Annotated in this window: 46 protein-coding genes, 2 tRNA genes and 1 riboswitch (1 of these 49 only partly in view); of the genes, 16 read left to right on the forward strand and 32 right to left on the reverse strand. The window is 74.5% G+C overall.

Annotation, left to right across the window (positions count from 1 at the left end):
- Nucleotides 1-441: 441 nt before the first annotated feature.
- Nucleotides 442-1,008 (reverse strand): MarR family winged helix-turn-helix transcriptional regulator, encoded by a 567-nt coding sequence (locus ACFZCF_RS10735; RefSeq protein WP_388441860.1) that lies wholly within the window; start codon nt 1,006-1,008, stop codon nt 442-444.
- Nucleotides 1,009-1,174: 166 nt separating this feature from the next.
- Here ACFZCF_RS10735 and ACFZCF_RS10740 point away from each other — a divergent pair, with 166 nt between their 5' ends.
- Nucleotides 1,175-2,446 carry an MFS transporter gene (locus tag ACFZCF_RS10740; protein WP_388441863.1) on the forward strand — a complete coding sequence of 424 codons (1,272 nt, stop codon included), beginning with the start codon at nt 1,175-1,177 and terminating at the stop codon, nt 2,444-2,446.
- 8 nt (nt 2,447-2,454) lie between these two features.
- Here the strand turns inward: ACFZCF_RS10740 and ACFZCF_RS10745 are convergent, their stop codons facing one another.
- A complete protein-coding gene (locus ACFZCF_RS10745; protein WP_391286053.1) occupies nt 2,455-4,122 on the reverse strand; it encodes a SpoIIE family protein phosphatase in 1,668 nt (555 codons plus the stop codon).
- Between the two features lie 106 nt (nt 4,123-4,228).
- A complete protein-coding gene (locus ACFZCF_RS10750; RefSeq protein WP_388441869.1) occupies nt 4,229-5,632 on the reverse strand; it encodes an NAD(P)/FAD-dependent oxidoreductase in 1,404 nt (467 codons plus the stop codon).
- A 342-nt stretch (nt 5,633-5,974) separates the two neighbouring features.
- On the opposite strand from ACFZCF_RS10750, the gene ACFZCF_RS10755 reads away from it, so the two are divergent.
- Both ACFZCF_RS10755 and ACFZCF_RS10760 read left to right on the forward strand, forming a co-directional pair.
- A complete protein-coding gene (locus ACFZCF_RS10755) occupies nt 5,975-6,802 on the forward strand; it encodes a TetR family transcriptional regulator (RefSeq protein WP_391286055.1) in 828 nt (275 codons plus the stop codon).
- A gap of 191 nt (nt 6,803-6,993) precedes the next feature.
- Complete coding sequence (locus ACFZCF_RS10760) at nt 6,994-9,042, forward strand: sigma-70 family RNA polymerase sigma factor (protein ID WP_391286057.1); 2,049 nt, start codon at nt 6,994-6,996, stop codon at nt 9,040-9,042.
- Here ACFZCF_RS10760 and ACFZCF_RS10765 read toward each other — a convergent pair.
- Both ACFZCF_RS10765 and ACFZCF_RS10770 read right to left on the reverse strand, forming a co-directional pair.
- Complete coding sequence (locus ACFZCF_RS10765; protein WP_391286059.1) at nt 9,029-12,472, reverse strand: BTAD domain-containing putative transcriptional regulator; 3,444 nt, start codon at nt 12,470-12,472, stop codon at nt 9,029-9,031. The two genes, ACFZCF_RS10760 and ACFZCF_RS10765, sit on opposite strands and share 14 nt — an antisense overlap.
- 68 nt (nt 12,473-12,540) lie before the next feature.
- Nucleotides 12,541-14,748, reverse strand: a complete 2,208-nt coding sequence (locus ACFZCF_RS10770; RefSeq protein ID WP_391286061.1) for an asparagine synthase-related protein — start codon at nt 14,746-14,748, stop codon at nt 12,541-12,543.
- Nucleotides 14,749-15,678: 930 nt separating this feature from the next.
- On the opposite strand from ACFZCF_RS10770, the gene ACFZCF_RS10775 reads away from it, so the two are divergent.
- From ACFZCF_RS10775 to ACFZCF_RS10790, 4 genes are all read left to right on the forward strand, one after another.
- On the forward strand, nt 15,679-17,133 hold the full coding sequence (locus ACFZCF_RS10775) for an MFS transporter (RefSeq protein ID WP_388441883.1): 1,455 nt from the start codon (nt 15,679-15,681) through the stop codon (nt 17,131-17,133).
- Nucleotides 17,134-17,251: 118 nt separating this feature from the next.
- Nucleotides 17,252-18,436 (forward strand): L-2-hydroxyglutarate oxidase, encoded by a 1,185-nt coding sequence (lhgO, locus tag ACFZCF_RS10780; RefSeq protein WP_388441886.1) that lies wholly within the window; start codon nt 17,252-17,254, stop codon nt 18,434-18,436.
- A 119-nt stretch (nt 18,437-18,555) separates the two neighbouring features.
- Nucleotides 18,556-19,275 carry a tRNA (guanosine(46)-N7)-methyltransferase TrmB gene (trmB, locus tag ACFZCF_RS10785; protein ID WP_391286064.1) on the forward strand — a complete coding sequence of 240 codons (720 nt, stop codon included), beginning with the start codon at nt 18,556-18,558 and terminating at the stop codon, nt 19,273-19,275.
- Nucleotides 19,276-19,483: 208 nt separating this feature from the next.
- Entirely contained in the window at nt 19,484-20,746 is a 1,263-nt protein-coding gene (locus ACFZCF_RS10790) for a PrsW family glutamic-type intramembrane protease (RefSeq protein ID WP_391286668.1), read from the forward strand.
- 7 nt (nt 20,747-20,753) lie between these two features.
- Here ACFZCF_RS10790 and ACFZCF_RS10795 read toward each other — a convergent pair whose 3' ends face one another.
- The 7 genes from ACFZCF_RS10795 to ACFZCF_RS10825 all read right to left on the reverse strand — a co-directional run bounded on the left by ACFZCF_RS10795 (nt 20,754) and on the right by ACFZCF_RS10825 (nt 26,770).
- Entirely contained in the window at nt 20,754-21,707 is a 954-nt protein-coding gene (locus ACFZCF_RS10795; RefSeq protein WP_388441889.1) for an aldo/keto reductase, read from the reverse strand.
- Nucleotides 21,708-21,788: 81 nt separating this feature from the next.
- Nucleotides 21,789-22,982 carry a peptidoglycan DD-metalloendopeptidase family protein gene (locus ACFZCF_RS10800; protein WP_391286066.1) on the reverse strand — a complete coding sequence of 398 codons (1,194 nt, stop codon included), beginning with the start codon at nt 22,980-22,982 and terminating at the stop codon, nt 21,789-21,791.
- Nucleotides 22,983-22,993: 11 nt separating this feature from the next.
- A riboswitch (cyclic di-AMP (ydaO/yuaA leader) is annotated at nt 22,994-23,144 on the reverse strand.
- A 224-nt stretch (nt 23,145-23,368) separates the two neighbouring features.
- Nucleotides 23,369-24,592, reverse strand: a complete 1,224-nt coding sequence (locus ACFZCF_RS10805) for a SpoIIE family protein phosphatase (RefSeq protein ID WP_391286069.1) — start codon at nt 24,590-24,592, stop codon at nt 23,369-23,371.
- A 235-nt stretch (nt 24,593-24,827) separates the two neighbouring features.
- Nucleotides 24,828-25,568: a MerR family transcriptional regulator gene (locus tag ACFZCF_RS10810; RefSeq protein ID WP_388441898.1), complete on the reverse strand. Its 741-nt coding sequence runs from the start codon at nt 25,566-25,568 to the stop codon at nt 24,828-24,830.
- A gap of 111 nt (nt 25,569-25,679) precedes the next feature.
- A tRNA-Met gene (locus tag ACFZCF_RS10815) sits at nt 25,680-25,753 on the reverse strand.
- A gap of 84 nt (nt 25,754-25,837) precedes the next feature.
- Nucleotides 25,838-26,377, reverse strand: coding sequence for a rhodanese-like domain-containing protein (locus ACFZCF_RS10820; RefSeq protein WP_391286071.1), 540 nt, complete (start codon nt 26,375-26,377; stop codon nt 25,838-25,840).
- A gap of 129 nt (nt 26,378-26,506) precedes the next feature.
- Nucleotides 26,507-26,770 carry a hypothetical protein gene (locus ACFZCF_RS10825; protein WP_391286684.1) on the reverse strand — a complete coding sequence of 88 codons (264 nt, stop codon included), beginning with the start codon at nt 26,768-26,770 and terminating at the stop codon, nt 26,507-26,509.
- On the opposite strand from ACFZCF_RS10825, the gene ACFZCF_RS10830 reads away from it, so the two are divergent.
- Entirely contained in the window at nt 26,738-27,625 is an 888-nt protein-coding gene (locus ACFZCF_RS10830) for a sigma-70 family RNA polymerase sigma factor (RefSeq protein ID WP_391286669.1), read from the forward strand. The genes ACFZCF_RS10825 and ACFZCF_RS10830 overlap by 33 nt on opposite strands.
- Before the next feature lie 211 nt (nt 27,626-27,836).
- On the opposite strand, the gene ACFZCF_RS10835 is transcribed toward ACFZCF_RS10830, so the two are convergent.
- A complete protein-coding gene (locus ACFZCF_RS10835; protein WP_391286073.1) occupies nt 27,837-28,499 on the reverse strand; it encodes a phosphatase PAP2 family protein in 663 nt (220 codons plus the stop codon).
- Nucleotides 28,496-30,025, reverse strand: a complete 1,530-nt coding sequence (locus ACFZCF_RS10840) for a diacylglycerol kinase family protein (protein ID WP_391286075.1) — start codon at nt 30,023-30,025, stop codon at nt 28,496-28,498. The genes ACFZCF_RS10835 and ACFZCF_RS10840 overlap by 4 nt, the downstream gene beginning before the upstream one ends.
- 424 nt (nt 30,026-30,449) lie before the next feature.
- On the opposite strand from ACFZCF_RS10840, the gene ACFZCF_RS10845 reads away from it, so the two are divergent.
- Nucleotides 30,450-30,824: an RNHCP domain-containing protein gene (locus ACFZCF_RS10845; RefSeq protein WP_388441911.1), complete on the forward strand. Its 375-nt coding sequence runs from the start codon at nt 30,450-30,452 to the stop codon at nt 30,822-30,824.
- A 28-nt stretch (nt 30,825-30,852) separates the two neighbouring features.
- A complete protein-coding gene (locus tag ACFZCF_RS10850; protein ID WP_388441914.1) occupies nt 30,853-31,272 on the forward strand; it encodes an RNHCP domain-containing protein in 420 nt (139 codons plus the stop codon).
- A gap of 75 nt (nt 31,273-31,347) precedes the next feature.
- On the opposite strand, the gene rfbB is transcribed toward ACFZCF_RS10850, so the two are convergent.
- The 16 genes from rfbB to ACFZCF_RS10930 form a co-directional block, all read right to left on the reverse strand.
- The gene (rfbB, locus tag ACFZCF_RS10855; protein ID WP_391286078.1) at nt 31,348-32,364 is read right to left on the reverse strand and encodes a dTDP-glucose 4,6-dehydratase; all 1,017 of its coding nucleotides are present in this window, start codon (nt 32,362-32,364) and stop codon (nt 31,348-31,350) included.
- The gene (locus ACFZCF_RS10860; protein ID WP_388441920.1) at nt 32,361-33,428 is read right to left on the reverse strand and encodes a glucose-1-phosphate thymidylyltransferase; all 1,068 of its coding nucleotides are present in this window, start codon (nt 33,426-33,428) and stop codon (nt 32,361-32,363) included. The genes rfbB and ACFZCF_RS10860 overlap by 4 nt, the downstream gene beginning before the upstream one ends.
- Before the next feature lie 34 nt (nt 33,429-33,462).
- A complete protein-coding gene (locus tag ACFZCF_RS10865; protein WP_391286080.1) occupies nt 33,463-34,770 on the reverse strand; it encodes a YcaO-like family protein in 1,308 nt (435 codons plus the stop codon).
- Nucleotides 34,767-37,511: a class III lanthionine synthetase LanKC gene (gene lanKC / locus ACFZCF_RS10870; RefSeq protein ID WP_391286082.1), complete on the reverse strand. Its 2,745-nt coding sequence runs from the start codon at nt 37,509-37,511 to the stop codon at nt 34,767-34,769. Before lanKC ends, ACFZCF_RS10865 begins: the two co-directional genes overlap by 4 nt.
- Before the next feature lie 49 nt (nt 37,512-37,560).
- The gene (gene mpaP / locus ACFZCF_RS10875; protein ID WP_388441929.1) at nt 37,561-39,249 is read right to left on the reverse strand and encodes a daptide biosynthesis intramembrane metalloprotease; all 1,689 of its coding nucleotides are present in this window, start codon (nt 39,247-39,249) and stop codon (nt 37,561-37,563) included.
- The gene (locus tag ACFZCF_RS10880) at nt 39,246-39,989 is read right to left on the reverse strand and encodes an ABC transporter permease (RefSeq protein WP_388441932.1); all 744 of its coding nucleotides are present in this window, start codon (nt 39,987-39,989) and stop codon (nt 39,246-39,248) included. Before ACFZCF_RS10880 ends, mpaP begins: the two co-directional genes overlap by 4 nt.
- Nucleotides 39,982-40,728, reverse strand: a complete 747-nt coding sequence (locus tag ACFZCF_RS10885; RefSeq protein ID WP_391286085.1) for an ATP-binding cassette domain-containing protein — start codon at nt 40,726-40,728, stop codon at nt 39,982-39,984. Before ACFZCF_RS10885 ends, ACFZCF_RS10880 begins: the two co-directional genes overlap by 8 nt.
- Nucleotides 40,725-40,919 (reverse strand): hypothetical protein, encoded by a 195-nt coding sequence (locus ACFZCF_RS10890; RefSeq protein WP_388441939.1) that lies wholly within the window; start codon nt 40,917-40,919, stop codon nt 40,725-40,727. Before ACFZCF_RS10890 ends, ACFZCF_RS10885 begins: the two co-directional genes overlap by 4 nt.
- 125 nt (nt 40,920-41,044) lie before the next feature.
- Nucleotides 41,045-41,224 carry a daptide-type RiPP gene (locus tag ACFZCF_RS10895; RefSeq protein ID WP_388441942.1) on the reverse strand — a complete coding sequence of 60 codons (180 nt, stop codon included), beginning with the start codon at nt 41,222-41,224 and terminating at the stop codon, nt 41,045-41,047.
- 98 nt (nt 41,225-41,322) lie between these two features.
- Nucleotides 41,323-41,454 carry a daptide-type RiPP gene (locus ACFZCF_RS10900; protein WP_388441945.1) on the reverse strand — a complete coding sequence of 44 codons (132 nt, stop codon included), beginning with the start codon at nt 41,452-41,454 and terminating at the stop codon, nt 41,323-41,325.
- Nucleotides 41,455-41,614: 160 nt separating this feature from the next.
- Complete coding sequence (gene mpaC, locus ACFZCF_RS10905) at nt 41,615-42,871, reverse strand: daptide-type RiPP biosynthesis dehydogenase (protein ID WP_391286089.1); 1,257 nt, start codon at nt 42,869-42,871, stop codon at nt 41,615-41,617.
- The gene (gene mpaD, locus ACFZCF_RS10910) at nt 42,868-44,166 is read right to left on the reverse strand and encodes a daptide-type RiPP biosynthesis aminotransferase (protein ID WP_391286091.1); all 1,299 of its coding nucleotides are present in this window, start codon (nt 44,164-44,166) and stop codon (nt 42,868-42,870) included. Before mpaD ends, mpaC begins: the two co-directional genes overlap by 4 nt.
- Entirely contained in the window at nt 44,163-45,065 is a 903-nt protein-coding gene (gene mpaM / locus ACFZCF_RS10915; RefSeq protein ID WP_388441954.1) for a daptide-type RiPP biosynthesis methyltransferase, read from the reverse strand. Before mpaM ends, mpaD begins: the two co-directional genes overlap by 4 nt.
- Nucleotides 45,062-46,156: a daptide biosynthesis RiPP recognition protein gene (mpaB, locus tag ACFZCF_RS10920; protein ID WP_388441957.1), complete on the reverse strand. Its 1,095-nt coding sequence runs from the start codon at nt 46,154-46,156 to the stop codon at nt 45,062-45,064. The genes mpaM and mpaB overlap by 4 nt, the downstream gene beginning before the upstream one ends.
- Before the next feature lie 14 nt (nt 46,157-46,170).
- Nucleotides 46,171-47,133 (reverse strand): LLM class flavin-dependent oxidoreductase, encoded by a 963-nt coding sequence (locus ACFZCF_RS10925; RefSeq protein ID WP_391286094.1) that lies wholly within the window; start codon nt 47,131-47,133, stop codon nt 46,171-46,173.
- A gap of 210 nt (nt 47,134-47,343) precedes the next feature.
- Entirely contained in the window at nt 47,344-47,982 is a 639-nt protein-coding gene (locus ACFZCF_RS10930) for a response regulator transcription factor (RefSeq protein ID WP_388441963.1), read from the reverse strand.
- 469 nt (nt 47,983-48,451) lie between these two features.
- Between ACFZCF_RS10930 and ACFZCF_RS10935 the strand changes: the two genes are divergently transcribed.
- The 6 genes from ACFZCF_RS10935 to ACFZCF_RS10960 are packed head-to-tail and all read left to right on the forward strand — an operon-like array spanning nt 48,452 to nt 54,896.
- Nucleotides 48,452-49,498, forward strand: a complete 1,047-nt coding sequence (locus ACFZCF_RS10935; protein ID WP_391286096.1) for a glycosyltransferase — start codon at nt 48,452-48,454, stop codon at nt 49,496-49,498.
- A complete protein-coding gene (locus ACFZCF_RS10940) occupies nt 49,495-50,922 on the forward strand; it encodes an NDP-hexose 2,3-dehydratase family protein (RefSeq protein WP_391286098.1) in 1,428 nt (475 codons plus the stop codon). Before ACFZCF_RS10935 ends, ACFZCF_RS10940 begins: the two co-directional genes overlap by 4 nt.
- Nucleotides 50,919-51,983, forward strand: coding sequence for an NAD-dependent epimerase/dehydratase family protein (locus ACFZCF_RS10945; protein WP_391286100.1), 1,065 nt, complete (start codon nt 50,919-50,921; stop codon nt 51,981-51,983). The genes ACFZCF_RS10940 and ACFZCF_RS10945 overlap by 4 nt, the downstream gene beginning before the upstream one ends.
- Nucleotides 51,980-53,092: an aminotransferase class I/II-fold pyridoxal phosphate-dependent enzyme gene (locus tag ACFZCF_RS10950; protein ID WP_391286102.1), complete on the forward strand. Its 1,113-nt coding sequence runs from the start codon at nt 51,980-51,982 to the stop codon at nt 53,090-53,092. Before ACFZCF_RS10945 ends, ACFZCF_RS10950 begins: the two co-directional genes overlap by 4 nt.
- Complete coding sequence (locus tag ACFZCF_RS10955; RefSeq protein ID WP_391286104.1) at nt 53,089-53,667, forward strand: dTDP-4-dehydrorhamnose 3,5-epimerase family protein; 579 nt, start codon at nt 53,089-53,091, stop codon at nt 53,665-53,667. Before ACFZCF_RS10950 ends, ACFZCF_RS10955 begins: the two co-directional genes overlap by 4 nt.
- A gap of 11 nt (nt 53,668-53,678) precedes the next feature.
- Nucleotides 53,679-54,896, forward strand: a complete 1,218-nt coding sequence (locus tag ACFZCF_RS10960; protein ID WP_391286106.1) for a methyltransferase domain-containing protein — start codon at nt 53,679-53,681, stop codon at nt 54,894-54,896.
- Between the two features lie 115 nt (nt 54,897-55,011).
- On the opposite strand, the gene ACFZCF_RS10965 is transcribed toward ACFZCF_RS10960, so the two are convergent.
- Nucleotides 55,012-55,087, reverse strand: a tRNA-Lys gene (locus ACFZCF_RS10965).
- An 81-nt stretch (nt 55,088-55,168) separates the two neighbouring features.
- On the reverse strand, nt 55,169-57,273 hold the 3' portion of the coding sequence (locus tag ACFZCF_RS10970; RefSeq protein WP_391286109.1) for an FG-GAP-like repeat-containing protein. The gene runs 1,066 nt beyond the window's last position; the window shows 2,105 of its 3,171 coding nt (coding positions 1,067-3,171); its start codon lies beyond the right edge, outside the window — the gene reads right to left on this strand; its stop codon occupies nt 55,169-55,171.

Genomic DNA, 57,273 nt, shown 5'->3' on the forward strand with positions numbered 1-57,273 from the left:
TTCCTTCGTTCCTGTCTCCAGGCCCTCCGGGCGCTTCCTTCGTTTCCGACTCTATCAGATCTTTCCGATCCGATTTCCTCGGTGCTTTCCGGTCCCTTTCGCTTTCGCTCCGGGCCCTTCCGGCGTTTCCGACTCTATCAGATCCTTTCGGCGTCTGATTCCCAGTCAGAGGGGGTTGTCTTCCCGGCTGTTGGGCCGTTCCGACGTCTCAAACCTTAGCGCTTCCTCCGGCCGACTCATAATCGAGCCGTTCGAATTGAATTTCGGCACGCCGAAATTCATCCCGTGAGGGAGATCGTGCGGGGTTGAGGTGCCGCTGTCGCGGCGGGATGGTGTCGCAGAACCGTTCCGGCTCCGTGACAACTCGGAGAACATTACGCGTCTCCCGGGGGGGTGTCAACCCCCCTCCGATGCCGTCGGGGAACGTCGTCCGAGACGCCGTCAGTCCAGGTCGGACAGCCTGCCGCCGGCGTCGGGCTGGGTCAGTTCGACCCTGCGCAGGAGGCGGATGAGGGCGTCGCCGAGGACGCCTCGCTCCTCGGGTTCGAGGTCCTGGAGCAGCTTCTCCTCGAAGTCCGTGGCCATGCGCATCGCCTCCAGCCACTTCGTACGACCCTCGTCCGTCAGTTCCACGATCACGCGGACGCGGTTGTTCTCGTCGCGGTCGCGGGTGACCAGGCCCTCGCCCGCCATGCGGTCGATGCGGTGGGTCATGGCGGCCGGGGTGAGGCCGAGGCGCTTGGCGAGCTCGCCCGGGCCCAGCCGATAGGGGGCGCCGGAGAGGACGAGGGTCTTGAGGACCTCCCACTCGGCGTTGCTGATACCGAGGTCGGCGAGCTGGCGGCCGTACGCCACGTTCATCCGGCGGTTCAGCCGGCCGAGCGCGGAGACCACCTTCTCCACCTGGGGGTCCAGGTCGCGGTACTCGCGCTGATAGGCGGCGATCTGCTCGTCGAGCGTCGGCTCCTGCGGCTCTTGCGAGGCGGACCGCTCCGTGGTGTCGGACATGGGGGCGAGTATCCCACGCTCCTCGTTGGCGTTGAAGTCCTTCCATGTGTACTGTTAAGGATCGAACTTTAGAGTTTAAGTCTTCAGGGTTCAGGCGTACAGGGGTGAACCCAGGCCGGACCCGCGACCGAAGTGGGTGAGTGTGACCAAGGCGAGGGGCGCGGCGATGCGCCGGATTCAGGCAGGCAGCGCGCTGAGCGCGTTCGGACTCGGCTTCACCGTGCCGTACCTCTATGTGTACGTGGCGCAGGTGCGGGATCTGGGCGCGACGACGGCGGGTGTGGTGCTGGCCGTCTTCGCCATGGCCGCACTGGTGGTGCTGCCGTTCAGTGGGCGGGCGATCGACCGGCGCGGGCCCGTGCCCGTGCTGCTCGTGGCCTCCGTTCTGGCGGCGGTCGGCGCCGTCGGGATGGGGCTCGCGTCGAGCGTTCCGGCGGCGGTGGGCGCCGCCGCGCTGCTCGGCGCGGGGACGGCGGTGCTGCAGCCGGCGCTGGCCACGATGATCGTGTGGTGCTCCGAGCCCGCGGGGCGGACGCGTGCCTTCGCACTCCAGTTCTTCCTGCAGAACCTCGGTCTGGGTGTCGGTGGTCTGATCGGCGGCCAGCTCGTCGACGTGAGCCGGCCCGACAGCTTCCTGCTGCTGTTCTCGATCGAGGCCGTGATGTTCCTGGTCCTCGCCGGGGTCGTCGGGACCGTGCGGATGGCCGGTTCGCCGGCGTTCCAGGGCGGGCGGCCCGCGGAGGGCGGCAAGGGCGGCGGGGTCCGGGCGCTGCTCGGCCACAAGGCGATGGTCCAGCTGTGCGTGCTCGGCTTCGTCCTCTTCTTCGCCTGCTACGGACAGTTCGAGTCGGGTCTGGCCGCGTACGGCACCGAGGCCGCGGGCATCGCGCCGTCGGCGCTCGGCCTCGCGCTCGCCGCCAACACGGCGGTGATCGTCCTGGCGCAGTTCCTGGTGCTGAGGTTCGTGGAGCGCCGCAGGCGCAGCCGGGTGATCGCGGCCGTGGGGCTGATCTGGGCGGTGGCGTGGCTCATCGCCGGATACGCGGGTCTCGGGCACGGCAGCCAGGCGATGGCGACGGCGGCGTTCGTGTCGACGTACGCGCTGTTCGGCCTGGGCGAGGCGATGCTGTCGCCGACCGTGGCGCCGCTGGTCGCCGATCTGGCGCCGGAGTCGATGGTGGGCTCGTACAACTCGGCCTTCGCCCTCGTGAAGCAGCTGGCGCTGGCGGTCGGCCCGGCGGTGGGCGGTCCCATGGGTGCGTCGCTGCACGGCCCGTACATCGTGACCTTCGTGCTGTTCTCGCTGCTCGTCACGGTGCTCGCGGTGCGGCTCGGCAGGCAGCTCACGCCGGCGCAGAACCAGCCTTCGTCGGCCGTGAAGCCCTCCCGGGTGGTGGTCCGGCACGAGCCCGAGCGGGAGACCGCCGCGGCTGCCTAGGGCCTGTATCAGTCGCGGAGGGCGAATTCGCACCACACCGCTTTGCCGCCGCCCGGAGTGCGGCGGCTCCCCCAGGACGAGGCGATCGTCGCGATGATGGAGATCCCGCGACCCGCCTCGTCCTCCGTTTCCGCCCTGCGGCGGCGCGGGAGGTGGTCGTCGCCGTCGGTGACCTCGATGATCAGTCGGCGGTCGGTGCGGCGCAGCCGCAGGCGCATCGGCGGGGTGCCGTGCTGGAGGCTGTTGCCGACGAGCTCGCTGGTGGCGAGGACGCCGAGGTCGCGGAGTTCGGCGGGGAAGCGCCAGGAGGAGAGGACGCCGGAGGCGAAGGCACGCGCGCGCGGGGCGGCCTCGACGCCGCCGAGGAGTTCCAGGGCGGCGTTGTGGAAGAGCTCGGCGTCGGCGCCTTCGCGGGCGGGGTGCTGGACGACGAGGACGGCGACGTCGTCGTCGTGTTCGGCGGTGACGCCGAGGGCGCGGAGGAGTCGGCCGCAGATCACCTGGGGGGTGCCCGCGGCGCCGGCGAGCGCGCGGGCCAGGGCGTCGACGCCCTCGTCGATGTCCTCGCGGCGGCGCTCGACCAGGCCGTCGGTGTAGAGGACGGCGGTGGAGCCGGGCGGCAGCGCGATGGAGCCGGAGGCGTGCAGCCAGCCGCCGGTGCCGAGCGGGGGTCCGGTGGGGTCGCCGGCCTTGCGGACGGTGCCGTCCTCGTCGCGGACGAGGATCGGGAGGTGGCCGGCGGAGGCGTAGACGAGCTTGCCCTCGTTGGGGTCGTGGACGGCGTAGACGCAGGTGGCGATCTGGCTGGCGTCGATCTCGGCGGCGAGGCCGTCGAGGAGCTGGAGGACCTCGTGCGGGGGGAGGTCCAGGCGGGCGTAGGCGCGGACGGCGGTGCGGAGCTGGCCCATGACGGCGGCGGCGCGGACGCCGCGGCCCATGACGTCGCCGATCACGAGGGCGGTGCGGCCGGCGCCGAGGGTGATGACGTCGTACCAGTCGCCGCCGACGGCGGCGTCGGCGACGCCGGGCTGGTAGGTGGCGGCGATCCGCAGGTCGTCGGGCTGCTCCAGCTCCTGCGGGAGGAGGGAGCGCTGGAGGGTGACGGCGGTCTCGCGGTGGCGGCGCTCGCTGGCGCGGAGGCGCTCGGCGGCCTCGGCGTGGTCGGTGACGTCGGCGGCGTGGACGAGGACTCCGGCGCGGCCGGGGTGCGGGCCGTCGACGGGCAGGCAGGTGACGGTGTACGAGCCGCCGTCGGCGGTGCGGCGGGACTTCACGGTGCGGGGCTTGCCGCTGCGCAGGACCTGGTCGAGGAGGGGCAGCAGGCCGAGCTCCTCGGCCTCGGGGCAGGTGGCGGCGACGGTGGCGCCCGGGGTGCGGGGGCCGAAGGCGGAGGCGTACGCCTCGTTGACGTACGCGATGCGGTGCTCCGGGCCGTACACCAGGGCGACGAGGCCGGGGAGGCGGCCGAGGAGGTCCCGTACGGAGAAGTCCTCCAGGGCGGGGACCTCGGTGGCGTCGGTGTCCAGGGGGGCCTCCGCGTCGGCGGGGGTGCCCTCGGCGGGGTGCTCCGACCGGGGACCGTGCTCACCGCGGGCTGCGGGCACGGAGCCTTCGGTCCCCCGGGCCGCGCGGCGCTGCGTGCCGGGGAGCCGGGCGCTCCAACGGGTGAAGTTCACGGATCTGTATGCCTCGTGGTGTCGGTGCCGTGCGGAGTCACGCTGTGCAGGTGTGAGCCCACCTATGGTCACACGTCCAGTGTGGACGAGTGCACTGACAGTGATGTCAGGAGGACGCCTCGTCGTTCCCGGCGGAGCCGGGACCCGTGGGCGGGGGCGGGGGTGGTGCGGCCGCGAGTTCGAATTCGGCCCGGGGGTGTTCGAGGGAGCCGAGGGAGACGATCTCGCGTTTGAAGAGGCCGGAGAGGGTCCATTCGGCGAGGACGCGGGCCTTGCGGTTCGCGGTGGGCATCCGGCTGAGGTGGTAGGCGCGGTGCATGAGCCAGGCCGGGTACCCCTTGAGCTTGCGGCCGTACACGTGGGCGACGCCCTTGTGGAGGCCGAGGGAGGCGACGGAGCCCGCGTACGCGTGCGCGTACTCCTTGAGCGGCCGGCCGCGGAGCGAGGCGGCGAGGTTCTCCGCGAGGACCTTGGCCTGGCGGACGGCGTGCTGGGCGTTGGGCGCGCAGGGGGTGCCGGGGTCCTTCGCGGTGAGGTCGGGGACGGCGGCGGCGTCCCCGGCCGCCCAGGCGTGGGGGGTGTCCGCGACGGTGAGGTGGGCGGTGCACCGGATCCGGCCGCGTTCGTCGAGGGGCAGGTCGGTGGCGGCGAGGACGGGGGCGGGTTTGACGCCGGCGGTCCAGACGACGGTGCGGGTGGGCAGGCGGGTGCCGTCGCTGAGGACGGCTACGCGGTCCTCGCAGCCGTCGAGGCGGGTGTTCAGCCGGACGTCGACGTTCCGGCCGCGGAGCTCGCGGATCGCGTAGCCGCCCATCTCGTCGCCGACCTCGGGGAGGATCCGGCCGGCGGCCTCGACGAGGACCCATCTCAGGTCCTCGGGCTTGATGTTGTGGTGGTAGCGGGTGGCGTACCGGGCCATGTCCTCCAGCTCGGCGAGGGCCTCCACGCCCGCGTAGCCGCCGCCGACGAAGACGAAGGTGAGGGCGGCGTCGCGGAGGGCCGGGTCGCGGGTGGAGGAGGCGATGTCGAGCTGCTCCAGGACGTGGTTGCGCAGGCCGATGGCCTCCTCGACGGTCTTGAAGCCGATGCCGTGCTCGGCGAGGCCGGGGACCGGGAGGGTGCGGGAGACCGAGCCGGGGGCGAGGACCAGTTCGTCGTAGGTGAGCGCGACCGGGCCGCCGCCCTCCTCGTCGGTGGCGAGGGTGGTGAGGATCGCGGTGCGCTTGGCGTGGTCGATGGACTCGACCTCGCCGATGAGGAGGCGGCAGCGGTCCAGGACGCGGCGGAGGGGGACGACGACGTGGCGCGGCGAGAGGGAGCCGGCGGCCGCCTCGGGGAGGAACGGCTGATACGTCATGTACGGGTCGGGGGTGACCACCACGATCTCGGCGGAGCCGCCGGCGAGCTCCGCCCTGAGCTGCCGCTGGAGGCGCAGCGCGGTGTACATGCCGACGTAGCCACCGCCGACCACGAGAATGCGCGCAGGTTCGGTCACCGTCCCATGAGGCATCGCCGGCCGGGGTTTGTCCACAGGCCCGGCGAATTGTGTGACCGGCGGGGTACGGAGGCGCGGGGTGGCGCGCGCGGGGCGTCCGTGGGCAACGGCGCAGGTCACCGCAGGCGTGGGTGGTGAGGAAGGCGGTGTGAGACCGGCGGCTCCGGCGCCTTGCTCCGATCGGGGGGCGCACCATCCGGAGCTCCCCCTTCTGAATTGACCCGGACTCAACTATGTTCGTAGTTCGTCGGGGTGTCGGGTCGGCGTGCGCGCGGACCACTTTGCGCACATCGGCCGGGAGCCCCGTATCAGGGCGGGGAGTCTCCGGGGGGAGACATCATGAGCGGGGGAACGCTTATGCAGATTCAGGATTCTCGTTGGCAGTCCGTCGTCGGCGCGGAGCGCGACGACAGGGGTGCGGGGGCCGTGGCCTCCGCGCCGGCGGCCGGTGGCGCGCTGATCGGCGGCACCGTCGCGGGCGCGGGCACGGTCGTGAACGGCCCGGGAGCGGGCGGCCGTGCCGCGCCGCTGCGGGTGGACGCGCAGCGCAATCTGGAGCACGTGCTCCGCGCGGCGCGCGAGGTGTTCGGCGAGCTCGGTTACGGGGCGCCGATGGAGGACGTGGCGCGGCGGGCCCGCGTGGGCGTGGGCACCGTGTACCGGCGCTTCCCCAGCAAGGACGTGCTGGTGCGGCGGATAGCGGAGGAGGAGACCGCGCGGCTGACCGAGCAGGCGCGGGCCGCCCTGGGGCAGGAGGACGAGCCGTGGTCGGCGCTCTCCCGCTTCCTGCGGACGTCGGTGGCCTCGGGTGCCGGCCGGCTGCTGCCGCCGCAGGTGCTGCGGGTCGGCGTGGACGAGCCGGTGCTGCCGGGGGACGACGCCGACGGCGGGGCCCGGGTGCCGTACCAGCGGGGGCTCGGCGAGCAGGCCGACGCGCGCGTGGTGGCGCCCCGGGCGGTCCCGGCGGGCGAGCGGGACGACGCCGGCGCGGCGGAGCTCCTGGAGGTCGTCGGCCGGCTGGTCGACCGGGCCCGTGAGGCGGGCGAGCTGCGGACCGACGTGACCGTGGCCGACGTCCTGCTGGTCATCGCCACCTCGGCCCCGGCGCTGCCGGACGCGGCCCAGCAGGCGGCGGCCTCGGCCCGGCTCCTGGACATCCTCCTGGAGGGCCTGCGCTCCCGGTAGCGGCCGGTCGTCCGCCCGGCCTCCGGGCCGGGCGGACGACGGAGCATGACACGAACGCGCCAGCGGTCACGCGGTGACGCGGGAAGTCGCCCCGGACGAGTGGTAAGTCGACACGGCGCTTCGGCATGCCCGCGTCCTGTGGCACTCTTTCCCGGTGTTCGGGTCTGCGCAGGCGTACGGGGGCTTCCGCGATGAGCGGTGACGGTCGGGACGATCCGCTGAGCGGCGGCGCCACGGAGACTCCGGGGCCGCCCGCCGGGCACGTACCGAGCCAGGGAGGCCCCGGCGGCTCCCCCGGAGCGCCGCACGGCGCCGGCGAACCGAGCGTGCCGCAGCAGCGCGAGGCGTCCTCCTCGGGCGCCGCCGCACCGGGCACGGCACCCGCCGCCCCCGGGCCCGACGGCCCGCTCGACGCGGACCCGGCGGACGACGACGGCGGTGACGAGGGCGTGCTGCCGCCGCCCCGCGAGCTCGCCCCCTCCGACGCCGATCTGATCCGGCGCATGCGCGACGGCGACGACTCCGCCTACGAGGAGCTGTTCCGCCGCCACTCGGAGGCCGTACGCCGCTACGCCAGGACCTGCTGCCGGGACGCGCACACCGCCGACGACCTCACCGCCGAGGTCTTCGCCCGCACCCTCCAGGCCGTCCGGGGCGGCGCGGGACCCGAACAGGCCGTCCGGGCCTATCTGATGACCACCGTCCGGCGGGTCGGCGCCGCCTGGGCCAAGACGCAGAGGCGCGAGCACCTCGTCGAGGACTTCGCCGTCTTCGCCGCCGACGCCGCCCGCTCCTCCGAGGTCTCCGACCAGACGGGGACCTTCGGAGCGGGCATGGACCTCGGCGCCGAGGTCCGCGCCATGCAGGAGGCCGAACAGTCGCTGGCCATGCAGGCGTTCCGCTCGCTGCCCGAGCGCTGGCAGGCCGTCCTGTGGCACACCACCGTCGAGGAGGAGTCGCCCAGCGAGGTCGCCCCCCTCTTCGGCCTCACCGCCAACGCCACCGCCGTCCTCGCCAGCCGCGCCCGCGAGGGCCTCAAGCAGGCCTACCTCCAGGCGCACGTCAGCCAGGCGCTCACCGCCGGCGGCGACTGCGCCCGGTACGCCGACCGGCTCGGCGCCTACGCGCGCGGCGGACTGCGGATGCGGGCCGAACGCGGCCTGCGCAAGCACCTCGACGAGTGCGCCAAGTGCCGGGTCGCCGCCGGCGAACTCGCCCACGTCAACGCCGGGATCCCGGCGCTCCTCCCGATCGCGGTCATCGGCTGGTTCGCCGCCGGGTACTCCCTCAAGGCCGCCGGCATCGTCGCCGGCGGCGCGGTGGGCGCGGCCGGCGCGGGCGCCGCGGCGGCCGCCACCGGCGGGACCACGTCCGGCGCCGCCGGCGGGGCCGCCGCCGAGGGGCTCGGCGCGCCCGCGAAGGTCGGGATCGCCGCCGCCGCGGCCGTCGCCGCCGCGGCCGGGCTCGTCTGGGCGATGACCGGAGACCCGCAGCCCGTCGCCGCGCCGAAGCCGGTGCCGACGACCACCGCCCCCACGACACCCGCCGCGCCCCCGCCGCCGCCGAAGCCCGCGCCCCGGCCCGAGCCCGTGGTGAAGCCCGCGCCGAAGCCGAAGCCGGTGGTGACGACGCCCCCGCCGGCGCCGAAGCCCGTCGTGAAGCCGAAGCCGAAGCCGGTCGTGAAGCCGGTGGTGCGGACCGAGCCGACTCCGACCCCGACGCCGACGCCCCCGCCGCCCAGCCCCACGCCGACGCCGACCCCCACCCCGCCGCCGACGACGCCTCCACCGCCGCCCCCGGCCGCCTTCTACCAGGTCGACGAGCTGGACTACGAGGCCTTCGGCGACGGCAGCAAGCCCGAGGTCGTCCAGGAGGGCGGCACCTGGATGTGGGCCCGCCGCGGCATGTCGATCGGCGACAGCGACTACGCGTACGGCGTCAGCGTGCACGCCCCGTCCTCGCTGCTCATCCGCCTCAACCGGCAGTGCACCCGCTACGACGCCATGGTCGGCGTCGACGACCTGAGCGCCCCGATCGGCCCCGGCGGCGTCCGCTTCTCCGTCTACGGGGACGGGCAGCGGCTCTGGCGCTCCCCCGTCGTCCGGCCGGGCGACCCGGCGCTCCCGGTCCAGGTGGACCTCAGCGGCCGCTCCACGCTGCGGCTCGTGGTGGAGGAGCACACCCCCTTCGGACGCGCCGCCGTCGCCGACTGGGCGGAGTCCCGGATCACCTGCTCCTGACCCGGCCCCCGACGCCGGCGGCGTACGGCTCCATCAGCGCCACGACGGCCTCCGGGCCGAGGCCCGCGCCGGCCGCGCGGGCGGCGGCGAGGCCTTCCTCGCCGAGCGCGGCCCGGCAGGCGGCGGCGATCGTCTCGGCCTCGCGCCGTTCGGGCACCGAGCGGGGCACGTCCCGGCGCCAGGTGTCGACAGCCGCTGCCACGCGGGCGCAGCGGTCCGCGTCGCCCGCCCGGTGCAGGGCGTAGACGAGCCCCTCGCCGAGGTTGATCACGAGGATGTCCGCGCAGTGGCCGGTGACGGCGGCGCGCAGGGCCTCGACGGCGGTCGTGACGGCCCCCGCGCCCGCGCCCTCCTGGGCCTCGACGCGGGCGACGAAGCCGTCCAGGGCGATGGTGAAGTGCGGGGGCGGGGTGCCGCCCCGGGCCTGGGCGCCGGCCGAGGCGAGGGCGGCACGCGCGCGTGCCGGGTCGTTCCGTTCGAGGGCGAGGACCGCGCGCATGAAGTCCACGTAGGCGAGGACGTCCTGGAGGCGCAGCCGCTCGGACTCCCGGGCGGCCTCCTCCAGGCCGCGCTCGGCGGCGGCCGAGTCCCCGTCGCGGTAGTCCAGTTCTGCGAGCCGGGCGACGAGGAACGGGGCCTCGGCGTGGGCGCCGACCTCGCGGGCGAGCGCCAGGGCCTCCTCGTACGCCTCCCTGGCCTCCTCGCGGCGGCCCCGCATCATGTTGGCCTCGGCGGCGGCGGAGGCGACCTGGGCGCCCATCCAGCGGTCGCCGACGCGGCGGCTGAGGACGCGGAGTTCGGCGAGGTCCTCGTCGACGCCCTTCATGCCGCCGGGCATGTCCACGATCATGTGGGTGCGGAACATCAGGCTCACCCCGACCTCCCAGTCCCCGCCGTGCCGGCGGCAGACCTCGACACCCCTGTCGAGCAGGGCGCGGACCGTCAGCGGCTCCTCGGTGAGGTAGGCGGTGAACGGCCAGAGCAGACCGGGGAAGCGGGCGGACTCGGGGCCCGGGTCCCGGCCGAACGCGTCCCGGACGCGGCGGACCAGCGCGCGCCTGTCGGCGTCCTCGCGGAGGTCTCCGGTGTACATGTGCTCGTCCTCCATGCCGAGGAAGAACGACAGCATCCGCAGGTGCATGCGCGGCCAGTGCCGGGGGTCGGCCCGGTCGTCCGGGTCCTCCCCCAGGGCGAGGGCCCGCCGGGTCCAGGCCAGCCCCTCCGGGCGGTAGTTGCGCAGCCACCAGAACCAGCCCATGGCGAAGACCAGCCGGAGCCCGGCGGCCTCGTCGGGGGCCGCGACGAGGGTGCGGTGCAGGGCGGCCCGGATGTTGCCGAGTTCCCGCTCGATCCGGTCGATCCAGGGCAGCTGCTCAGCGGAGCGGAGCTTCGGCTCGGCCTCCTCCGCGAGCGCCGTGAAGTGCGCGGTGTGGGCGGCCTCGGCGGCGGCGAGCAGCTCCGGGGTCTCGGCGGCCCGCTCGGCCGCGTACTCGTGGATGGTCTCCAGGAGGCGGTAGCGCATGGCGCCGTCGTCGCTCGGGGCCGCGATGACGAGGGACTTGTCGACGAGCGCGCCGAGGGTGTCGAGGGTGGTGGGGGCCGTGGCCCCGGGGGCCGGGCCGTCGACGGCCTCGGCCGCCTGGAGGTCCCAGCCGCCGGTGAAGACGGACACCCGGCGGAGCAGGGTGCGCTCGGCCGGGTCCAGCAGGTCCCAGGACCAGTCGACGACCGCGCGGAGGGTCTGCTGGCGCGGCAGCAGGGTGCGGGCGCCGGAAGTGAGGAGGCGGAAGCGGTCGTCGAGCCGGTCCGCGATCTGGCGGGGGGTGAGCAGCCGGAGCCGGGCGGCGGCCAGTTCGATGGCGAGGGGCAGGCCGTCGAGGCGGCGGCAGATCTCCGCGACGGCGTCCGCGGCGCCCGGCTCGCGCGCGTGGTCCCGGTCGAAGGTGGGGCGCACGGCCCGCGCCCGCTCGGCGAAGAGCCGGTGCGCGGGGGCGGGCGGCAGCGGTTCGACCGGCCGGACGGTCTCGCCGGGCACGCCGAGCGGCTCCCGGCTGGTGGCGAGGATCCGCAGCTCCGGGCAGTGCGCGAGAAGGGTCTCGGTGAGGGTCGCGGCGGCGCCGATGACGTGCTCGCAGTTGTCGAGGACGAGGAGAAGGCCGGGGCGGCGGGCGAGGTGCTCGACGAGGTGGGCGGTGGGGTCGTCCTGGAGCGCGGCGCCGTCGCGGGTGATCAGGTTGATCTCGCGGAGGCGGAGCGCGGAGAGGACGGCGCCGGGCAGCGCGCCCGGGTCGTCGAGCGGCGCGAGCTCCGCGATCCACGCGTCGGGTCCGGCGGCCCGCCGGGCGACCTCCTCGGCGAGCCGTGTCTTCCCCGACCCGCCGGGCCCGATGAGCGTGACGAGCCGGAACCGCGCGAGGTCGTCCCGGAGCGCCGCGAGCTCGGGCTCCCGCCCGACGAAGGACGTGAGCCGCGGCCGGATGTTCCCGCCGCCCGGGAGCAGGGGGGCGTCGGGGAGCGCGGCGGGAGGGTGGCGGTCGGGGTGCGGATGCGGGTGCGGGCCCTGGTCCGGGTGCGGGCCCCGGTGCGGGTCCGGGTGCGGGCCCCGGTGCGGGTCCAGGTCCGGGTCCGGGCCGGGGGGCTTCGGGGGTTGCCGGAGCCGGCCCGGGGCCGGGCGTCGGTCGGCGTCCCCGGCGTCGGCGGGGGCCCGGTGGGGGGCGGGGGTGAGGAGTTCGCGGTGGAGGGCGGTCAGTTCGGGGCCCGGGTCGGTGCCGAGGGCGTCCGCGAGGGTGCGGCGGGCCGTCTCGTACGCGGCGAGCGCGTCCGCGTGGCGGCCCTCGGCGCGCAGGGCGCGGACGAGCTGGGCGTGGAAGCCCTCGTCGTACGGGTGCGCGGCGGTGAGGCCGGACAGCTCCGGGACGAGTCCGTCGACGGCGCCGCGCCGCAGGTCGGCCTCGACGCGCCGGCGCAGGGCGGCGAGCCGCTGGGCCTCGGGTCGGACGCCCGCCGGTCCCGGCAGGTCGGCGAGGGCGGGCCCGCGGAAGAGCCCCAGGGCGTCCCTGAGGAGCGCCGCGGCGGTCTCGGGGTCGCCGGCGTCGAGCCGGGCGCCGGCCTCCGCGGCGCGGCGCTCGAACACGTACAGGTCGACGTCCTCGGGCGCGGCGACGAGCCGGTACCCGGGGCCGGGCGTGGCCGCGACGGCCTCCCGGCCGAGGACCCGGCGCAGCCGGCCGACGAGCGCCTGGAGCGCGGCGGTCGCGTCGCGCGGCGGCTCGTCCCCGTACACGTCGTCGACGAGCTCCGCGACCGGCACCGCCCGCCCGGCGCGCAGCGCGAGCGCGGCGAGGAGCGCGCGCAGCCGGACACCGCCGAGGGGCAGGGGGTCGCCTTCGGGGCCGAGGGCCTCGGTGGTGCCGAGGAGCAGATACCGCACCGGCCCATTCTGGCCGCAGCGCCCCGCGCACGCCTCGGGGTTTCCCGTGCCCGGGGGCGCCGGGCGGATCAGCGGACCGGGAGGGACCGGGAGGCCGGGACGAGGGGGCCCTGGACCGCGCGGGGCGCGCGGGGCGTGGCCGTGTCGGTCCAGCAGGAGCCGCGACGGGCGAGGAGGCGGCGGAGCCAGAGTTCGGTGGAGACGAGGTCGGCGAGGCCGTCGAGGGGGAGGCGGGCGCCGTCGGCGGCGGCCCGCAGGGCGTCGCGGACGGTGCCGGCCTCGATGAGGCCCGCGTCGGCGAGGAGGGGGGCCTCGAAGAGGGCGAGGAGGGTCGGGAGGGCGGCGCGCAGGCCCGCGCGGGCGGTGCCGGCGGGGACGGCGGGGTAGGGGGCGCCCCAGCCCGGCGGCAGGTCGCGGATGCCGGTGTCGGCGAGGACGGTGCGCAGGATCCCGGCCCGCGCGTCGGGCTGGACTCGGAGCGTCTCGGGGAGGCCGCGGCAGGCGCGGACGACCTGGTTGTCGAGGAACGGCGCGTGCAGCCGCTGCCCGCGGATCTCGGCGGCCTGTTCCAGGACCCGGTGGTCGGCGGCCGCCCGGGCGAGGGCGGCACGCGCGCGTGCCTCGCCCGGGCGCTGCACGGCCGGCGGCAGGGTGGCCGCCCGGTTGAGGCGCGCGGACACCTCGGCGAGCGCCTCGCCCGTCAGCCAGCGGGCCGCGGGGCCCGGCCGGGACCAGGCGAGCGCGGAGAGCGAGGCGGCCAGCGGGCCGTGGGTGTCGGCGGGGTCGCGGTTGGCGTCGAGGACGTGCCGGGCGGCGGTCTCCAGACCGGCCCGGTAGGGCGTACGGGCGAGCCTGCGGGCCGCGCGGTAGACGGTGACCGGCACCAGGAAGGCGCCCGCGGACGGGCCGCTCGCCTTGGCGAGGGCCGTCACCGGGCGCACCAGGGAGCGGCGCCGGCGGTCCATCAGGAGGTCGGCGAGGCGGGCCGGGTGGGCGTCCAGGACCTGCCGGGCGCCGAGCCCGGTGAAGTGGTCGGCGCTGCCTCCGGCGAGCCGCCTGCGGTGCCGTTCGGCGGTGACGAGCGCGGGCCCGGGCTCGTCGGTGAGCGGCCCGTCGAGGGCGGCGTACGGGAGGGCCTCCTCGCCCGCCGTGACGACCACGTGCCGCAGCCGGGGGTCGGCCGCCAGCTCGCGGGCCCGCTCCAGTTCGGCCGTCCTGCCCGGGCCCGGCTTGGCCGCCAGGTCGGTGAAGGTGACCGCGAGCAGCCGCTCGCCCGCGTCGGCGCCGTGCCCGAGGATGGTGCCGGGCACGCCCGGCAGTCCGGCGGCGAGCAGGGCGAGGGTGGCGGAGGCGCTGCCGCCGGACAGGTCCGCGCCGATGCCGGGCACGGGGCCGGCGCCCCGGGCCGCCCGCCGGTCCGCGGGCCCCATCCCGGGGACGGGTCCGGGATCCGGCAGGGGCGCCTCGGGGGCGTGCCGGGGGGCCGTGAGCCGGGCCCGTACGGACTCCACCAGCGCGTCCCTGACCGCCTCGACGGCCTGCCGGGGCTCGGCCTGCGGGGCGGCGACGGCGAGCGAGGCCACCGTCTCGTACCCGGCGATCTCGCGGGAGCCCTCGCGCAGGATCAGCGCGTGGCCCGGCGGGACGCGGCGGACGCCCTCGTACGGGGTCGAGTCGCGCAGTGCCTCCGGGGACTCGGGGCAGGCGAGCAACGCGGCGAGGTGGCCGATGTCGAGCTGGGCCTCCACGAGGTCGGCGAGCGGCAGGGCGGCGGTGGCGTAGGCGGTGCCGCCCTCCCAAGGGGTGTGGAAGACGGGCCGGGCGCCCGCGAGGTCGCCGGTGACCGTGATCCGGCGGCCGGCCTTGACGACCGCGGTGTAGCTGCCGGGCCAGGCCGTCAGGTGGCGCAGGGCGCCGCCGCGGGCGGTGACGAGGCCGCGGCGGAGTTCGTCGTCGCCGGCGGCGCAGCAGCCGAGGACGGCGAGCCGGGTGCCGTCGTCGAGGGAGACCACCCGGACCTCGTCGGGCCGCCAGTCGCCGACGGCCCACAGCGGGTCGGGGTCGCCCCAGAGGAGCTGTGCGCCCACCGGCTGCACCGTGCGCCCCCCGACGTGCCCGCCGCTTTCGGCGAAGGGGCGCGCCTGGGGTGGGATGTGGGAGTCGTACGCGCCGGGCGCGCCGTACGCACCGCGGGCGCCGTCACTCGCTCCGGCGCGCGCCCCCGTGGTCGTGGCGTACCCCGCGGCGACACTGCTCCAGCCCACCAGCCATCGCATCGGCGCCTCCACGTCCGTTTCGGTGGGGCCATGCTGCCATGACAACGGCGCACGGGGCGGGGTCCGGGCGCACGCGCCCGAAAGCCGAATGCGCCCCTGGCATGCGCCAGTTGACCACCGGGGGAACGGGGGGTGGCGCGGGGCGCGGGGTCCGCGGGCCGGATCGGCGGGGAGCGCGCGGCGCGGAGGAGCGAGGAGCGGGCGGCGGAGGCCCGGAGCTCATGAGGCGCCGGACGGTTCGCCGCGTCGGCGGAGGCGGGCCCCGCGCATCAACGGAGGTGGGCACGGCGCGTCAGCAGAGGCGGGCACGGCACATCGGCGGTGTCGGGCCTCGCGCATCAGCGGCGGCGGGCCTCGCGCATCAGCGGCGGCGGTCCGAGCGTCTCGGCGGCGCCCGGCCGCCCCCGCACCGGAGTCGCGCCCGGCGAAATCGGCCGGTTCTCGCCTGCGGCACGATGTTTGACCTGCCGTCAGGCACAGAAAGGATCACGTGGCCGGCGTCCGGGACTCGTCGGCGCCCGCCCGTCCGCGCCCTCGCCGGCGGGTCGGCTCCCGGCTGCCCGGGAGGCGACCCGCCCCCCGGCGCCGTCCGCCGCCCGCGGGGAATGGGGCGGCGGTGTCCCCCGGCCCACCGGTGCGGGAACCGGAACACCAGGCGTTCCGTCTCCCGGCCGGACGGGCCGACCCACGCAGGACTCATCGAAGCGGCACCGCCCCGGGGCGGCGAGAGCGCACGGCCGGGCGCACGGCGCCACGGACGGAGCACGGACCGGTGGCCGGGCGCCTCCGGTCGGGTGGTCACACAACAATCTCGCCATACGGAACTCTGCCCCTTAACGGTCGGGATGCGGCGAACTACGCTGTGTTTACGAATGCCGCCTGCCTATGCCCGGCGTCGCGGCGGCCGTCTGGATGTCGAGGGGTGGCGTCATGTCCAGGGAGCAACGCGGGCCGAACGAGAAACTCGGCGCCGTTCTCGCCCTCGCGGGAATCAGCAACGCCGGCCTCGCCCGGCGCGTCAACGACCTCGGTGCGCAGCGCGGACTGACCCTCCGCTACGACAAGACCTCGGTGGCCCGCTGGGTCTCCAAGGGGATGGTGCCGCAGGGCGCCGCGCCGCACCTGATCGCCGCGGCGATCGGCCAGAAGCTGGGCCGGCCCGTGCCGCTGCACGAGATCGGGCTCGCCGACGCCGATCCGGCCCCCGAGGTGGGGCTCGCCTTCCCCCGGGACGTCGGGGAGGCGGTCCGCGCCGCCACCGACCTCTACCGGCTGGATCTGGCCGGCCGGCGGGCCGGCGGGGGCGGCATCTGGCAGTCGCTGGCCGGTTCGTTCTCGGTCAGCGCCTACGCCACCCCGGCCTCCCGGTGGCTGATCACCCCCGCCGACCCGTCGGTGCAACGGGAGGCGGGACGGCACGGGTCCCGCGCCGGGAGCGGACAGGGGCCCGCCGATTCCGGGGAGCACGTGCGCGTGGGGCACAGCGACGTCGCCAAGCTCCGCGAGGCGGCGGAGGACGCGCGCAAGTGGGACTCCAAGTACGGCGGCGGGGACTGGCGGTCCTCGATGGTGCCCGAGTGCTTGAGGGTGGACGCGGCGCCGCTGCTGCTCGGCTCGTACTCGGACGAGGTCGGCAGGGCGCTCTTCGGCGCCACCGCCGAGCTGACCCGGCTGGCCGGGTGGATGGCCTTCGACACCGGGCAGCAGGAGGCCGCGCAGCGGTACTACATCCAGGCGCTGCGGCTCGCCCGGGCCGCCGCCGACGTGCCGCTCGGCGGATACGTCCTCGCCTCGATGTCGCTCCAGGCCACCTACCGGGGCTTCGCCGACGACGGCGTGGACCTCGCGCAGGCCGCCCTGGAGCGGAACCGGGGCCTGGCCACCGCCCGCACCATGTCCTTCTTCCGCCTGGTCGAGGCCCGCGCGCACGCCAAGGCCGGCGACGGGCCCGCGGCCGCGGCGGCCCTGAAGTCGGCCGAGGGGTGGCTGGAGCGCTCCCGGGAGGGCGACGCCGACCCGACGTGGCTGGGCTTCTACTCGTACGACCGGTTCTGCGCCGACGCCGCCGAGTGCTACCGGGACCTCAGGATGCCGCGGGAGGTGCGGCGGTTCACCGAGCAGGCGCTGTCCCGGCCGACGGAGGAGTTCGTCCGCTCGCACGGGCTACGGCTCGTCGTGTCGGCCGTCGCCGAGCTGGAGTCCGGCAACCTCGACGCCGCCTGCGCGGCCGGCACGCGCGCGGTGGAGGTCGCCGGCCGGATCTCCTCGGCGCGGACCACGGAGTACGTACGCGACCTGCTGCACCGCCTGGAGCCGTACGGGCACGAGCCGAGGGTCATGGAGCTCCGGGAACGGGCCAGGCCGCTGCTGGTCGCCCCGGCGTGACGGGGCGCGCCGGGATGCGCCGGGGCGTGCGCGAAAGCGTGACGCGCATCCCACGACGTGGGCGTTTAGCGGGATTGTCAGTGGGCCAGTGCACTATCAGGGGTGGGAGGTGGCGCTGGTGTTTGACTGTGACGTGCTGGTGATCGGCGGCGGGATCGTCGGTCTGTCGACGGCGTACGCGCTGCAGCGCGCCGCTCCCGGCACCCGCGTCGCCGTCCTGGAGAAGGAGGACGGCCCCGCCCGCCACCAGACCGGGCGCAACAGCGGGGTCATCCACAGCGGCCTCTACTACCGGCCCGGGTCCCTGAAGGCCCGGTTCGCCGTCGAGGGCGCGGCCGAGATGGTCAAGTTCTGCACGGAATGGGACATCCCGCACCAGGTGACCGGCAAGCTCGTCGTCGCCACCGAGCGCGAGGAGCTGCCCCGGCTGCACGCGCTGGTCCAGCGCGGCCGGGAGAACGGCATCCCGGTGCGCGAGCTCGGACCCTCCCAGATCACCGAGTACGAACCCCGGGTGCGGGGGCTCGCCGCGATCCACGTCGGCACCACCGGCATCGTCGACTACAAGGCGGTCGCGCGGCGGCTCGCCGAGTCCTCCGGCGCGGAGATCCTCTACGGCGCGGAGGTCACCGCCATCGACCGGCGCGCGTGGGGCGTCGCCGTGCGCACCGCCGACCAGCGGATCCTGCGCGGCAAGGTGCTCGTGAACTGCGCGGGCCTGCACTGCGACCGGATCGCGCGGCTCGCCGGCGACGACCCGGGCATGCGGATCGTCCCCTTCCGGGGCGAGTACTACGAACTGGCCGACCCCTCGCTGGTACGGGGCCTCGTCTATCCCGTGCCCGACCCGGCCTTCCCCTTCCTCGGGGTGCACCTCACGCGGGGCATCGACGGCAGCGTCCACGTCGGGCCGAACGCGGTGCCGGCGCTCGCCCGCGAGGGGTACGACTGGGGCGTCGTCCGGCCCGGCGAGCTCGGCGGCACGCTCGCGTGGCCCGGCTCCTGGAGCATCGCGCGCCGCCACTGGCGGTACGGGGCGGGCGAACTGCGCCGCTCCCTGTCGAAGCGGGCCTTCACCGAGTCGGTGCGGCGCCTGCTGCCGGGGGTGGACGAGTCCGATCTGCGGCCCACGGCGGCGGGGGTGCGGGCGCAGGCGGTGCTGCGGGACGGGACGCTGGTGGACGACTTCCTCATCCGCCAGGGGCCCCGGACGGTGCACGTCCTCAACGCGCCTTCGCCGGCGGCGACGGCGTCCCTCCCCATCGGCCGGGAAATAGCCCACCGCACCCTCCCCCTCCTCTAGCGCGGGCGCCCGCCGTCCCACGGCGAAACGGTCGCGACGGTCGCGGTCGTACCATGGGCGGCATTGTGTCTGAGCAGCGTGAGAACCAGAGCGAGTCCGTCGCCCGCAGGGGCAGTCGTATGTTCGCGCCCGGGGAGGGCCCCAGCCCTGACCCCGCCGGCGCCCACTTCGAGCGCCGGATCCGGAGCTTCCAGCCGCGCCGCAGCCGTGTCACGGCCGGCCAGGCCGAGGCGATGCTGAAGCGGTGGCCCGACTGGGGCCTGGACATCGACGGCAAGCGGGTGCTCGACCTCCACGCGATGTTCGGCGGGCTGCCCGTCGTCCTGGAGATCGGCTTCGGGATGGGCGAGGCGACCGCGCAGATGGCCGCCGCCGACCCCGGCACCGGGATCCTCGCCGTCGACGTGCACACCCCCGGCCAGGGCAACCTCCTGGGCCTCGCCGACCGCAACGGGCTCACCAACATCCGCGTCGCCAACGGCGACGCGATCATCCTGCTGCGCGAGATGCTCGACCCCGCCGCCCTCGACGGCTGCCGCGTCTACTTCCCGGACCCGTGGCCGAAGAAGCGGCACCACAAGCGGCGGCTGATCCAGCCCGAGTTCCTGACGCTGCTCGCGACCCGGCTGAAGCCCGGCGGCGTCCTGCACTGCGCGACGGACTGGGAGCCGTACGCGGAGCAGATGCTGGAGGTGCTCTCCGCGCACCCCGACTTCGAGAACACCGCCGCCGACGGCGGCTACGCGCCCCGCCCCGACTTCCGTCCGCTGACCCGCTTCGAGGGCCAGGGCCTGGACAAGGGCCACGTCGTGCACGACCTGCTGTTCCGCCGGAAGTAAGGCCCCCTCCCTGAAGTCCGTCGCTCCTGTCGGTGGCGGTCGCTAGGGTCGAGTCGTGTCGTCACCCCTGCCGCCGTCCACGCCTCCGTCCCCGCCCCCGCCCGAGCCGGCCTCGCCGCCGGCGGCCGGCTTCCTGCCGGCGCAGGCCGGGGCGCCCGCGGTCGAGAGCCACGTCCCCGTCCGCGAGGACGACGAGCCGTCGTTCGCCGTGGCCGCCGACCGGAGCCAGTGGCGGTACCGGCCTCGGCGGGCCTTCTGGCGGAGCCGGATCGTCCGTGCCGTCGCCCTGATCACGCTGCTTGCGCTCTGCGCCCTGGTGATCCTGGCGCTGGTGCGCGAGCAGACCGGCACCGAGGGCTTCCTCGTGGGCCTGGGGCTCGCGGTGTTTCCCGTACCGCTGCTCATGGCGGCGTTCCGCTGGCTCGACCGGGTCGAGCCGGGGCCGTGGAAGAACCTGCTGTTCGCGTTCGCGTGGGGCGCGTTCGCCGCCGCCCTCGTCGCGATCCTGGCCAACACCTTCGCCGTCCGCTGGATCGCCACGGCGACCGCCGATCCCCGCTCGGCCGACGACCTGGGCGCCACCGTGATCGCCCCGGTGGTGGAGGAGTCCGCGAAGGCCGCCGCGCTCCTGCTGCTCTTCCTCTTCCGGCGGCGGGACTTCCGGAGCCTGGTCGACGGGGTGGTGATCGCCGGTTTCACCGCCACCGGCTTCGCGTTCACCGAGAACATCCTCTACCTCGGCACCGCCTTCGGCGAGGACCAGGACCTCGGCGACGGCGGCATCGGGGCCGTCACCGCCGGCACCTTCTTCGTCCGGGTCGTGATGTCGCCGTTCGCGCACCCGCTCTTCACCGTGCTCACCGGCATAGGCTTCGGCCTGGCCGCGCTCGCCCCGCGCGGCAAGGTGCGCCGACCGCGGAAGGTGCTGCTGCCGCTCTCCGGGCTGCTGCTCGCGATGGGCGTCCACGCGCTGTGGAACGGCTCGGCGACCTTCGGCGGCCCGCTCGCCTTCTACGCGGTGTACGGCGTCTTCATGGTCCCGGCCTTCGGCCTGCTGACGTGGCTCGCCGTGTGGAGCCGGCAGAAGGAGCTGCGCACGATAGCCGCGGTGCTCCCGGCGTACGCGGCGGCCGGCTGGCTCTCCCCGGAGGAGCCGCTGGCGCTCTCCTCGATGCGGGCCCGCCGCACCGCGCGCGCGGTGGCGTCCCGTACGTACGGCAAGGCGGGCGCGCGGGCGGTCGGCGAGTACGAGGCCTTCGCCACGACGCTCGCCTTCCTCCGCGAGCGGGCCCGCCGCGGCACGGTCCCGGTGCCGGACTTCGCGGCCCGCGAGCAGGAGCTGCTGCACCACCTGTGGGCGCGCCGGCCGACGGCCTCGCCCGCGCTCTCGTACGCGGCACGGTCCACCGGCCGGGTGTGGGTGCCGCCGCAGTACCTCGACTACGGCGGCTACAACCCCTACAAGGGTTAGGGCGCCCCTAGGCCGCCTCGGAGGCGGCCGTCAGGCGGGCGAGTTCGCCGTCGGTCAGCTTCAGGTCGGCGACCGCCACGAGCGCGGGGACCTGCTCGACGGTGCGGGCCGAGGCGATCGGCGCGGCGACGGTGGGGCGGGAGGCGAGCCAGGCGAGGGCGACGGTCGCCGGCTCGGCGCCGTGGGCCTCGGCCACCTCGTCGAGCGCGGCGAGCACGGCCTGGCCGCGCGCGGTCTCGGCGTGGGCGGAGGCACCGCGGGCGCGGACGCTCTCGACGGTCCTGCCCGGGCGGTACTTGCCGGTGAGGAAGCCGGCGGCGAGCCCGTAGTACGGGACGGCGGCGAGGCCGGCGTCGGCGGCGGTGTCGAGGAGCGGGCCCTCGTACTTCTCGCGGGCGACGAGGTTGTACTCGGGCTGCAGCGCCACGTACCGGGCGAGCCCCTCGGCCTCGGCGAAGTCGAGGGAGGCGCGCAACCGCTCGGCGGAGATGTTGGAGGCGGCGACGGCCCGCACCTTGCCCTCGCGCACCAGCTGGTCGAGGGCGGTGACGATCTCCTCCACGGGCACGGACTCGTCGTCGAAGTGCGTGTAGTAGAGGTCGATGTGGTCGGTGCCGAGGCGGCGCAGGGACTCCTCCGCGCCGGCCTTGATGGTGGTGGCGGACAGGCCCTTGAGGGGCGAGTGGGCGCCGACCTTGGTGGCGACGACGATGTCGGAGCGGTTGCCGCGGGCCGCCATCCAGCGGCCGATGATGGTCTCGGACTCACCGCCCTGGTTGCCCTCGACCCACTCGGAGTAGACGTCGGCGGTGTCCAGGAAGTTGCCGCCGGCGGCGGCGTAGGCGTCGAGGACGGCGAAGGACCGCTCCTCGTCGGCGCTCCAGCCGAAGACGTTGCCGCCGAGGGCGAGCGGGAAGACGTTCAGGTCGGAGGTGCCCAGCGGGCGCAGGGGAGAGGACATGACGTCCTCAACTCCCTGCGCCGCCGGTCGTATTCCGGTCGAGGAGCCTGAACCCCGACCGGCACGCGTACGCGTCCGGAGTCAGACCGACAGGCCCTTCGAGCGCAGCCACTCCGCCGGGTCGATGCCGGAGCCGTCGGGGGTGTGGACCTCCATGTGGAGGTGGGGCCCGGTGACGTTGCCGGTGGCGCCGACGCGGCCGATGGTCTCGCCGGTGGCGACGGTCTGGCCGGCGGCCGCGGTCATCGAGGAGAGGTGGCAGTACCAGACCTCGGTGCCGTCCTCCAGCCGCAGGACGATCCGGTAGCCGTACGAGCCGGACCAGCCGGCCGACGTGATGGTGCCGCCGTGGACCGCCTTGAGGGGGGTGCCGGTGGGGGCGGCGAAGTCCAGGCCGGTGTGGTGGCCGGAGGACCACATCGAGCCGGACTGCATGTAGGTGGAGGTGAGGGTGTAGGAGGAGAGCGGCATGGAGTAGCTGGCGGCCAGCCGGGCGAGCCGCTCGGCCTCCGCCTTCTCGGCGGCGATGCGCTCGGCCTCGGCCTTCTCGGCGGCGAGCCGCTCCGCCTCCGCCTTGGCCTTCGCCTCGGCCTCGGCCTTGGCGGCGGCCTCCGCCTGTGCCTGGGCGTCGGCGGCGGCCTTCTCCGCCGCGGCCTTCTCGGCGGCGAGCTTCTCCGCGTCGACGGCGGCCTGCTGCTGCTGTTCGGCCTGCTGGAGGATGCGGGCGCGCAGGGCCTCGCCGGCATCGGCGGCGGTGGCGGTGCGCTCCTCGGCCCGGGTGCCGGCGGTGGTGTCGGCCGGGGCGGTGTACGTGACCGAGGTGAGCGGCTTCGCGGCGACGCCGCCGGCCGCGACCGGCGCGGACGCGGTGGTGGTCCGCTCCTCCTCACCGCCGGGCAGGAGGTCGCCGACGCCGGGCAGGTCGTGGGCGTCCGGCAGGCCCAGGTCGGGCAGGTCGGGGAGGGAGATGGCGACGGGGGCCTTCTCCTGCGCGGTGGCGAGGCCGCCCGCGCCGACGGCGGCGATGACGCCGACGCCGAGGACGGTGGAGGAGCGGGCGAAGTTGGAACGCTGCTTCACGACCCGGTGCCGGCCGCCGGAGCGGCTCTCGGCGCGCAGGGAGCCCTCGGTCGGGTTCCACTCGCCGGGGGCGGGGGTGAAGGAGGCCGTCTCGTACGCGCCGGGCGCGAAGCCGTCCGGGTCGTCCGCGCCGACGGCACCCCGGGCGCCGAAGGGGTCGAAGGGGGCCTCGGGTGCAGGGGTGTTGGACGCCACGGAGGCGTGCTCCTTTCCTTCCTTCTCGCCTACCGGGTTAGCTGACGGGTTCGGAGCAGGAAGGTCTCCTACGGGCTCTTCGCACGGGGGAGGTGCGAGGGGCCCGATTCACCCCAAGGGTTGGTTCCCCGGTTCCCTTACGGGATTCGGCACATGCGCACGGAGCCGTCTCTTGCGACGGCTGGGACGACCGCGCTGCGTTATCGAACGTTAATAGACACCGCACTCCTATTCCAAGCCGTTCCCCTTGATCATTCAGTGAATTGGCAGGGAATCGCCCGAGTTGAGCCCCCTTCAGTGAGCTTCCGCCCGAACCACCGAATCTGACGTTGTGTCAATTGTTATCGCTGTGAGACCTTGTGGGCACGGACCGTGACCGGCTCCGGTCAGTGCGCCACCGGCCCCGGCGGCACCACCGGCATCGTCCGCCGCCGCTCCGGCGCCCCCGCCGTCGGCCGACTCACCGCGAGCAGCGCCATGTCGTCCGTCGACCCGCCGCCGGTGTGCCGCCGCACGTCGTCCACGAGCGCGTCGAGGAGCTCCTCGGGACCCGGGAAGACCGCCCCCGCCAGCCGGGCCGCCGGATCGTAGAAGACGCCGTGCGCGTCCCGCGCCTCCGACACCCCGTCCGTGTGGAACAGCAGCGTCGCGCCCGGCGGGTACGGCCACGCGTCGGCCCGGTCCGGCCCCACCGCCAGCTCCCCCATCCCGAGCGGCAGCGCCGCCTCGGCCGGCTCCAGCGGCTCCACGCGCCCGTCCCCGTACAGCAGCAGCGGCGGCGGATGCCCCCGGTTCACGATCCGTACGACCCCGCCCGCGCGCGGGATCTCGGCCAGCACCGCCGTCGTGAACCCCTCGACGGCGTCGAGGCCCTCGCGCCGCGTCCCCTCCCGCGTCAGGGCCCGTTCGAGCCGCGCCGCCACCCCCTCCAGGGCCGCCTCCTGCTCGGCCGCCTCCCGGAAGGCGCCGATCACCACGGCCACCGCCTCCACCGCGTCCATCCCCTTGCCCCGTACGTCGCCGACCAGGAGCCGCACCCCGTGCGGGGTGTCCTGCACGGCGAAGAGGTCGCCGCCGATGAACGCGTCCGCCTGCGCCGCCTCGTACCGCGCCGCGCACTGGAGCCCGCCGATCCGCTCCGCCGGCATCGGCAGCACCGCCCGCTGCGCCGCCTCCGCGATGACCCGCGCCGACGCGAGCCGCTCGCCGCTGCGCCGCACCACGAAGTTGATCAGCATCGCCAGCGCCGAGACGGTCACCACGGTGAGGGTCTCGGTGAGCGAGGGCACGTCGGAGAGCGTGCGGTTGTACGCGTGCAGCCCGACGGAGGCGAGGATCGCCGCGAGCCCGGTCAGCAGGGTCGTGAGCCGGGAGAAGAACGGCGCGGCGATCAGCGGGGCGGCGGAGAACAGCGGCGCCGCCGTGTACGCGGGCGGGGTGCACAGGTCGAAGACCACCCCGCCGAGGATGATCAGCGGCGGCAGCGCCCGCAGGAACCTCCGGGTCGCCCCGAAGGCCACCGGCGGCCGCGGCTCACCCCCGTAGGGGCCGCGGGGCGCACCGGACCCGGCGATACGGCCGCCGGGCTCCTCGCCCCGAGGGTGTGCCACCTGAGAACTCCTGACCGGTCGGGGCCCGCCACCGGACCGTGCGGGCCTGGACCCGCGACCGCACACCCCTCAAGCCTCCCCGACCCGGGCCCGCCCGGCGACCGGCGGCGTCCGACCGGCTGACCCGGGGGCGCGCCGCCCCTTTCCCAGGCACGCGGTCGGCCTCCCCTCCCCAGCAGGCCGACCGGTGCGGTTCTGGCCGCCGTTTACTTCAGGCGCGGGCGCCCCACCGGCCTCACAGGTTCCGCTCGGCCCACACCGTCAGGGCGTCCCGCACCAGGACGGCGGTGCCCTCGCCGTGCCGGTCGTAGTTCTTGGCGAACCTCGGGTCGTCCACGTACATCCGGCCGAGCCCGATCAGGTACTCCTTCGTCGGCGTGGTGGTGCCCGACAGCCACAGGTACTGCCTCCGGGCCAGCGCCTGCACCTCGTCGCTGTCCGCCGCGAGCCCGGCCGCGGCGGCCGCGCCGAAGTCGCGGGCGATGGCCGCCTGCGTCTCCATGAACTCCTTCTTCTCGGCGTCGCTCAGCGAGCGCCACCAGCGGTCGCCCCGCTCGTACGCGTCGCGGCCCCACCGTTCGGTGACCTCCGCCTCGTACCGCGTGTGATCGAAGCCGTCGAAGACTTCCTCGGCCATGAGCCGTTCTCCTCTCTCGGTCTTGTGGAGAGTGGTCCGCACGGCCTCGATCTGCCGCCCGATGCGCTCGCGCTCCTGCTGGAGGAGGGCCAGATGCGTGCGCAGGGCGGCCGAGGTGTCCCGCTGGCCTTCGAGGACCTCGGCGATCGCGGGCAGCGAGAGCCCGAGCTCGCGCAGCAGCAGGATCCGCTGCAGCCGGACGAGCGCCGCCTCGTCGTAGTACCGGTAACCGTTCGCGCCGATCCGGCTCGGCTCCAGCAGCCCCAGCTCGCCGTAGTGGCGGAGCGTGCGGCTGGTGGTGCCGGCCTTCCTGGCGATCTCCTGGATCGACCACTCCATGACCGGAACGGTAGAACTTGACGTTGCGTAAAGGTCAAGCCGCGACGGCACGCACCGGGAACGCCGAAGGCCCGGACCGTCTGAGACGGTCCGGGCCTTCGGGCTACTGAGTAGCGGGGACAGGATTTGAACCTGCGACCTCTGGGTTATGAGCCCAGCGAGCTACCGAGCTGCTCCACCCCGCGTCGGTGAATATGACCTTACGGCATGGGCGGCGGAAACCGAAATCCGATATCCGCGCGGCCGGCTCCCGGGTCCCGGCCGCCCGGTCAGCAGCCGCAGTCCTCGGCGTCGACCGGGGCCGTCAGCGGGTCGGCGGCCTTCCGCGCCGGCCCCTCCCAGGTCTCGTACGCGAAGCCCTCGCGCGCCCAGTACTCGAAGCCGCCGAGCATCTCCTTCACCTGGAAGCCCAGGTGCGCGAGGGCGAGCGCGGCCCGCATGGCGCCGTTGCAGCCGGGCCCCCAGCAGTAGGTGACCACCGGGACGTCCTTGTCGAGGAGCCGCTCCGCCTGCTCGGGGATGAGCGCGGTGGGGAGGTGGACGGCACCGGGGACGTGCCCCTGGTCCCAGGACGCGGTCGACCGGGTGTCGATCAGCACGAAGCCGGGGTTCGCACCGGTCTCGCGGGCCTCGGCCAGGGCGGAGGCCACGTCGGAGACGTCCGCGTGGAAGGCCAGGCTGGCGGAGAAGTACGCGACGGCGGCGGCGGGGGAGGCGGGCGGGGTGCGCAGCACGGGGTTCACGGGGTTGGTGGGGTTCGCGGAGGGGAGGGCGGGGGCGGGGTTGACCTGGCTGTCTGTCGTCGTCATGGTGAGCAATCTACGGATGATGATCATCGCGCTGAAGTGCCGTTCCACGGGGGTCGCCGTCTTCAGCCGGGGAAACCCCGGTGAACGACCGTGTGCGGCGTGGATCTCACGGGACGAGACGCCGAGGTGTCACATCCGCTGGTTCAGGTCCGTCATGGAGGCATGACGGGACGCGAAGGGGGACACGGGCGGATGGACGAGACGACGTCGGACCGGGAAGCCGCGGACGCGACCGGGGCGGGCCCCGGAGCGGGTGCGGGTGGCGGCGCTGGTGTTGGTGTCGGTGCTGGTGCCGGTGCTGGCGCCGGTCCCGAGGACGGTGCCGGCGCCCGCGCCGGGCGCGGGCTCGACCCGGAGGCGCTGGCGCGGCGGTTCGACGCCGACCGCGGTCACCTGCGCGCCGTCGCCTACCGGATGCTCGGCTCGCTCAGCGAGGCCGAGGACGCCGTCCAGGAGACCTGGTTCAAGCTCAGCCGCACCGACGTGAGCGGGGTCGCCAACCTCACCGGCTGGCTGACCACCGTCATCGGCCGGGTCTGCCTCGACATGCTCCGCTCCCGCGGCTCCCGGCGCGAGGACCCGCTCGACACCTACGTACCGGACCCGATCGTGCGCATCCCCGGCATCGGCGATCCCGAGCACGCCGCCGAGGTCACCGAGTCCGTCGGCCTCGCGCTCCTCGTCGTCCTGGAGACGCTGTCGCCCGCCGAGCGGCTCGCCTTCGTACTGCACGACATGTTCGCCGTCTCCTTCGACGAGATCGCGCGGATCGTGGACCGCACGCCGGCGGCGACCCGGCAGCTGGCGAGCCGGGCTCGGCGCCGCGTCCAGGACGCCGACCCCGGGCCCGGCCCCGACGCGCGCCGCCAGCGGGAGATCGCCGACGCCTTCCTCGCCGCCTCCCAGGGCGGCGACTTCGAGGGCCTGCTCGCCGTCCTCGACCCGGACGCGGTGCTGCGCGCCGACGGCGGCCCGCTCCTCGCCGGCGCCTCCAAGGTGGTGCGCGGCGCCGAGGCGATCGTCCGGCAGGCCCTCATGTACGCGAGCTTCCGCAACGCGGCGCTGCCGCTCGTCGTCAACGGCGCCCCGGCCGTCCTGGGGGTCGTCGACGGCAAGCCCGCCTCCCTGCTGGCCTTCACGATCGCCGGCGACCGCATCGTCCGGATGCACGTCCTCGCCGACCCGGAGCGCCTCGCCGCCCTCCACATCCCGGAGGAGGCCCTGGCCCGCGCCGTGTACCCGGCCTGATCCCCGGAGGCCGTACCGTCGCCCGGCGAACGGCCACGAACAGCGGGACGGTGGCGACCCACCGGGACCACGGGCAGTCCACGTCCACCGCCCCCGGTATGTGCGGGGGCGAGCCCTCCGCCCCGCCCGGGACGCCGCCGGCCTCTTCCGGGAGGCGGGCGCCCGCGCCGCCTCTGGCGGCTGAGGACGACCCGCGAGCCGCGCCGCTCCCCTACCCGGCCGGCCACCGCCTCTTCAGCAGCGAGGCTCCTATGGCCAGGGAGGCGACGCCGCTGGCGAGTCCGAGGACGGCGCCGGCGGCCACGTCGCCGGGGTAGTGGACCCCGGTGTGGACGCGGGAGTAGCCGACCGCCGAGGCGAGCAGCCCCAGCGGTACCGCCGCGGGCGGCAGGACCACGCCGGCGGCGGTGGCGAAGGCGACGGCCGAGGCGGTGTGACCGGACGGGAACGAGGCCGATTCCGGCATCGGCACGTGCCGGCCCACCACCACCCGTGCCGCCTCCCGGTCCGGGCGCGGCCGGCGGACCAGCCGCTTGCCGAGGAGGTTGGCCGTCGCCGAGGCGATCGCGATCGCGCCGATGCCCGCGACCGCGGCGCGGCGCGGGCGCCCCGGGACGAGGGCGAGCCCGGCGGCGACGGCGAAGGAGATCTTGGAGTGGTCGGCGGCGTTCGACAGCCGGCGCAGACCGACGTCCAGGGCGGGCGTCGGCGTGGCGGCCACCGCCCCGTACACGGCCCCGTCCACCGCTCGGAGGTCGTGCAACACGGCCTGGGCGGTGGAGAAGGCGGCCCGGGACCGGTCCCGCAGCCGCCCGCCGGACGCGGTCCGCGTGCCGCCCCTGTCCTCGTACGTGCTCTCGTCCTCACTGCTCATGCGCCACTCCTGTAGGAATCCTCGGACGACCTCCGAGGACGGTTGACAGCGGAAGTTCCCGACCTGCTACCCGACCTGCTCCCCGCACCGCTCCCCGGCCCGCTCCCCTCACCGCTTACCTCACCGCTCCCCGAACCATTCCACGCCCCCGCCCGGTACGGGTCGGGGAACGCGATCCGCACGAGCCGGCGCCAGTCCAACGGCGGAGGCGGCGGAACCACTCCCGGCCGGACCCTCGGCACCAGCACCCGCAGCGCCCGCGGCCGCAGTTCGCAGACGACCGGGGTCGGCAGGACGAGCGCCTCCCCGTCCACGGCCACCGGCAGCGTCCGCTCCGCCTTCGGCACACCGGTGTTGGTGACCGCTCCGTGGACTTCGACGCGCCGCGCCGTCAGGACGTTGAGCGCGCCGGACCGGTTGCCGAGGACGGCCAGCTCGGCGGCGTCCGCGGCGCCGTCCACCCGGATGCCGATGACGCCGAGCCGGCCGCCGTCCAGCCGGGTGCGGTGCCCGGCGCCCGCGCTGAACGGATCCGGCGCGGCGTAGGGGTTGTTGCTGACCAGGATGGCCTGCTGGGCCGGCAGCCGGGTGGCGTCGGCGGTCGCGTCGAGCCGGTCGCCGAGGCCGCCCCGCAGCAGGTCGGGCAGGGCCTCGAACGCCGTCTCGGCCTTGGCGTCGCGGTACTCGGGCCGCTGCACCACGTCCGCGTACACGCCGAAGGAGACCGTGTTGACGAACGGCCGCCCGGCGACCGTCCCCAGGTCGACGCGGAGCTCCTCCCCGTCGGTGAGCGCGTCCAGGCAGGTCGCCGGATCGTCCCGGTCGAGCCCCAGGTCCATGGCGAAGTGGTTCCGCGTCCCGGCGGAGATCACGAGAAAGGGCAGGTCGTGCTCGACGGCCACCGCCGCGACGAGCGCCTGGGTGCCGTCCCCGCCGGCCACCCCGAGCAGATCGGCGCCGTCGGCGACGGCCTTCCGGGCGAGCGCCGTGACGTCCACGGCCGCGGCCGGATCGAGCACGACGACCCGCGCCCCCAGCCGCTCCGCCTTCCGCACGAGCCCGAACCGCTCGACCTTCCCGCCCCCGGACTTCGGATTCATGATCAGCACCGGCTTCCGGGGCCGCTCGGCGGCCATGGCGGGCGCGGGCGCGTCGACCGCCTCACCCGGCTTGCGCAGCGCCGCCCGGGCGCACCCGAGCGCCACCGACCACAGCCCGAGCGCGGCCAGCGCGTACAGCCACAACCCGCCGACCACGTACAGCACGAGCCCGCCCACCGGCGCCCCGACCGCGACCACACCGCCCGCGACCCGCAGGACCCCCCGGTGCGCGACGAACCACCACAGCCCCATGGCCCCGGCGACCAGCCCCAGGACCCCGCTCAGCAGCACATACAGCCCGCCGCCCCCCAACGCCGAGAGCAGCACGACCACCGCCCCCGCGGCCGCCCCCAACGCCCACCGGGCCAACTCCCGGGCACCCCCGGCCCCGACCCCGGCGCCCCACCACCGCACGTCCCCGTCCACGACCCCACCTCCACCTTCCAAGCCTCCCCCACACTCCCCCGAACCACCCCACGACAGCATCCGTTCGCGCGAAGATCACACCTGTCACCGCAGGGCCGGAGGCGTCCTGACGAGCCGGATAATCCGTTGACGCCCCCGGGAGCCCCCTTGTTAGCCTGCGCGGGTCGTTCTGATTCCTTCTGGGCCCGTGCGCCCTCGGAAAGGGTGTTTTATGACCCGGCCCGCGCCGAGTGCGCCTCGCCGTACCGCCTGACCGTCCGTCCCGTTTCGCCGCTCGCTTTCCCGGGTGGCTGCCGGACGTGTTCTCCGGTGCTCCGCATGGGCCCGCGCGCCACCGTTCCGTGGCGTCGCCGGGCCGGCTTCCGACGAGGCCCCTCGGCCTGCTCTTGCTGTCTCGACCGACTCTTCAGCAAGGAGCAACCGGGTGTCCGACCCCACCTCCCGTCCCGCCCCTCACACCCTCGGCCTCAGCACCTTCGCCTGCGCGTGGTGCGGACTCACCGTGTCCGCGTACGCCTCCGACGGGGCGCCGCGCAACCACTGCCCGTCCTGTCTGCACTCCCGGCACGTCCTCGACCACGTCGAGGGCGGGTCGAGCGACTGCGAGGGCCGGATGTCGCCGATCGCCATCGCCGTCCTGCGCACCGGTGACTGGCGGGTGATCCACCGCTGCGTGCGCTGCGACGAGCTCACCTCCAACCCGGTGTGCGTCGACGACAACCAGCTCATCCTCATGCGCATGGCGGTCCGCCCGCTGGCCCAACCGCCCTTCCCGCTCGAAGCGTTCGGAACCCTCTGACCGCCCCGGAACGGAAAGGAGCACCACCATGCCGCGCAACAACCGCTCCGGCCGCGGCCGGAACCGGCCCCAGCGGTACAAGGACGTCCTGCACACCCAGGGCGGGCACCGGGCGAACGACTTCCGGTGCGCGTCCTGCCGGCTCGACGTGTCCCCGAACGCCCCCGGCACCGCGCACCGGAACCACTGCCCCCACTGCCTCGCCAGCCTGCACGTCGACCGGAGGGTCCCGGGCGACCGCGCCGCCGACTGCCGGGGTCGGATGGAGGCACTGGGCATGTCCGTCCGCCCGGACGGCGAGTGGCTGATCATCCACGAGTGCGCCGCCTGCGGCGAGCTCAGCGCCAACCGCGTCGCCGGCGACGACAACCCGCTCGCCCTGATCCGCCTCGCCCTCCGCCCCCTCACCGACCCCCGCCCCGCCGGGCGCGCCCTGCTCGCCCTGTGACCCGGGAGACGTGACCGGGAACGACGCGGCCCCAGGTCGGCGACCTGGGGCCGCGGGCGCTCCGTGGTGGGCCCCTCACGCCTTCAGCGGCTCCCACCAGGAACGGTGGGCGCGGTACCAGGCGACCGTCTCCGCGAGGCCGCGCGGGAAGTCGTGCACCGGGCGGTAGCCCAGCTCGTCCCGCGCCCGCGTCCAGTCCACGGAGTACCGCAGGTCGTGGCCCTTGCGGTCGTCGACGTACACCACGCGCTCCCAGCCCGCGTCGCACTCCTCCAGCAGCAGCCCAGTGAGCTCCTTGTTGGTCAGCTCGGTGCCGCCGCCGATGTTGTACGTACGGCCGGCGCGTCCCCGCGTACGGACCAGCTCGACGCCCCGGCAGTGGTCCTCGACGTGCAGCCAGTCCCGGACGTTCGCGCCGTCCCCGTACAGGGGCACCGTCAGCCCGCTCAGCAGGTTCGTGACGAAGAGCGGAATGACCTTCTCGGGGTGCTGGTAGGGGCCGTAGTTGTTGGAACAGCGGGTGACGCGCACGTCCAGGCCGTGGGTGCGGTGGTGGGCGCGGGCCAGCAGGTCCGCCGAGGCCTTCGACGCGGCGTACGGAGAGTTCGGGGCGAGCGGCTCGTCCTCGTCCCAGGAGCCGTGGGCGAGGGAGCCGTACACCTCGTCGGTCGAGACGTGGACGAAGGTGGAGATCCCCTGCCGTACGGCGGCCTCCAGCAGGATCTGCGTGCCCAGCGTGTTCGTGGTGACGAAGCCGGCGCCGCCCGCGATGGACCGGTCGACGTGGGACTCGGCGGCGAAGTGCACCACCTGGTCGTGGTCGGCGAGCAGCCGGTCCACCAGGTCCGCGTCGCAGACGTCCCCGCGTACGAAGGAGAAGCGCGTGTCGGACCTGACCGGGTCCAGATTGGCCGGGTTCCCCGCGTAGGTGAGCTTGTCGAGGACGGTGACCGCCCCCACCGGAGCGGTGGACGCGCCCGCTCGGCGCCGGCCGCCCGGCGCGAGGAGCATCCGGACGTAGGTCGAGCCGATGAAGCCGGCACCGCCCGTGACCAGGATCTTCGGGGCCGTGCCGGAGGAGGGGGACGTCATGCGTGGATCTCGACCTTGCTGTGATCACCGATGACCAGCCGGTGGCCGGCCGGAGCGGCGGGGGCGGGGGACACGACGGCCTCACGGCCTATCAGGGACGCCTCGACCCGGCGTACGCCGTCGATGCGGGCGCCGCCGAGCACGATCGAGTTCTCGATCTCACTGTGCCGCAGCGCGCAGCCCGGCGCGATGGAGGTGTACGGGCCGACGAGGCAGCCGGTGACCGTGGTGCCCGCGCCGATCACGGCCGGGCCGATGATCCGGGACCGGACCACGCGCGCGCCCGGCTCGACCACGACCGGGCCGATCAGCTCCGAGTCGGCGTCGACGCTGCCTTCGACGCGGGTGACCAGGGTGTCGAGGACGGACCGGTTGGCCTCCAGCATGTCGGCGGCGTTCCCGGTGTCCTTCCAGTAGCCGGTGATCCGGGTCGAGCGGACGTCACGGCCCGCGTCGATGAGCCACTGGAGGGCATCGGTGATCTCCAGCTCGCCGCGCGCGGAGGGGGCGATGGCACGGACCGCCTCGTGGACGGCCGGGGTGAAGAGGTAGACGCCGACGAGGGCCAGGTCGCTGCGGGGGTGCGGCGGCTTCTCCTCCAGGCGCACCACCCGGCCGTCGGGGCCGAGTTCGGCGACGCCGAAGGCGCTGGGGTCGGGGACCGAGGTCAGCAGGATGCGCGCGTCGGGCCGCTCCTCGCGGAACTCGTCGACCAGCCCGGTGATGCCGCCGACGACGAAGTTGTCGCCGAGGTACATCACGAAGTCGTCGTCGCCCAGCCAGTCACGGGCGATCAGCACGGCGTGGGCGAGGCCCAGCGGCGCCGCCTGCGGGATGTAGGTGACGCGCAGCCCGAACCGGGAGCCGTCGCCGACGGCGGCCCGGATCTCGTCGGCGGTGGCGCCCACGACGACGCCCACCTCGGTGATGCCGGCCGCCGCGATGGCTTCCAGCCCGTAGAAGAGCACCGGCTTGTTGGCCACCGGGAGCAGCTGCTTCGCCGAGGTGTGGGTGATGGGCCGCAGCCGGGTGCCGCTGCCTCCCGCGAGGACCAGAGCTTTCACGCGACGACTCCCGCTGTGAGGGACGGACGGGGCTTCACGGCAGCGGGTGCGGCCGGTCGGCGTGGACGGAGGTGCCCGCGGGGCGGCCGGTGCGGGCCTCGGCGGTGTTCAGCCGGTGGGCGTTCCAGGTGAAGGAGCGGCCCTCGGCCATCCGCAGCGCCTGGTAGCCGGCCGGGACGACCTTCACCGCGGCCCAGCCCATCTCCCGCAGCCCGGCGGGCAGCCGGGGGGTGAGGTCGACGGCGAGCGGGTCCGCCCCGTCGGCGACCAGGGCGCGGACGAGGTCGGCCGTGCCCGCCTCCGCGGCGGCCCGGGGCGGGCGCTCCTCGGTGAAACCGGCGACCCACTCCGTGACGTGCGCGAAGGCCGCCCGGGAGGCCACGTGGCGCAACCGGTCGTCGTCGTCGCGGATGTCGGCCGGGGCGGGCGCCGGGGTCGTGCCGAAGCCGTGCTCCTCCCAGGCGTTGAGCAGCACGGAACGGATCTGGAGCGCCTCCTGGAGGGCGCCGAGCATGCTCCACCAGGGGTCGTCGGAGGCGTTGCAGCCGACGGTCGCGAGCGGGTGGTCACCGGTCCGGTCGACGATCACGCCCACCGTGCACACGACGCCGGGAAGCCCGGTCGGCAGATCGGCGAGGACCGGCTCCAGGCCGGCCCGTTCGGCCTTCCGCCACAGCGCCAGCAGGTTGCGCCGCAGGGCGTTCGCCCGCCCCCTGAGCACCTCGCCCGGGCCCTCGGCGCCCGGATGCACCCGGGCGAGGCGCAGCCGGCGCTCCCAGGCGACGAGCAGCGCGTCCCGCTCGATCGTCTCCAGCAGTCCGGCGCGCAGCGCCATGTCCGGGCCGTGGCCCGCCGCGGCCCCGGAGGGGCTCGGATCGAAGTCCTGGCCGTCGGCGCCCGCGTACGGGTAGTCGACGAGGGGTGCCGGTACGAGGATCTCGGCCCCGTCCCGGAGGCGGCGGGCCGGGTACCAGTCGAGCGTCCGGTCGGCGGCCCCGGGGTGGCCCAGCGCGAGGTCGGGGCGGTCGAACGGCAGGGCACGCCCGGCCAGTTCGCGCAGGGTGCCGCGGACGGTGCCGGGCGGCCGGGTGCGGGGCGGGAAGAGGGCGTAGCGCTCGACGGCCTCGCCGACTCCGCGCGGCAGGGCGTCGGTGCGGGAGTGCCCGTACGCCCCGATCACACACGGGTCGAGCGTCTGGCCGCGGGCCGGGGCCGGGGCGGTCGGCGGGGTGATCCGGACCAGGACGCGCCACAGCAGATCGGCCGGAGCGGTGGGCGGCACGGCCTCGAACCGCTCGGCCAGTCCGTGTGAGCGGTCCAGGGTCGCCAGGAAGTCGATCACGAGCGGCCCCCGGGCCCGGGGACGGCCGCACCGGCGCGGCGGAAGAACGGCAGGCCGGGCGCGCCGTCGGCGAGGACGGCGTTCAGGGCGAGCAGGGCACCCGCGCCGCCCGTGGCGAGGTCGGTGGAGATCCGCATGGACTCGTGCCCGAGGAACGCCGTGCCGTCGCCGTGGCGCACCGCTTGGAGCGCGAAGTCCTCCAGGTGCCGGCGCAGAGGGTGGTGCGCGCCCTCGCCGGCGCCGCCCTCGCTGGCGCCCCCATCGACGGCACCGCCCAGGTGGAGCAGCGCCAGCGCCGTGCCCGCGCGGCCGTGGAAGAGCCCGGCCTGCGGCACGAACTGGTGGGCGGCCGACTCCCGGATCGCGTCCCGGGCACGAGCCAGTGCGGGGTCCGCCCGGTGGGCGAGGAAGTCGTGCAGCACCATGGCCGTGCCGCCGCAGCCGGTGGCCAGCAGCGGCATCCGGCCGGGTGCCTCCTCCGGGAAGTGCCCGTCGGCCCAGCCGAGGTGGCGCACCTCCCGCTGCAGGGCCTCGTGCGCGTGGTCGAGCAGCGCCGGGTCACCGGTCTCCTCGTACAGCCGCAGCAGGAACAGGGCGCGGCCGGCGGGACCGCGCAGCAGACCGAAGCGCGGCTTGCCGCCGGGAAAACCGTCGGCGCCGTCGGCGCCGTCGACGAGACGTCCGGCGAGCCGTACCGCGCGGTCCAGCAGCGCGGGTTCGCCCGTGCGGCCGGCGAAGTGCAGCAGGGTCAGCCCGATGCCGGCGCCGCCGCTGAAAAGGCTGCCGTCGGCGCTCGCGGGTCCGCCCGGCTCCTCGTCGAGCCCGGTCTCGACCCGCGCGAGGAGCTCCCGGGCGGTGTCCGGGCGCCCCAGGCGGTCCAGTGCGAAGGCGATCCCGCTCAGCCCGGTCCAGAAGCCGTGCCCGGGCTCCTCCAGGGCGTGTACGGAGTCGGTCAGCCAGTCGGTGAGCTCCGCCGGGACGGGGGTGCCGGCCTCGGCCAGCGACCAGAGCACCCCGGCCGCGCCATAGGCGAGGTTCACCCCGCCCTCGGGCGTGACGAACTGCTCCGGGTCGCCCGGGAAGAGCCGGTCACGCCGCTCGGGGGTGGCCGTGGCCAGCAGGGCCGCGCCGATCTCCGTGCGCAGCGCGGGCCAGTCGCCCCGGCCCGGCGGCCAGGTCCCGGACGCGCCACCGAACCCGCCGGAGGCACCGAACCCGTCGGAAGCACCGGTCGCAGCCGGTGCGCCGGCCCCGACGGATGCGCCTGCCCCGGCGGAAGCACCGGCCCCGGCCACCGCGCCGGAGTCGGCCGAAGCGCCCGGCCCCGGCGGGTGCAGCACGCCCAGGTCGCGGCGGACGGCGTCGGCGTATCCGTCGGGCAGCGTGAAGTAGCGGGTGACGGCGGCGATCAGGTGGTCCGTCTTCTCCGGACCCCAGCGCATGACGGCGGGCAGCGGCACGAAGACCGCGAGCCGCAGGCAGCCGAGCGCGTAGCGGTCGATGGCACGCCCGGAGAAGCCGTCCGGGGCGGTGAAGCCGATCGCGCCCATGGTCTGGCGGACCGTGGACTCCACCGGGCCGGCCGTCTCGAAGTCGATGAAGGCGACGGTGTCGTCGGGGCGGACGAGGATGTTGGACGGGTGGAGGTCGCCGAAGACGACGCCGCGCGCGTGCAGGGCGGTGACGCCCCGCTCGATGTGGCCGAGGATCCTCAGGGCCCAGTCGGTGTACGCGGCGAACTCCGCGGGGGAGCGGCTGCCGCGGGCGAGCGGGTTGCGCCGGATCATCGCCCGGGCGAGGGGTTCCCCCTCCACGTACTCCCTGACCAGGAAGTAGTGCTCACGGCCCTTGCGGTAGTCGACGAGTTTCGGGACGCAGTCGAGTCCGGCGAGCCGGGTCAGGGCCCAGTGCTCCTGGCGCTGCCGGTGGACGGCGTCGCGGCCGTCGACGAGTCCGGCGAGCGGACGGGCCTCGCGCAGCAGGACGTCGGCACCGGTCCTGGTGTCCGTGCCGCGGTAGATGCCGCCTCCGTTGGAGAAGTGCAGGGCGGCGGTGACCCGGAAGGGGAAGTCCTCCAGCGTGCCGGAGTTGCGGGCGGCGAGCGCCTCGGCCAGGCAGTCGGGGACGGTCGCCCAGGCCGGCGGCCTGAAGCCGGGCCCGCGGTGGTCGGGCACGAGCCGGCCCTCGGGGTCCTTGACGCAGTGCACCGTCTCCCCGGTCTCCGTGCGCATGGTCCGCAGGACGAACCCGCCGTAGCGCACGTACAGCGGACCGGACCGCCACCGCAGGTCGCTGAGGATGTACGGACCGTCCTCGCCGTCCAGCAGGTCGCCCAGCTCCCGCAGGATCAGCGCGAGGTGCTCCTCGTCCACCGGGTAGAGGGTGACGAACTTGCCGCTGGCGCTGCGGTCGCCGTACTTGCCGTTGCGCTGCTCCAGCACGGCGAGGGAGCGGATGAACTTGAAGGTGACGCGGCCCTCCAGGCAGTACTTCCAGACGGTCGCGAGGATCCGCTCGGCGTTGTCGGGGGTCGCCGAGACGTGGATCTTCCAGCCCTGTTCGGGTATCCGGACGCCCGGCGGCGTGAGGCCGATCCACTCGCTGTCACCGCCGCGGGCCCAGCCCTCCGGTAGTTCCTCGACGGCGAGGGGGAAGTTCCCCTCGGCCGGGTTCGTCGTGGTCGGCAGATCGAAGAACGGGCTGCCGGGCGGGCAGTAGTGAAGGTGCCTGCCAACGTCCATAAGTCTTGACCAATCCCCCTGGGTGAAACGGTGCGGGCCGGGCGCGCGGTCAGCGCCAGTACGGCTCCGCGTAGTTCAGGTACAGCCACTCCCACGCGGGACGGCTCCCCGCGTCGACGTACGCCATCCCCGCCTTCTCGGCCGGGGCGTCCGCCGTGGACAGCGGGAACCTCGACACGGCCATCGGGAACATCTCGCCCTCCCGGACCGGCACGAACGCCGACAGCGGCGCGGTGCCGGACTCGGCGCGGCCGGACGCCACCGTCCCCGTACCGACGTCGGTGCGCAGGACCACGCCCCGCCGCTCCAGCCGCACCCGGGAGCCCTCGCCGACGGCCGCCAGGTCGGCGGACTCGGCGAGGACGAGGTCGACCCGGCCGTTCTCCTGCACGAACCCGCCGACGACCGTGTACGGCACGCGGACGAAGGCCAGGGCCGCGGCGGCGGCCAGCCCCGCGAGGACCGTGACGGTGACGGTCCGCCGGCGCCGGGCGCCGGCCTTGCGCGCCTCGCCGAGCAGCCGGCCGGCCCCGGTCCACGCCCGCTGGAGCAGATAGCCGAGCGCCGTGGCCATGACGGCCGCGCCGACGAGCCCGAGGCTCTGCACGACGTCCGACCAGAGGGTGAGCGCGACGCCCACCAGGTAGAGCGGGAACACCATGCAGGCCAGACCGAACGGAACCGACCAGGACAGCTGGGGGAGTTCGCGGGCGTACCGGCCGCCGAAGAGCACCCGGGCGACGAACCGGCGTGCGTCGGTCATGGCCCGGTCCCGCAGGTGCGAGATGTCCAGATGGCTCATGAGGGCCAGATAGCCGTCGAGTTTGACCAGCGGTACGAGGTTGAGGACGCCGGTCACATAGGTCGAGACGGTGAACACCACCATCCCGTCGTGCAGCGTCGAACCCCCGCCATCGGAGCCCACCGCGAGCGCCGCGAGGGACACCGCGCCGGCGACCACCATCTGGGTCACGATGCCGGCCAGGGCCACCCGGGTGCGCTGCTCCTTGCGCGGCAGGCGCCAGCCGTCGGACACGTCGCAGAAGAACGCGGGCGACATGTAGAAGAGCATCACGCCCATCCGGCTGGGCCGCCCCCCGTAGTACGTGAGGACCGCGCCGTGCCCCAGCTCGTGCAGCGCCGTGGTGGCGACCGTCGCGGCCATCACCCCCGCCAGGACGGCGAACGGCATCGGCTGCCCGAGGGCCTGGGTCAGGGTGGGCGCCTGGAGCGCCAGGGCCAGCAGCCCGCCGAGGGCGACGAGCGCCGCGAGGACGGCGGCGGCCCGGTTCGCCAGCAGCCGGATGAGCGGCGCCAGCGCGGTCATCAGGCGCTGCGGCTTCACCACGGTGAACTGCAGCGTCATGGGCGGTACGTACTTGAACCAGGTCCCGCCGCGGCGCCGGACCTTGCCGTCCTCCAGCAGCCGCATCCCCTGCAGCCTGCCGACGGCGGCCGCGACGTCCCGCTCGGTCCACGGCGCGCCCAGCACCCGCACCAGGGCCGCGTGGTCGCGCACGCCGTCCATGGAGCGCAGCAGCCGGGCCATGTCGGCACCGACGCGGATGTACTGCTGCTGCCCGGACTGGACGATCCAGGGCTGGCCGTCCTCGACGGGCTCGTGCACCAGCACCTGGGGGGCGAGCCGGGGGCGCAGCGTCAGTTCCGCCGCCAGCGCCTCGGACGGCCCGTCGGCGGGCCTGCGGCCGCGCCTCGTCCACCCGGTGGCGGTGGTCATGTGATGTCCCGGGAGACGAGGAGCCGGCGGGCCACGAAGCCGGCGAGCGCCAGCCAGCCCGCGATGACCAGCAGGGCGAGCGGGATCGACAGCATCTCCGGCTTGCCGTCGCGGTACACCGCGCCCATGGCGATGCCCATGGTGAACCTGCCGACCGAGGGCACCAGCCGGAACAGCGTCTCGTCGACGAAGAGCGTCACGACCAGCACGGCGGTCACGGTCGCGGCCTGGTTGCGGATGATCCAGCCGAGCAGCACGCCCCAGGGCGCGGCCAGCGCCACCACGGCGAACACGCCGACGAGGGTCAGCGTCGCCTCCCGGGACCACACGGGCTCGATTCCGAACATCTCGAAGAAGCCCCACAGCGACAGCGGCGCGAGAGCCGCCGTCACCAGCGCGAACACCACGCCCATGGCCGATCCGACGAGCGTCTTGGCCACGAGCAGGCGGGTGCGCCCGCCGCTCAGCAGCACGGACCGGTTGATGGCCCCGGAGCCGTACTCCCGGCTCACGAAGACCGCCCCGAACAGGACGGTGGCCAGCAGGACCGAGAACCAGGAGCGGATCAGCTCGGCGGTGGCCGCCGCGGCGTCGGTGGCGCCCTCGTCCAGCCGCTGGTCCGCCACGGCGGCGGCGCCGCTCGCGCCCAGCAGGCCGAGGAAGACCCCGAGCGCCGCCATGATCCACCAGGTGCGGCCGCTCCAGGCCTTCAGCCACTCCGCCCTCAGCACCTCACCCATGGCCGGCCCTTTCCGCTGCCGGGCCGGCAGCCGTGCCGACCAATTCGAAGAAACGTTCCTCCAGGCCGCCTTCACCGCCCGAGAGCAGCTCCCCGATGGGGCCGCTGTAGCGCAGCGTCCGCTGCAGGATCACCACGTCGTCCACCGTCTGCTCGACCTCGGCGAGCTGATGGCTGGAGAGCAGGATGGTGCGCCCCTCGTCGGCGAGCGAGCGCAGGAACGTCCGCAGCCAGCGGATGCCGTCCGGGTCGAGGCCGTTGGCCGGCTCGTCCAGGACCAGCAGCTCCGGGTCGGCCAGCAGCGCGACCGCGAGCGCGTGCCGCTGCCGCATGCCCTGCGAATAGCCCTTGATGCCCCGGTCGGCGCTGCCGGTCAGCCCGACCTGGTCGAGGACCTCGTCCACCCGGCGCGCGGGCAGCCCCAGCATCCGGGCCCAGATCATCAGGTCGCGACGGCCGCTGGTGCCGGGCAGCGGCGCCACGCCGTCCATGCTGACGCCCACCCGGCGGGCCGCGCCCGGCAGTTCGGCGTACGGCCGGCCGAAGACGGTGGCCGTGCCCGAGGTCGGACGGGACAGTCCGAGCAGCATGCGCAGCGAGGTGGTCTTCCCCGCGCCGTTGCGGCCGAGCAGCCCCACGATGCGGCCCGGCGGGACCTCGAACGAGATGTCCTCCACCGCGGTGACCTCACCGAACCGCTTGGTCAGGCCGTGGAAAGCGGCCGCCGCGGTGCCGCTCACCGCTGCTCCGCGCGCCTGTTGGCGTTCATCTGGTACGCGCAGATGAAGATGAAGGCGGCCGAGCCGGCGATCAGCACCCACTGCGCCGCTCCGGTGAGGGCGGTGCCGAGGGGCATGATGACCATCGCGAGGAGCGCCGTCATCATCGCGAGCGACTTGTTCGACGGATACCGCGATCCGGAGTTCGACATGTACTTCTCCTTTTCTCTGCGGGTGGTTCCAGGTGTGGGCACGTCCGGTCCCGGCCGGCCGTCGACCGACCGGGACCGGACTTCACCGCGGTTCACACCGCGAGGGGCTCACGCCCCTCGGGACATCAGGTGGTCGCGGCCACGCTGAGCGCGCCGACCGCGATGCTGAACATCAGGCCGTCCTTGAAACCGGTGTAGAACCCCGGGGCCTCCATGGCCTCGAGCTCCTGCATACCCAGCTCCAGGGCGGGCGCGGCGCTATCCTTCAGGTCGAAGCCCGTCATGGGCTCGATGACCGCCTTCATTTCGATACCTCTTCTCCGTTGGCAGTCGGAAAGACCGGCGGGTGTGTCGACCGGCTCCCGGGCCGCGGCCAGGCGGCCCGGGAGGCGGCCTCACGGCATCAGGTGATGGCCGCGCCGCTGACGGCGACGTACACGCTGCCGTAGGCGATCGCGCTGGTCACCACGGTACCCGTGCCGAAACCGGCCCACGTGGCCCAACCCGGGGCCTCCATGGCCTCGAGCTCCTGCATACCGAGCTCCAGAGCCGGCACAGCCGACTCCTGCGAGAAGTCGATGACTCCCTGCATGGTGTTTCCCTCCCTTGCTAAGTGAGATTGCGTTATCTGTTCCCCCCGTCCCCGCGCCGTGGCCACGACGCGAGGACCGGAAGTCTGTTGGGGCGCCCGTCCGTCAGTGGACGGCGCCCGCCGCCGCGGGTACCGGGCGCACGGCGGCGGCCAGGAGCGCCCGTACGTCGTCGGCCGTCAGCCCGCCGAGCATCGGCAGTCCGGCTCCCCAGGCCCGCACGGTCCTCGACGCCACCTCGGCGATCCGGTCCGCGCCGGCCTCGATCCGCCGGTCCACCCGCCACGAGTCGATGAGCGCGCCGATCCCCGCGGCCGGGTCCTCGGGCAGGGCTCCCGGGGCGGTGGCCCGCAGCAGCGACCAGATCCGGTGCAGCCGGTGGGCCGAGCCCAGCCGCTGGTCGCCCGCGGCGACCGCCCGCCACAGCGGTTCCAGCAGGGCGGCGACCGCGGTCATCTTGCGCAGCCCGAGCGCCGACGAGAGTTCGTTGGCGAGGTACCAGCCCCTGGCGGCGTAGCGGTTGCGGCCGAGGTAGGTCCAGCGCAGCTGGGTGAGGCCGCTCACCTTGGCGATCTCCAGGCGGAGCCGGTCGTCGGGGAGCCCGCCCGCCTGCCTCACCCGGCACAGCTCGTGCCCGAGGACGGCCAGCCGGGTCGCGAGGGTCTCGGCGAGCGCGTCCTCGGTCGGCAGGTCCTGATGGTCGCCGACGTACATGCCGACCACCCGGAACAGCGCCTCCAGCACACCCTCCGCGAGCAGCTCGGACGGCAAGGTCGACGTCGCCAGCGGATCGAGCACCGCGACGTCGGGCTGGAGCGCGTCCCCGAGGACCAGTCGCCTGCCGCGCGGGAACACCAGGCAGGCCGCGGCGCTCAGTTCGGCGCCCGTCCCCACCGTGGTCGGGACGGCGACCAGCGGGAGGCCGCGCCGCACCTGGGGCGGCAGCAGGATCAGTCCGCCGCGCTGCGGCACGGTGAGCCGGGTCCTCGCGGCCGGGTCGCCCCGCAGGACGGCGGCCAGCTTGGCCTGGTCGAGCAGGGCGCCCCCGCCGACCGCGACGAGCAGCTCGGTGTCGGCCAGCCGCTCCGCGAGGGCCACCACGCCGTCCACGTCGCCCGGGCCGTTGGTCACGACGACCGTGGCGTCGCGCCGCGCGGCACGCAGCGCCGTACGGACCCGGTCGGTGATCGGGCTGTCGGCGACGGCCGCGTCGACCAGCACCGTCACGGTCCGCTCCGGGCGGCCGTCCGGGCGCTGTCCGGCCGGTCCCGCCGGGCCGATCGACGGGGCGGGGCCCAGCCACTCGGTGAGCCCGTCGGCGCCGAACAGCGTCAGTGTCGGGCAGTGCCAGCTGAGGTTCATGCGGTGGCACCGCCCGGAGCCGCCCCGGAGGTCGCGGCGCGGGCCGCGTGGGCCGAGAGGCCGGCCCTGATCCGGTCGAGCAGTTCGGTCAGTTCGTCCGGCGTGTAGGTCAGGGCGGGGAAGAGCTGGATGCCGTGCGGGCCGGGGTGCACGATGGCGCCCGCCGCCCTGATCGCCGCGACGACGGCCGGGACCTCGGTCTGCGGCAGCGGGAGTCCGTCGGGCCCGCTCAGGCGCAGGGCTCGGAAGCAGCCCACCCCGGTGGCCTCCGTGACGTCCGGGCGCTCGGCGACCAGCCGGTCCAGCCCGGTGTCGAGGAGCGCCGACAGCCGCCGTCCGGCCGCGACCGCGTCGAGCCGCCGCATCTCGTCGATGGTGGCGAGGATCGCCGCGCAGGTCGCCGGTGTGCCGGCCTGGGTCTCGCCGTGCGCCAGGACGGCCCCGGAGGCGGTGAACACCTCGGCGACCTCGGTCGAGACGACCACCGCGGCGGCCGGCATGGTGCCGTTCGTCAGTCCCTTGGACGCGATCAGCAGATCGGGCATCCGGGGCCAGCGCTGGGACGCGAAGAACGAGCCGGTACGGCCGAAGCCGGTGGCCACCTCGTCCGCGACGAGCAGGAAGCCGTACTCGTCGCGCAGCCGCAGCAGTGCGGAGACGTACGCGTCGGTCAGCGGGATCGCGCCGCTGCCGAGGACCGGCTCGACCACCACCGCCGCGATCTGGCCGCCCTGGCGGCCCAGCAGCGTCGCCAGCTCGTCCGGGTCGTTCGGGGTGACGTGCCGGACGAGCCGCTGGTCGACGCCGTACACCCCCTGCCCCAGGTCGTCGCCGGTGAGCGCGAAGCCGCCGTAGGTGAGCCCGTGGTAGCTGCCGCGCAGTCCCACGACCACCTTGCGCCGGGCGTTGCCGCGCAGGGCGTGGTAGAGCCGGGCGACCTTCATCACGAGGTCGTTCGCGGCGCCGCCGGAGGTGGAGAACAGCACCCGCCCGTAGGTGTCGCCGCACAGCTCGACGAGGGCGTCGGCGGCCCGGCGGGCGTAGCTGTTCTCGTACCGGAAGACGCTGAGGTACGAGGCGTCGCGCACGGCCGCCGCCACCGCGTCGGCGATCGCGCGGTTGCCGTACCCGAGGTTGGTGTTCCACAGCCCGCTGGTGGCGCAGAGGAGTTCGCGTCCGTCCGCGAACCGGACGCGGACGCCCTCGGCGGAGACCGCGCAGAGCGCGTCGTCGCCCTGCTGCTCGGGGGCGAGCAGCGACGGCCACAGGGCGGCGGGGGCACGGTCGGCGCTCATCGGCTCTCCTCCTCTGCTTCCTCTGCTCGGTCCGGTCGCGGTTCGGCTTCCAGGAGTACGGATTCGTGGTGCTCGCTCCCGTGGGCGAGCGGGTGGCGTGCCTTCAGGCGGAAGCCCGCGGCGGCCAGTTCGGCCTCCAGCAGCCCGGCCGGGAGGGTGGCGACGGTCGACGTGCACACATGGACCGGGCCGTCGCCCGCCAGGTCGGCGGCGTGGATGGTGACCGTGCGCGTACCGGCCGCCGGGGACCAGTACTCGTGCAGGTGGTACGCGCGGCCGCCGGCGCCGGTCAGCTCCATGCGGAGCTCGTGGGCGGCGTCCGGGGCGGACGCGGCCGTGTACGCCGGCGAGGCGTACGCGGTGGAGACGAGGAACGCGCCGCCGGGTGCGAGATGGTCGCGCACCGCCCGGTACAGCCCGGCCCTGCCCCGCTCGTCGAGGAGCGAGATCGACGTCGTCCCGAGGACGACCGAGCCGAATCGGCGCCCGAGCGCGAAGGACGTCATGTCCCCCCGCACCGTGGTGCATCGCCCGCGCAGCCGCTCGGGCGCCTCCCGCAGCCGGGCCGAGAGCAGGTCCAGCATGGGCCGGTTGAGCTCCAGGGCGGTGACGTCCTTGCCGGCGGCGAGGAGCGGCAGGGTCAGCCGGCCGGAGCCGGCCGCGAGCTCCAGGACCGGTCCCGGGCGGCGGCGGACGAGGCCGATCAGCTCCCGCACCTCATGGGTGTCGTTGCGGCTGAGGTCGTCGTAGATCCGCGAGCCGATCTCGTCGTACACGCCGCACAGGACGGCCCGGCCGCCGAGCTCCGCGAGGACCTGCCCCGCGCGGCCGGGCACCGTACGGGGCGTTCCGCCGACGGCGGCCTCGTCCGTGGCCGCCCCGGTGGCCGTCGCGGTCATCGCGCGGCCGCCATCGGGGCCGGTCCCGTGAGCCGCACGCCCGCCGTGGTGAAGAAGCCCTCGACCCGGGTCAGCGCGTCGCGGTCCGCACCCGTTCCGGCGTGCGCGGCGGCCGCCTCGACCGAACCGTGGACCAGCAGGGCCTCCGTCAGCTCGGCGGCGGCCCGGTCCACGGCGAAGAACCGGCCGGTCGGGGCGTGGTGGACGAAGGCCTTGTCGTCGTCGTTCCACAGCAGCAGCGGGACGTCCACCCCGGCGTGGTCGGCGTCGCCCTCGCCGTGGGCGAGCCGGGCGCCGAAGCCGGACACCTTCAGCCCCGTCGTGCCGCGGGAGCGGAGCTCGCGGATGGCGTCGAGGGCGGCCAGATAGCGGCCGAGCCAGGGCCGTGCGGCGAGCGCGGCGACCCGCTCCGGCTCGGGGACGACCGCCCCGAGGGAGACGGCGCAGGGCTGCTCGCTCCCGGCGTTGAGCCGGGCCCACTCCGCTTCGAGGGCCGCCAGACCGTCGCCGGCGGTGCCGAGGGGCAGCCCGCCGGGCCCGAGGGTCACCTCTCCCGTGGCCCGCACGAAGAGCCTGGCCCGGGGGCCGTCGCCGGACGGGTCCGCGCCGAGCGCCGGGAGGTCGCCGAGCCGGACGCTCGGGTGGGTCGCGAAGCTCGCGAACTCGCCGTGCTCCCGGGCCTTGTCGGCGTCCGCCAGGAAGGCGTCGAGGTCGGCGGCCTCGGTGATCCTGATCAGCGTCGGGCCGATCACGGACATGTACGCGCTGGTGGCGTAGTCCTGGGTCTGAAGGAAGAAGGAGTCACCGATGGACATCTCGTCGCCCGGTTCGGCCAGGGATCCCTCGTACGCGAGGACGAGCGGCCGGCCCTCGTCGTCGGGACCCGCCTCGCCACCGCCGTCACCCGGTACGAGGACGACCGTCCCCGCCCCGGTGAAGTCGGCGGCCAGTACCTCGTCGAGCCGGTCGGCGCTCTCCAGTACGACCGTCCCGGTCGCCGGTCCGTCCGCGGTCTCCCGCGTCCGTCCGGTGAGGCCCGTCCCCCAGGACGCCAACCGGCGCTTCGCGCCGCCGAGCCGACTGCGTTCCATTTCCCCCGTGCCTTTCATTGCGCGACAGCCGTAAGAATCGCCTTGAGGTCGGCCATGGCCGCCTGGTGGCCGTACAGGTTGAACACGCCGGTGGTATTCAGCACGATCTCGTCCACCCCCGCCTCCCGGAATTCGGCGAACATTCCGGCGAGTTCCTGAGGATCCCCGTAGAGAAATGCGCGGCCGGCCACGAGGCGTTTCGCGCTGAGCGGGATGTCGTGCCGGTCGACGGCGATGCCCGCGCGGTGGAGCATGTCGACGTAGTGCGGTGCGGCGAGGTGGGGCGCGTTGCTCGCCTGGGCGAGGTCGGCCGGATCGCGGTCCGGCCCGCGCAGGGCCACCGGCACCATGGCGGTCAGCCGGGGCAGCGGCCGTCCGGCCGCCTCGGCGCCCTCCCGCATCGCGGGAAGGACCGTGTCCTTCAGGTACGCCGCCGGGGTCAGCCAGGTGATCGCGGTGCCTGCCAGCTCGCCCGCGACCCTCGCCATGCCCGGTCTCAGCACCCCGAGTCCCAGTTCCACGGCGGGAGCGGGGCTCGGCGGCAGTCCTCCGTGGCAGGAGAAGTACTCGCCCTCGATCCGTACGGTGCCGCCGTCCAGCAGCCCCCGGACGATCGTCAGGTACTCCCGCGACGCGGTCAGCGGACTGGCGTAGGGCGCTCCGCGCAGACTCTGCTGAAACGATTTTCCACCTGGCCCGAAGCCCGCCACCACCGAATGTCCGGTGGTCATGGCCAGCGAACGGGCCTGCTGCGCCGCCTCGAACGGGTGCCGCAGCGGCATCAGCGTGACGCCGAGTCCCACCGGCACCCGGAATCCGGCGCCGGCCGCGGCGGTGAAGCCATGAAAGGGATCGACGAGCATCGCCTGTCCCTGCCACAAACGCTCGGCGTGGGTCCAGTCCACCAGAGCGGCATACGGCAACAACTGTTCCGGTCTTCGTGGCAAGAAGGGAACAAGTACCGAATACTTGGTCATGTTTCACCCCGTGACGCACACACGCATGGTCGATGCGTGTGTGCAAAAATTCCCCGTGACCCCGCAGGTGACAATGGGTCGGCCATCACCGCGGGAGTTACGCCGACCCCCTGAGGGTTCCCGTTCGGCGTTGAGAACAACGTAGCCGTACCGTTCGCCTGCCGCCCCCCGTCGCGAGACTAGTTTCTCTCCCCTTCTCGCGACGGGGATTCAGGCCGCCATCGCCCTGTTGGTATGGACCACGACCGCCAACTGCGCTCGATCGCGGCACTCCAATTTCCGCAGGACGTTCGAGACATGGAACTTGACCGTGCTGAGTTCCACGCAAAGCCGGGCCGCTATCTCGGAGTTGGACAGCCCCTGTCCCACCAATGCGGCGACATCGGACTCCCGGGCGGTCAGCAGGCCGGTCCGCCCGCCCGCCGGCTCGGGCAGCGGGCTCGCCACGCAGGGGCGCGGCGCCCGCCCGGGGCCGCCGGACAGCACCCAGGTGGCCAGTTCCGGGGAGATCCATCCGCGCCCGTCGGCCACCGCCTCGACGGCCGCCACGAGCCCGTCGTCGGGGTCGTCCCGGTCCACGACACCCACCACACGCCCCTGCGCGGTCGAGCCCCAGATGCCGTCGCTCGCGCCGTTGACGACGGCTATCAGCCGTGCGCCGGGCGGGATTTCATCCATCAACCGCCCCTCGGTCAGCTCGCACGACTCCACCAGTGCGACATCGGCGGAGACGGGCGGCGCGGCCCGCAGCTCCGACGTACGGACCACCCTCCAGCCGACCGCCGCGAGCGCCCTCCCGATCCGCCTGCCCAGCGAGTCCGTCCGGACGCCGAGAGCCACCGTGATCATCTTGCTACCTTCCCCCTACGCAACATGCACAGCACGGAACGGCGAGCCACCCGCTGGTCCGGCGGGGGATCACCGTCATCTTTACTCTACCTTTGCGCGGCCGAAAACCGTCTCCCTGGTTTAGGGAGTTGGGGCCCCGACGACGGCGGTTGACATCGCTCGCTCATTCCCTCCACCCTGTAGACGGCACCCCACTGCGGAGGTGCACTTCGGGGGAATTCCTGCCTGGCCGTCATTGTGTGACGGCCCAATACGCCCTCCTGACCAAGAGGGCTCCCCCCTGCATTTCGGTGTTCCCGGAGCAGCGCCGGGAACCAGAGCTCCGGGCGAGGGGCGAGGAGCCAGGGCGAGGGCACCGGCCATGGGGGCGCCGGGTGCCCGCCCGGGACGACGCCCGCTCACGCCGACCACATCGCGATCCGAGCGGGCCCACCCGAACGCTCCCACCGACGAACGGAAGGAAGTGCTGATGCCCCGCATTTCCGTCATATGCCCTACGTACAACCGCGGCCGGGCCATCGTGCCGACCCTGGAGTCCGTCCGGGCCCAGACCTTCACCGACTGGGAGATGCTCGTCGTCTCCGACGGCAGTGACGACGACACCGACGAGGTGGTGGCCGAAGTCGCCGCCGAAGACGCCCGGATACGCCTGCTGCGCGTCCCGCACTTCGGCTTCCAGGCGGGGCCGACCAATGTCGCCCTGCCCCAGGTGAAGGGCGACGCCGTCGCCTACCTCGATCACGACGACATCTGGAAGCCGGGCCATCTCGCGCTGCTCGCGGCCGCGTTCGACGACGGAGCCCGGTTCGTCGCCACCCGGGCCCGGAAGATCGCCGCGACCGGCACGGTCACCTCGGTCGCCGACCCGCTGACGATGTGCTGGCATCCCGAGCTCCAGCTGATGAACCCGCTCTTCGAGAACTCCTGCGCGGCCCATCTGGCCGGTCTCGCCGAGTCGGTGGGCGGCTGGCGCGAGTCCGAGGTCGGTCTGGAGGACTGGGACCTGTGGCTGCGGATGGCGGACGCAGGGGTCCGCTGCACGACGCTGCTGGACGTCACCGTCGACATGCTCGACGACCCGGGCACCCGGCAGCACAGCCTGCCCTGCGCCCACGACCACGAGATCGCCCGGTTCGAGGACGCCCGCGCGGCCCGCGCCGCCTTCCGGGCCCTCACCCACCCGCGGCACTACCAGGCGGGCCTCGACGCCTGCCGCCAGGACCTGCTGCGCTGGTACGGCTCGCTGGCGGACGCCGGCGAGCTGGTCCTCCCCCGCGGCTGGGAGGGCGGCCCGGAGGCCCTGCCGGAGGCGATCGACCGGCACCTGGGGGCCGTGAAGATGGCGTGGAACAACCTGATCATCGAGCCCAAGGACGGGTACGTCGCGCTGGGCATGGTGCTGGGCACCATGACCGCCGACCACGCCGAGCGCTACAGCCGCTACTTCCGCGCCACGATGAGCCACCAGCAGGCGTTCTTCGAGGACGTCCTGCCCGCCGGAAGCGTGGTGCGGTGACCCCCGCCACGCACCTGGACGACGTCCACCGCGCACTCGACTCCGCCCGCGGCCGGATGTTCACCAGGACCGAGCGGGTCCCCCTCGACGAGCTGACCGGCTGGGCCGGCGACCCGGACACCGGCACCCTCCGCCACCACCGCGGCGGCTTCTTCACCGTCGAGGGCCTGCGGGTGCGCCGCCCGGGCCGGCCGGTGGCCGAGTGGTCACAGCCGATCATCAACCAGCAGGAGATCGGCATCCTCGGCATCCTGGTCAAGGAGTTCGACGGCGTCCCGCACTTCCTCATGCAGCTGAAGGCCGAGCCGGGCAACATCAACGGCATCCAGATATCCCCCACCGTGCAGGCCACCCGCAGCAACTACCTCGGCGTGCACGGCGGCCGGCCCGTCCCGTACCTGGACCACTTCAGGGACCCGTCCCGGCACCGGGTCGTCACCGACGTACGCCAGTCGGAGCAGGGCTCCTGGTTCCTGCGCAAACGCAACCGGAACATGATCATCCAGGTCAGTGGCGAGGTCGAACCGCTCGACGGCTACCTCTGGCTGACCCTCCCCCAGCTGCACCGGCTCCTGGCCGTCGACGACCTCGTCAACATGGACACCCGATCGGTCCTGGCCTGCCTCCCCCTCACCGCGGAGACCGCCCCCGGGGACTCCGCCCCGGGAGACACCGCCGGGTACACCGCGCCCGGGCCGGCCGGCGACTTCACCGCCGCCCTGCTCCGGTCGTGCGACCCGGCCGCGCCCGCCCGCCACTCGACCGCGAGCCTCCTCAGCTGGATCACCGACACCCGTATCCGTACCGACCTCACCGTCGAGTCCGCACCGCTGAACCGGCTGCCCGGCTGGCACCGCACCCCCGACGGGCGGGTGGCCCACGACAGCGGACGGTTCTTCGACGTCATCGGCGTACGCGTCGAGGCGGCCGGCCGCGAGGTGGCCCGCTGGGACCAGCCGATGATCGCCCCCTACGGCACCGGGATCGTCGCGCTCCTCGTCGCCCGCGTCGACGGCGTCCTGCACGCCCTCGTCCACCTGCGCGCCGAACCCGGCTACGTGGACGTCGTCGAACTCGCCCCGACCGTCTCGTGCGTCCCCGAGAACTACGACGTCCTGCCGCCCGCCGCCCGCCCGCCCCTGCTCGACGAAGTGCTGCGGGCCGACCCCTCCGCCGTCCGGTTCGACACCGTCCAGTCGGAGGAAGGCGGCCGCTTCCACCACGCGCGCAGCCGCCACCTCGTCATCGAGACCCCGTACCGACCGGAGCTCGCGGAGCACCCCGGCTTCCGCTGGATGACCCTGCACCAGCTCACCGGACTGCTGCGCCACAGCCATTACGTGAACATGGAGACCCGCAGCCTGCTCGCCTGCCTGCGCTCCCTCACCACCTCGGCACCGGCCCCCGTCGGGGCCGCCCGATGACCACCGGCACACCGCTCGTCACCGTCCTCGGCGCCTCGGGCTTCCTCGGCTCGGCCGTCACCGCGCTGCTCGCCCGCCGGCCGGTCCGGCTGCGCGCCGTGTCCCGGCGCCCGTACGCCCCGCCGCCCGCCGTCACCCGCGCCGGACCCGCACGGCTCGACATCCGGACGGCCGATCTCACCGACCGGGCGGCGCTCGCCGACGCCGTGGCCGGCTCGGACGCGGTGATCCACCTCGTCACCCACCGCTCGGCGGCGGGCGACTGGCGGACCGCCGACGGCGACGCCGCCGCCGAGCGGACCAACGTCACCGTGATGCGCGATCTGGTCGAGATCCTCGGCGCGCGGGACCGCCGGAGAAACGGAGCCGACGCGGGCGGACGCGGGGCGCGTGACCGCGGCGAAGAACCCCCGCCCACCGTCGTCTTCGCCAGCACCGCGGGCCTCGCCCACCACACCGGGCCCCCGGCCACGACCTATGAGCGGCAGAAGCTGGCCGCCGAGCGGATCCTGCACGCCGCCTCGGCGAGCGGCTCGCTCCACGGGCTGTCCCTCCGCCTGCCGACCGTCCACGGCCACGTCGAGGGCGGCGGCCCCGACCGTGGCGTGGTGACCGCCATGACCCGCCGCGCCCTGGCCGGCGAGCCGCTCACCCTGTGGCACGACGGCACGGTCCGCCGCGATCTGCTCCACGTCGACGACGCGGCCCGCGCCTTCCTCGCCGCCCTCGACCACGCCCCCGCCCTCGCCGGACGGCCCTGGCCCGTCGGCAGCGACCGGAGCCGGCCGCTCGGCGAGGTGTTCCGCACCGTCGTCGAGCTCGTCGCCCGGCACACCGGGCGGCCCGCCGTCCCCGTCCTCACGGTCGAGCCGCCCGGCGGCTCCACCGGCACGGACTTCCTCGACGTCGAGGTCGACTCGTCGGCCTTCCGCGCCGCCACCGGATGGCGGCCGCGCGCGGCCCTCGGGGACGCGCTGGAGCGGACGGTGGCCGCACTGGCGGCCGCCGCCACCGCCACGCCCCGCGCGGACATCTCACCCAAGGAGGGGAACCACCTGTGACCACCCATGTCTGGGACTACCTGCCGGAGTACGAGAAGGAGCGGGCGGACATCCTCGACGCCGTCGAGACGGTCTTCCGCTCCGGGCAGCTCATCCTCGGCCGGAGCGTGCGCGGCTTCGAGGAGGAGTTCGCCGCCTACCACGGCCTCGCGCACTGCGTCGGCGTCGACAACGGCACCAACGCCATCAAGCTCGCCCTCCAGGCCCTCGGCGTCGGCCCGGGCGACGAGGTGATCACCGTGTCGAACACGGCGGCCCCCACCGTCGTCGCCATCGACGCGATCGGCGCCACCCCCGTCTTCGTCGACGTCCGCGAGGACGACTTCCTGATGGACACCGGCCAGGTGGCCGCGGCGATCACCCCCCGCACCCGCTGCGTCGTCCCGGTGCACCTGTACGGGCAGTGCGTCGACATGGCCCCGCTGCGCCGCCTCGCCGACGAGCACGGGCTGAAGATCCTCGAGGACTGCGCGCAGGCGCACGGGGCCCGCCACCACGGCCGGCTCGCCGGCACGATGGGCGACGCGGCGGCGTTCTCCTTCTACCCGACCAAGGTGCTCGGCGCGTACGGCGACGGCGGGGCGGTCGTCACCGCGGACGAGGAGGTCGCCCGCCGGCTGCGCCGGCTGCGGTTCTACGGCATGGAGGACCGCTACTACGTCGTCGAGACGCCCGGCCACAACAGCCGGCTCGACGAGGTCCAGGCGGAGATCCTGCGCCGCAAGCTGACCCGCCTGGACGCCTACACGGCGGGCCGCCGGGCGGTCGCCGCACGGTATGCCGAGGGCCTCGCGGACACCGGTCTCGTCCTGCCCCGGACCACGCCCGGAAACGAGCACGTGTACTACGTCCACGTCGTACGGCACCCCCGGCGCGACGACATCATCGCCGCCCTGAAGGACCGCGGGATCTCGCTCAACATCAGCTACCCCTGGCCGGTGCACACCATGAGCGGCTTCGCCCACCTGGGGCAGAAGCCCGGCTCCCTGCCGGTGACCGAGGCGCTGGCCGGCGAGATCTTCTCGCTGCCGATGTACCCGTCGCTGCCCGAGACCCTCCAGGACGAGGTCATCGACGTCGTCCGGACCGTCCTGGCGGAACTGGCATGAGGGCACGCGCACTCGCCGTCGCCGGCGCCCTGGAGTTCACCCCCACCGCCTACCCCGACGAGCGCGGTCACTTCGTCTCCTCCTTCCAGGGGGACGCCTTCACCGCCACGCACGGCGCACCGCTGTTCCCGGTGGCCCAGGCCAGCTTCAGCAGCTCACGGCGCGGTGTGGTGCGTGGCGTCCACTTCACCGCCGGCCCGCCCGGCACCGCGAAGTACGTGACCTGCCCGAGCGGCGAGGCACTGGACATCGTGGTCGACATCCGGGAGGGCTCGCCGACCTTCGGCCGCTGGGACGCGGTCCTGCTCGACCAGCGGGACCACCGCGCCCTGTATCTGCCACCCGGTGTCGGGCACGCCTTCGTCTCCCTGCGGGACGACACGGTCATGTCCTATCTGCTCTCCGCCGAGTACGTCGCCGAGCGCGAGCTGGCCCTGTCGGTGCTCGACCCGGACCTGGCGCTGCCGATCCCGGCCGGGATCGACCCGGTCCTGTCCGCCCGGGACCGGGAGGCCCCCACTCTCGCCGAGGCCCGCGCGGCCGGACTCCTCCCCTCGTACACCCCGCTCCCATGAATGAAGAGACCATGAGCACCTGCCGTATCTGCGAAGGCCCCGTCAAGGAGTTCCTCGACCTGGGCCGCCAGCCCCTGTCCGACGCGTTCCCGGAACCGGGCGGCACGGAAGGGGAGTTCTTCTTCCGGCTCGCGGTCGGGCTGTGCGCCTCCTGCACGATGGTGCAGCTCGTCGAGGAGGTCCCGCGCGAGAAGATGTTCCGCGAGGACTACCCGTACCACTCGTCCGGGTCGTCGGTGATGCGCGCCCACTTCGAGGCGACGGCCCGCCGGTTCCTGGAGACCGAGCTGACCGGCCCCGACCCCTTCGTCGTCGAGATCGGCTGCAACGACGGTGTGATGCTGCGGACGGTCAGCGACGCCGGCGTGCGGCACCTGGGCGTCGACCCGTCGGCGGGTGTGGCCGAGGTGGCCCGGGAGAAGGGCGTACGCGTGCGGACCGCGTTCTTCGAGGAGGCGACCGCGCTCGACATCGCCGCCACCGAGGGCCGCGCGGACCTGGTGTACGCCGCCAACACCCTCTGCCACATCCCCTACCTCGACTCGATCTTCCGCGGCCTGGACGCGCTCCTGAAGCCCGATGGCGTCTTCGTCTTCGAGGACCCCTACCTGGGCGAGATCGTCGACCGGACGTCCTTCGACCAGATCTACGACGAGCACTTCTACTTCTTCACGGCCCGGTCCGTGCAGGCGATGGCCCGCGGCTTCGGCTTCGAACTGGTCGACGTGGAACGTCTGCCCGTGCACGGCGGCGAAGTGCGCTACACCGTCGCCCGGCGCGGCGCCCGGACCCCGTCGGACGCGGTGGACGCGCTGCTCGTGGAGGAGGAGACCCGGCGGCTGGCCGACCCGGCCACGCTGGACCGCTTCGCCGACGCGGTCGCCCGCACCCGCGACGAGCTGGTCGCCCTGCTGGAGCGGCTGCGGGACGAGGGCCGGCGGGTCGTCGCCTACGGGGCGACGGCGAAGAGCGCCACGGTCGCCAACTACTGCGGCCTCGGCCCGGACTTGATCGCGTACGTCACCGACACGACCCCGGCGAAGCAGAACCGCCTGACCCCGGGCTCCCACATCCCGGTACGCGACCCCGAGGCCTTCTCCGCCCCCTACCCGGACTACGCGCTGCTGTTCGCCTGGAACCACGCCGAGGAGATCATGGCCAAGGAGGAGGACTTCCGAGCGGCGGGCGGCCGGTGGATCCTCTACGTCCCGGACGTCCACCTCGTATGACACGGACCGCCCCGGTGTTCGGTGGGCCCTGAGGGCCCTCCACCCGGGCACAGGCGCCGCAAACGCCGGAACCCCCGTCTGACCAGGTCAGCGGGGGTTCCGAGGGCAGTGCCCCTGGTAGGCCGTGTGGGACTCGAACCCACAACCAATGGATTAAAAGTCCACTGCTCTGCCAATTGAGCTAACGGCCCGTGTGCGAGCACTCCGAGCAGCATAGCCCGACGGGCCCGGGGAACCGATCGGGTATCGGAACCCGTCGCGTCGTGGCCCGGTCAGTGGAGGGTGCGGAAGGTGTTCCAGCCGCCGGTGCCGATGAGCTCGCGGGGGCCGTAGGGGGCGCTGGTGCGGCCGCGGTCGTGGGCGTAGTAGGCGTAGAGGCGGCCGGAGGCGTCGCGGGCGACGAGGTCGGGGGTGCCGTCGCCGTTGAGGTCGCCGACGCCCTGGACCGCGGTGTAGACCTGCCAGCCGCCGCCGACCCGGACGCGCGGGGTGACGCCGCCGGACGGGGTGCCGAAGTAGACCCAGAGGACGCCGGAGCCGTCGACGCCGAGGAGGTCGCCGCGGCCGTCGCCGTCGAGGTCGCCCGCGCCGGTGATCCGCTTGTACAGCCTCCAGTCGGTGCCGATCCGCACCCGCGTCTTGAGACGGTGGTCGGCGGTGCCGGCGTAGAAGTACATGTCGCCGGTGGTGGTCTGGCGCGCGATCAGGTCCTGGTGGCCGTCGGCGTCGACGTCTCCTGGCGGGGTGAGCACGTCGTACTGGGCCCAGCCGGCCCCGAGGGCGGTGTACGGCGACGAGGCCGTGACGACCTTGCCGCAGCCCGGCCGGTAGGCCCGCAGCTCGTTGCCGACGCGGCCGAGGACGTCGGCGCAGCCGTCGCCGTTCACGTCGCCGAAGGGGACGAGGAGCGTGCCGGCCGGGAAGGCCGCGCCGGTGGCGGTGGTGCGGGCGGAGAGCCCGCCGAGGCCGTTGCCCCGGTAGAGGGAGACGGCGCCGGTCGTGTTCACGCCGAGCAGGTCGCCCTGCGCGTCGGCGCCGGCGAGGTCCCGGAAGGCGGGCCGGCTGCCGGAGACCGTGATCCGGCCGGAGGCGTACAGGTCGCGGCCCTTGCCGTCGGCGGTGAGGGCGCGCACCTCCCACGCGTACGGCCCGTTCGGCGCGGGCAGGCCCGCCGCGTTCCGCCCGTCCCAGGTGACGTCGATCCGCCCGCGGGTCTCGGTCCCGCGGAAGGTCTTCAGGGGCTTGAAGCTGTACGCGTCGACCACGTTCACCTCGTACTGGGAGGCGGGCTTCGACAGCGCCCAGGACGCCTTCCAGGTCCCGGGCATCCGCAGCCCCGCCGGGATCGAGGAGGCGGCGGCCTTGAGGTCGGAGGCGGGGACGTCGGTCCAGACGACGTGCACCCGCTGGTCGGCGCCCCGGTAGGCGACGGCGCCGCCGAAGCGGTCGACGGTCCAGGTGACGCGGCGGTCGCCGGGGACGGTCTCGGCGCGGGTCAGGTCGAAGGGCGTGCCGGCCTTCCCGGTGGGGAAGGGGGTGACGCGGAGGTACGAGCCGGAGCCTTGGTCCACGAAGTAGCCGTCGCCGAGGAGTCCGCCCCGGGCGGTGCCCGCCGGCAGGGCGACGCGTATCGGCGCGGCCGGGTTCCTGAGGTCGAGGACGCCCTGCTTCGCATAGCCGGCGCACGACCAGTAGAGCCAGCGGCCGGCCGTCTGCAGCTCGGTCAGGGGGCAGCCGGCGCCGGTCGCGACGGTGCCGAGGGCCTTGCCGGTGGCGAGGTCCTGGCGGGCGACGTCGCCGGTGCCGCCGGTGCCGGTGTAGAGGGTGTCGCCCCAGACGGCGGCGGCGGTCTGCGGCTGCCGGGAGACGGTCTTCTGGGCGTCGAGGTCGAGGACGAGCGTCTCGCCGTCGCCGGCGAGTTCGCCGTACCGGGCCGGGGTGCCGGTCTGGAAGACCGTCCACCGGCCGAAGGCGTCGGCGATCCGGCCGTCCCGGTCGACCGGCACCCGGGTGGTCCGGCCGGCGGTCGTGCCGGTGGTCGTGCCGGTGGTCGTGCGGGAGACGACCGCGCGAGTGGCGCCGGGGATCCGCGGGAAGGAGACGACCCGCCCGTCGCCGGTGTCGTGGAGGGGCGGCGCGTTCCACTCCATGCCCGTCTCGGCGCCGGCCCAGGCCGGTGCGGACTGGCCGGTGTGGAGCGGACCGGCCGGCAGCGTACGGCTGTGGAAGCCGGGGCCCTTCGGGCCGTCGTGGTCCAGTGTGGTGAGCCGGCCCATGCCGAGGGCCAGCGACTCCACCCGGGCGGGCAGCGGGGCCACCGGGCGCAGCTTCTCCAGGGCCGGGGCGGCGCCGCCCTTGCCGGGTACGGCCTTGAGGA

The sequence above is a fragment of the Streptomyces sp. NPDC007945 genome (assembly GCF_042958885.1).
Classification (GTDB): Bacteria; Actinomycetota; Actinomycetes; order Streptomycetales; family Streptomycetaceae; genus Streptomyces.

Coding starts and splice junctions, on each gene's coding strand:
- ACFZCF_RS10735 (WP_388441860.1), bottom strand. CDS start 1,008: ATGTCCGACACCACGGAGCGGTCCGCCTCGCAAGAGCCGCAGGAGCCG.
- ACFZCF_RS10740 (WP_388441863.1), top strand. CDS start 1,175: ATGCGCCGGATTCAGGCAGGCAGCGCGCTGAGCGCGTTCGGACTCGGC.
- ACFZCF_RS10750 (WP_388441869.1), bottom strand. CDS start 5,632: ATGCCTCATGGGACGGTGACCGAACCTGCGCGCATTCTCGTGGTCGGC.
- ACFZCF_RS10755 (WP_391286055.1), top strand. CDS start 5,975: ATGCAGATTCAGGATTCTCGTTGGCAGTCCGTCGTCGGCGCGGAGCGC.
- ACFZCF_RS10760 (WP_391286057.1), top strand. CDS start 6,994: ATGAGCGGTGACGGTCGGGACGATCCGCTGAGCGGCGGCGCCACGGAG.
- ACFZCF_RS10770 (WP_391286061.1), bottom strand. CDS start 14,748: ATGCGATGGCTGGTGGGCTGGAGCAGTGTCGCCGCGGGGTACGCCACG.
- ACFZCF_RS10775 (WP_388441883.1), top strand. CDS start 15,679: ATGTCCAGGGAGCAACGCGGGCCGAACGAGAAACTCGGCGCCGTTCTC.
- trmB (WP_391286064.1), top strand. CDS start 18,556: ATGTTCGCGCCCGGGGAGGGCCCCAGCCCTGACCCCGCCGGCGCCCAC.
- ACFZCF_RS10795 (WP_388441889.1), bottom strand. CDS start 21,707: ATGTCCTCTCCCCTGCGCCCGCTGGGCACCTCCGACCTGAACGTCTTC.
- ACFZCF_RS10810 (WP_388441898.1), bottom strand. CDS start 25,568: ATGGAGTGGTCGATCCAGGAGATCGCCAGGAAGGCCGGCACCACCAGC.
- ACFZCF_RS10820 (WP_391286071.1), bottom strand. CDS start 26,377: ATGACGACGACAGACAGCCAGGTCAACCCCGCCCCCGCCCTCCCCTCC.
- ACFZCF_RS10835 (WP_391286073.1), bottom strand. CDS start 28,499: ATGAGCAGTGAGGACGAGAGCACGTACGAGGACAGGGGCGGCACGCGG.
- ACFZCF_RS10850 (WP_388441914.1), top strand. CDS start 30,853: ATGCCGCGCAACAACCGCTCCGGCCGCGGCCGGAACCGGCCCCAGCGG.
- rfbB (WP_391286078.1), bottom strand. CDS start 32,364: ATGACGTCCCCCTCCTCCGGCACGGCCCCGAAGATCCTGGTCACGGGC.
- lanKC (WP_391286082.1), bottom strand. CDS start 37,511: ATGGACGTTGGCAGGCACCTTCACTACTGCCCGCCCGGCAGCCCGTTC.
- mpaP (WP_388441929.1), bottom strand. CDS start 39,249: ATGACCACCGCCACCGGGTGGACGAGGCGCGGCCGCAGGCCCGCCGAC.
- ACFZCF_RS10880 (WP_388441932.1), bottom strand. CDS start 39,989: ATGGGTGAGGTGCTGAGGGCGGAGTGGCTGAAGGCCTGGAGCGGCCGC.
- ACFZCF_RS10890 (WP_388441939.1), bottom strand. CDS start 40,919: ATGTCGAACTCCGGATCGCGGTATCCGTCGAACAAGTCGCTCGCGATG.
- ACFZCF_RS10895 (WP_388441942.1), bottom strand. CDS start 41,224: ATGAAGGCGGTCATCGAGCCCATGACGGGCTTCGACCTGAAGGATAGC.
- ACFZCF_RS10900 (WP_388441945.1), bottom strand. CDS start 41,454: ATGCAGGAGCTCGAGGCCATGGAGGCCCCGGGTTGGGCCACGTGGGCC.
- mpaC (WP_391286089.1), bottom strand. CDS start 42,871: ATGAACCTCAGCTGGCACTGCCCGACACTGACGCTGTTCGGCGCCGAC.
- mpaD (WP_391286091.1), bottom strand. CDS start 44,166: ATGAGCGCCGACCGTGCCCCCGCCGCCCTGTGGCCGTCGCTGCTCGCC.
- mpaM (WP_388441954.1), bottom strand. CDS start 45,065: ATGACCGCGACGGCCACCGGGGCGGCCACGGACGAGGCCGCCGTCGGC.
- mpaB (WP_388441957.1), bottom strand. CDS start 46,156: ATGGAACGCAGTCGGCTCGGCGGCGCGAAGCGCCGGTTGGCGTCCTGG.
- ACFZCF_RS10925 (WP_391286094.1), bottom strand. CDS start 47,133: ATGACCAAGTATTCGGTACTTGTTCCCTTCTTGCCACGAAGACCGGAA.
- ACFZCF_RS10930 (WP_388441963.1), bottom strand. CDS start 47,982: ATGATCACGGTGGCTCTCGGCGTCCGGACGGACTCGCTGGGCAGGCGG.
- ACFZCF_RS10935 (WP_391286096.1), top strand. CDS start 48,452: ATGCCCCGCATTTCCGTCATATGCCCTACGTACAACCGCGGCCGGGCC.
- ACFZCF_RS10945 (WP_391286100.1), top strand. CDS start 50,919: ATGACCACCGGCACACCGCTCGTCACCGTCCTCGGCGCCTCGGGCTTC.
- ACFZCF_RS10955 (WP_391286104.1), top strand. CDS start 53,089: ATGAGGGCACGCGCACTCGCCGTCGCCGGCGCCCTGGAGTTCACCCCC.
- ACFZCF_RS10960 (WP_391286106.1), top strand. CDS start 53,679: ATGAGCACCTGCCGTATCTGCGAAGGCCCCGTCAAGGAGTTCCTCGAC.